Here is a 57,671-nt window from a genome sequence, read left to right as displayed (position 1 = left end):
TAGTTGCCGTACTGCTGATGGCCCGCCGCCGCGTAGTGCGGTTGGTCGTCGAAGCCCATGTACTCGCCGTTGACGTCGCTGACCACGTTCGGGTGCAGCAGCGCGTGGTAGAGCGCGGTGTAGAAGACCTGCTGCTGCGCGGCGGTGCCGCCACCGATCTGGATCTTGCCCAGCAGGCCGTTCCACGCGGTGTGCGCGGCGGACTTGACGCTGCCGAAGTTCCAGCCGGGGTTCTCCTTGGCGCGGTTGGCCACGGCGTTGTCGGTGCTGACGTAGGACAGGCCGACCTTGGCCTGCACGGTCTGGTTCTTGGTGGTGTCGAAGGTGAGGTAGGCGCCGTCGGCGCCGCTGACCGGCGGCGAGATCAGCGGCGCGGCCGGCTTCGTGCCCTGCGGCGTCGCGCCGTGGTAGATCGGCGCGTGCGGCGACTTGGCGGTCTGTGACGGGTCGGCCTGCGGCGCGGTCGACTTGGCGTCCAGCGAGGTCGAGCCCGCGGCGACGGTCGAGTTCTGCCAGGTGCCCTGGGCGGCGAACGACTGGTCGAACGTCATGTCGAAGTAGACGGTGTACTTGTCGTCGGCGCCGCAGAAGTGGCCGCTGGTGACCCAGCCCGCCACCTCGTGGTCGTTGACGACCTGGAAGTGTGTGGCGTCGGTGCCCGCGGCGCTGTCGGACAGCTTGAACAGCAGGTTCGACGCGGTGCCGGACGGGAAGGTGAACCGACCCATGCCCGAGCGGGTGGTGGCGGTCAGCTCCGACTTCACGCCGCCCGCGGTCACCGCGTAGTAGCCGGGGGCGGCCTGTTCCTGGGTGTGGTCGAGCGGCGCCGTGGCGGAGCCGGGGCTGGTGCCGATGGCGCCGACCGTGGGCAGGATCGGCACGTCGCCCAGCGCGGAGCAGCCGGGGCCGGAGATGTGGTCGAGGCTGAACCCGGTGATCGACTTGTCGGTGTACTCGTAGCCGCCGCCCGCGGGCCGGCTCGGGGTGTCCGGGCTCCACTGGACCATGCCGAAGGGCGCGTCGGCGCCGGGGAAGTCGTCGAAAGCGTTGGAGGTGCCCAGGAACGGGTTGACCGTCGCCGCCGGGTCCGCGACATAGCCAGCAGGGGAGGCTACGGCGTCGACCATGGGCAGCAGGCAGGCCACCGCCGTGCCGGTGGCGACGAACAGTGCTCTGGACAGCGGTCGTGATCGTCTCATCAAGTCTCGGCCTTCTTGTGCTGTGCAACTGGGGAGCAAGCAACCGGTCACACCACCGCCAGCTGGGCTGACAACGTTGTCAAACCGGCGCAATCAAGCGAAATGCATCGATGGAACGGCGTCAACCCTTCGAGTGGCGGGACTACGCGCCGCTATTTCGGACCTATCTGGATCAACGGTGCCATCCGGCCAAGTCGCCGCAGCGGGGCCGGTGTGGCGCAGCCCGGCATCCGCGGTGGGCATGCGCGCCACTGGCGTTCATTGGCCAACCCGAGGCGGGTCTGCCGCGTGACGTATCTGTCAGCGTGACAAAACGTGGCCACCGCGGCGGTAGGTCGCTGCGGGCGCGTGGGGGTACCCACCGCACCACGGGAGAAGTGGAGGCGATCATGAACGTCCCCCGTCACAGCGACTACTACACGAGCGGCCGCTCGTGTTCCGCGGGAAGCGCGGGTTGCGTGGGAGGTATGTGATGCGCAAGTCGGTTACGCAGGAATCGCATCGGGTGCCAGTGGCCGGTTTCGACACCTACGGCGAGGCTGTACGAGCGGTGGACTCGTTGTCGGAACAAGGTTTTCCGGTGCAGCACACCACGATCTCCGGGGTTGGTCTGCGCCTGGTGGAGCACGTGCTCGGCCGGTTGACCTTCCTGAAGGCGGCCGGTATGGGGGCGGCGTCCGGGGTGTGGTTCGGGTTGCTGTTCGGCGTGTTCCTGGCACTGTTCACCGCCGAGACGGTGGCGTGGTTCGCTGTGATCCTCTGGGCGCTGCTGTGGGGCGCGGTCGCCGGTGCGGCCTTCGGACTGATCCAGCACGGCCTCTCTGGTCGACGGCGGGAATTCATTTCGACCCGCCAGTTGCTCGCCGACCGCTACGAGGTGCTGGTCGATCCCGCACACGCCGAACGGGCCCGGCAGCTGCTGGGCATCGGCCGGCCGTGATCGAGCTTGACGGGAGGTCCACATCGCGTTGGCCGTCAGTATCCGAAAACCCGAGGGTCGCCCAGGTTTCGCGACACGTGTAGGCGGCTGTGAACTCCTCGGACTCGGGAGATCCCATGCACAGAAGGAGCGACAACTCCGGCAGCGGGAACCACATCGGCGCCGTGCAGCGGGCGGTGGGTCGGGTCGACCAGTTCCAGCAGCGGCACGAAGCGGTGGCGATCCCCGTCGCGGTTGCGCGCAAGTTCGCCGAGGACCAGTCGATCAACCTGGCCGGCATGATTGCCTTCTGGGCGTTCTTCTCCGTCTTTCCGCTGTTGTTGGTGTTCGTGACCCTGCTGGGCTTCCTGCTGCCCGCCGACATCAAGTCCAGGGTGCTGGAGCACGTCGCGAGCATGTTGCCGTTGGTGGACAGCTCGGCGCTGAATGGGCTGACCGGCTCCTGGTGGGCGCTGCTGCTGGGCCTGGTCAGCGCGTTGTGGAGTGGGCTGGCGGTGGTGCGCACCATCGAAATCGCGTTCAACGCCGTGTGGGGGATCCCCTACGCCAATCGGCCCGGCCTGCCCGTGCGAGTGCTGCGGGGGCTGGGTGTGCTGGCCACCATCGGACTGGGGCTGGTGGCCAGCACGGTGGTCACCGGGTTCGTCTCCGGGGAGTCGACCGGCATCGACCTGGGCTGGCCGGGGCGGGTGGCCGGGTTCGTGGTTGCGGTCGTGCTGGATGTCGGGTTGTTCGTCGCGGCCTTCCGGATCCTGACCAATCGGGAGATCACCACCCGGCAGGTGCTGCCCGGCGCGGTGCTGTCCGGCGTGTTGTTCTGGGTTCTGCAGTCGCTGTCCTCACTGATCATCAGCCGCCAGCTGCACAACGTGCAGACCATCTACGGCCAGTTCGCCACCGTGATCACCATCTTGTGGTGGTTCTACCTGCAGGGCGTGATCACGTTGCTGGGCGCGCAGCTCAACGTGGTGCTCACCGAACGCCTGCACCCCCGTGGCCTGCGCGGCCCGCCGGACACCGAGGCCGATCAACGTGCCTACGACGCCTGGATAACCAGGATGTGGAAGGTCCCCTGCTGGCATGGAAAGAAGGACTGCGTGGATACGCACATCGCCTGTCGCAGAATTTATGATCAGCCCGCTCGGTCGGACGGGGTGCGGGTGCTGGTGGACCGGGTGTGGCCGCGTGGGGTACGCAAGAAGGACGCACACCTGGACGAGTGGCTGCGCGAGGTCGCACCGTCCAACGAGTTGCGCCGATGGTACGGGCACGACCCTGAGCGGTTCGCCGAGTTCCGCCGCCGGTACCTGGCCGAGCTACAGGACCCGCAACGGCGGGAGTCGACCCAGCATCTGTGCTCACTGGCCCGGACCCAGGATCTGACGCTGCTGACTGCGACCCGGGATGTCGAGCACAGCCAAGCCGCCGTGCTGGCCGAGTGGCTGGGGCACAGCCGTAGCCGGTCGAACTGATCCGCCAGACGCCGTGGTGTACAGCCATGTCCCGGGATGCCGGGCGAGTGGCGCGTGGTCACCACTGACCGGATTGCGCCTTTCCAGGTGGTCGGCGGTGATTCTCTAATGTAGCTGGGCTTTCAACTCGGGGAGCGGACTGTCCTGGGGCTGCTGGGGACTCGACGTTCGCATGACGGGACGGTGTATCGCCGATGAGACCGACAGTGCACTACCAGGTCGCCACGGCCGTGGCGGTGGTCCTGCTTGGTGCCGCCTGCACGTCGGCGGGTTCGACATCGCAGCAGCCGACGGCGACGAGCACGGCGACCATCGCGGGTGGGGCAGCGATCGAGGGCACGTTCGAACAGGTCGTCCGACAGGTGTTGCCTTCGGTGGTGCGGATTTCGACGGACAAGGCCCTTGGTTCCGGTGTCGTGTTCGACGACCACGGCGACATCGTCACCAACGCGCACGTGCTCGCCGGCGCTGTCACCGTGCAGGTCAGCCCGGCTAGCGGCGGGGCGCCGCTGAGCGGACAGCTGCTCGGCGCCTACCCACCGGATGATCTGGCGGTGGTCCGGGTCGCCGGCGCCGCGCCGCCGCCGGCGCGGTTCGCGGATTCGGGCAAGCTCGTCGTTGGACAGCTGGTGCTGGCCATGGGCAACCCGCTTGGGCTGACCGGCAGCGTCACCGAGGGCATCGTGTCCGCGGTCGGGCGGACCGTGTCGTTCCCGGCGAGCCCGAACTCGCCGGGAACGACCATCGCCGACGCGATCCAGACCTCGGCGGCGATCAACCCGGGCAACAGCGGCGGTGCGCTGGTCGACACCTCCGGCCAGGTGGTGGGCATCCCGACGATGGCGGCGACCGATCCCGAGTTCGGTGGCAGCGCCGCCCCGGGCATCGGGTTCGCCATCCCCAGCAACACGGTGACCGACATCGCCGGGCAGCTCGTGCGTGACGGCAAGGTCACCGACTCGCATCGGGCTGCGCTCGGCGTCGCCGTCGAAACGGTTGCCGGCAGGGACGGCAAGCCCGCAGGGGCCGGCGTGGTGCGCGTCGATCCTGGCGGGCCCGCCGACAAAGCCGGGATCAAGGCCGGCGATGTGATCACGGCGGTCGGCGGCATGCCGGTGACGGACACCGGGTCGCTCGCGGCCGTGTTGGCGAGGTCCAAGCCGGGGGACACGGTGCCGGTCCAGGTCAACCGGGTCGGCACGACATCGACGGTGCAGGTGACGCTGGGTCAGCTCGCCGGCGGCTGAGTAGAAGCCGCACGACCGTATGGGTAATTCCGCGAGTCAGCTCGCGGGCTGCACGTTGTGCGAGTCAACAGCGACACGGAGCGCCTTGGCGAGGGTGACGCCATCGCCGACGGCCCAGAAGTGCAGGTAAAACAGGCGTGGCTGGTCGTTCAACGCGTGGTTGTGCAGCTCGACGATCTCGATCCCGCCGGCGCGCAGCGCCTGGATCACATGCTGGACTTCGGACTCGGTCATCACGAAGTCGCCGTTGATCGCAGCCTTGCGGCCCCCGGTGGGCTGGAAGTTCAGCCCGGTGCTGACGCCCATCGCGGGCAGCAGCACTCGCCGGTGCGAGGTCACGGTTTCCTTGCGGGCGAAGGAGAACTTGTAGATGCCGCCGTCGTTGGTGCCGGCGGCCCCCAGTGCGGCGTCGATCCCGGCGGTGTCCAGGTCCAACGGTGGCGGTGGCGGCGGGGTGACCGGCGGCGGGGTGGCAGTGACGTCAAGCGCCGCCCGGATCGCTCGCGCGATCGTCACCGGTTCCCTGCCTTCGGCGTGGATGTGGGTCCACCACACTGGTGGTTCGTGCGCCAGCAGGTGCTTGTGCACCGCGGTCTGGGAGATACCGTTGTGCTGCAAGGCATCGGTGACCTTCGGCAGTTCGTCCTCGGTGACCACCAGATCGCCCATCACCATCGTCTCGCCGTCCCGGTAGCGGACGAACGCGGCATAGGAACCAAGCGCGAACCCGGCCTTGATCCGAACGCCCCTCGACGTCACGGTGAGATCCCGGCGTGGGAACCCCACCCGATACACCGTCTCGCCCCAGAGTGTGCCCATCCGGCCCAATGCGCCGGCCACACCTCGCCAATCCGCTTCGGTGGTCTTCACCGGCTGGATCGGCCCACCATGCTCGGCGTGTTCGTCGCCTTGCGTGTCACCCCCGGCTCCGAGCGCGGGCCGACCGCATCCGGCCAGCAGCACGATGAGAACGCCCATCGCGGTGAGCATCCGGACCAGGCGACACCGTGTCACCACGACCATCCCTTTCTTCGGCTCGTCGATCCACGGTCACCTCCATCCTGGTGCAGCGACGGTCGCGCCACGACGAAGCGAGATGGCTGCATACTGCTCCTGACGCGGACACGCCAGCGGAGACAGACCTCCGCCGAGCCTGCTTCATCTGCGAACTGCTCGCCGGCAATCCCGACTACCCACACCACATCGCGTACCGCGACGACGACGCCGTGGTCTTCGCCAGCCGTTTCCCGTCCGTGCTCGGACACTTCCTGGTCGCCCCGGTCAGCCATCGCGAACACGCCGTCGGCGACTTCACCACCGACGAGTACCTGGCCGTTCACCGCGTCGTGCACCGCGCGGGCAGCGCGCTGACCGACCTGCTACCCGTCGAACGGCTCTACGTGCTGTCGCTGGGCAGCCAACAGGCCAACCGGCACGTTCATTGGCACCTCGCGCCCCTGCCGCCCGGTGTTCCCTACGACCAGCAGCAGACCACCGTGTTCGACCCCGCGCGGGGTGTGTCCTTTAGCTGTCGGTGCAGGAGGGCCAGTGGTCTGCTGCCCACCCTTGCCAGTCCGGCCACCCCGTTGGCGGGGCGGGGATCTCCCCGCCGTCGAGTTCGGCGGCGTCAGGCACCTGGAATTGCTCCCGCCACGCGTCCACGTCGGCCTCGCTCATCGGGAACGTCTGGTGCGGTGTCGTTTCCTGGCGGTGTGCGATGCGGGCGAGCTGGACGTTCTTGTCCACGGGCAGGTAGACCACCTGGCATGCGGCCCCGGCCGAGCGGGCCAGCCAGCGCAGTGCCGACCGTTCATCGCGGCCCCACAGCCCGTAGTCGAGCACGACGCTGATCCCCAGTCGCAGCGCCTGCAGGGCGACCGAGATGAGTCGGCCTTCGAGCACCCAGCGCTTGCCGTCGGCCATCGAATCCCCGAACAGCGGGATCATCCAGTGGTCCGGGGTCAGCCGCAGCGCTTGGTGCGCTGCCGCGAGCTCTTTGGCCCGGGTGGTTTTTCCGGCTGCGGGGAGCCCGACCATCAGTACCAGGGTGGCGATACGAGGGTCCTGCCTGACGACGGGTCCGGATGTGGGCGGGCATGGAGAGGGTTCTTCGCGCTGTGAATCGAAACGCTGCGACTGCGACATGACTCCCCTGATCAGGCAGGATGACCCGGCAGACCTTCAGGCGATCCGGTAGGCGGCGGCGCCGTTGTGCAGGAACCGGGCGCGGCCGTGCTCGTCGGAGCCGACCAGGGACAGGACCTGGTGGCCCTCGAACGTCGGTTCGGCGGTGATGATCGCGCTGTCGCCGAGGCGGACGACCTCGACGCGATCCCCGGACTTGCCGGTGAACGACTCGGCGAGTTCGTTGTGCGGGCGGCGGACGAGGAACGCGCGGTCGTTCTCGACGGCGAGGGTGATGTCGTACCGGGAGGTGCGATAGGTGCCGCACATGCGGTCCGCGTCGATCGAGGCGGGGTTCGCCGGCGGCACGGGCAGTGGCGCCGTCTCGACGCCGGCGAGATCGCCGAGCACCGCGCTGAAGATATCGTGGGCCAGCGGCTCGCCACCCGCGCTGTTGGTCAGCACGGCCACCGCCACGCCGGCCGCTGGGGCGACGCGAAGGAAAGCCTTCTGCCCCCTGGAGACGCCGGTGTGGCCGACGACGCCGTCCCGGTAGCGCATCCAGCCCAGCCCCCAGCCGAGGATGCCGCCGCCGAAGTCGGGGACGGATTCGAGCTGGGGTTCGCGCAGTGCCGCGAGCCCCTGGTCGGTGAGGTGCAGGCGGACGAACTCCATCAGGTCACGGGCGCTCATCGCCAGATGTGAGCCGCTGGGCGCGCAGAAGTAGCGGACCGCCCACGTCTTCGTGGGCACGAGTTCCCCGTCGGCCTCGATGTGGCCGACCGCCGCGCGGTGCAGGATCGCCTCGTACGTGGTGGTGGCGACGGTGTCCAGGCCGAGCGGCGCCACCAGGCGTTCGCGGAGCACATCGTGAAAGAGCTTGCCGCGCAACACTTCCACCAGCCGGCCGAGCACCACGTACCCACTGTTGGAGTAGGAGAAGAGGGTGCCTGGCGGGAGGAGGTGGTCCGCGTCGGCGAGGGTGGCGACGAACTTCTCGATCGCGTCGTCGTTGCGGCCGGTGTCGGTGAAGTGGTTGCCGTCCATGCCGCTGGTGTGGGTGAGCAGGTGGCGGGTGGTCAGGGATTCGGTGACGGCCGGGTCGCTCAGCCGGAAACCGGGCAGATAGTCGCGAAGCGGACGGTCGAGATCCAGCAGACCCTCGTTCACCAGTTGCTGGATCAACGTCGCCGTCCAGATCTTGGTGATCGAGCCGATCTTGAACACCGAGTCGGTCGTGGTCTCGACTCGGGTGTGCAGGCTCAGCACGCCTGCGGCGTCGTCCTGGATCTCCCCGTCGGCCAGCACGGCGACCTGTGCGCCCGGCACGTCGTGCTTCGCGATGAGCTCGCTCAGATTCCACCCCATCTCGTCAGCTTAGGGGGAAGTACCGCAAAACCCGACAGAGGTTTTCCGCGGTCAGCGCGGGCCGGCGTGGATGGCGTCCCACCACACGTCGCCGGTGAACCAGTCGGCCGGGGCCTTGCTGGCACTGGCTCTCGTCGTTGTCCTGGTGACGATCGTTCCGGCCGGGACCACGCGCCGACGCTCGCCGTCGGCCGCTCAGCTGGGCGACAAGCCAGTGGCGGCCTGACGGGCACCGCACAGCGAGGCCCACGGGTGTGCCGGAACTCCGGCACGCCCGCTTAGCGCACGTCCAGCGCCAGAACCGTGTCAACGCGTCAGAAGTCGACGGTGACGCATGCCAGCCGGGCGCCCGCGGTGCCGGCACTTCCGGGGTCGGTGTGCGTGTGCTCGGTATGGATCACCACGGAGCCGGCGTGCCGCTGCGTGAACTGCCAGTTCACGCTGGAGATGGACCAGGCGTTGCCGTGCCGGTCGGTGGTGAAGTCCAGCCAGATCTCGTTCTGTGGGTTGGCGTAGGCGGGGTTGACCGAGGGCTGCACCGGATCCGGAGTGTTCTGGTAGTGCGGACCCGCGTCTTCCGGGGTGCGACCGCAGCTCCGCTGATGGACGTGCGCGCCGTACTGGTGGTTGGCCAGCAGGCCCTCGACGTACAGGACCACTGTGGTCGTGCCGTTCGGCGAGGGCGTGGCGGCGACGGTGGCCGTCGATCCCACCGGAACGAGATCGGGGGAGTAGGTCACGGCCTTGGCGTCGGGTCGGTAGTTCTCGAAATCGGCTGAGGTGTACGCCGTGTGGGCGGGCGGCGTGGGGTCGGCCGTTGCGGTGCCGACGATGCTCAGCATGGCGGCGGTCATCGTGAGCAGCATGGCGGCTGGTTTGTGTCCCATGGGTTCTCTGTATCGCGGCTCGGTGTCGCGGGCAAGCGTTCACCTGGTTGGCTGACACCCGACGGGCGTACGGCGTTATGTGAGTTATACTCATGATTCTGGACACCGAGCTGGCGGGCGTCAGCTGGCGAACTCGAGCAGCTTGGGCACGATCTGCGCGGGGGTCGGCATTCGCTCGATCTCGGCCCGCACCTCGGCCGCCGCGGCCCGGATCTGGTCAGAGTTCAGCAGTGTGTCGAGCACATCGGGGGTCACCGCAGTCGGTTCGCAGACCAGTCCGACTCCGCGGCGGGCGGCCACGTGGGCGTTGACGAAGTGGTCGGCGCCGTGCGGTATCACCAGTTGCGGGACGCCGGCACACGCGGCGGTCAACGTCGTGCCCGCACCGCCGTGATGAACCAGAGCGTCGCTGACGGCCAGCAGCGAGTTCAACGGAATCCAGCCGGTGACCCGCACGTTGTCGGGCAGCTCGCCCAGTGCTGACGTGTCCGGATCAGCGCCCAGCAGCAACACGAACTCCGCGTCCACCTTGGTGGCCGAAGCCATGCACCGCTGCAACCCGCCCACGCCGGATGTGCGTGGCACCACCGTGCCCAGGGTGACGCCGATCCGTGGACGCTTCCGCGGTTGCAGCAGCCAGTCGGGCAGCAGCCCTCCGGCGTTGTAGGGCACGTAGCGCACGGCCCAGCCGGGACCTCGATCAACCATCATGCTCGGCGGTCCCACGTGGATCCATGTGCGACGCGGCAGTTCCGGCGGAACGTTGTTACGCCGGTAGCTCGCCGAAAGGTGCGTCAGAAGGCGTTCGCTGTCGGTGGCATTGCGGATGAATCCGTAGTCATGCTCAACTGCCGGAACGCCGAGCTTGCGTGCGGCCAGCGGCCCCGCTCCCTCCAGTCTCGAGTACACGACAAGATCCGGGCGCCAGTGTTCGGCCACCCGCGTGACGCCGTCGACCATCGCGTCGGACACCGCCGCGAACAACTGGAGCAAGGGGTCGGGGGTGACTCCCGTCTCGGCCCACTGCTTGCTCAGCTCCCGGTGCTCCGGCGATCGCCCCTGAAAGAAGGGCACGGCGGCAAACCGGCGGAAGATCGCGGGGAAGTCGACGTCGGGTGAGACTTCCGCGGTAGGCAGGCCGGCCTTGACCGTGATGTCCGCCCCCTGCTCCGAGGTTGCGATCAGGACCTCATGGCCGCAGGTACGTGTCGCCCAGGCAAGGGGGATCAGCGGGAACATATGGGCAAGATCAGGAGGCATGGTGAAGAGAACACGCATCGCGGACCTCTCAGGTCGAGTTCGACCGAACTGGGCCGCCGACAGCACGTCGGGAGGTGGTGTCGGTCACGGCTTTTCTCCGGTCAGTCGGTGGTGAGGTTGAGCGGGACGCTGTCGCGGGTGGTGAGCACCGAGACGGCGGCCATGGTGACGGCGAGGATGCCCAGGACGCCGATCGCGGGGCGCAGACCACCGGCTCCCGCGGCGATCGCGGTGATCAGCAGCGGGCAGAGGAACCCACCGGTGGACATGGCGCCGATCCAGAGGCCGGTGCCGCGGCCGCGTTGCTGGAATTCCAGCCGGTTCACCGTCCAGGTGAGCAGGACGGGCAGCAGCATGCCGTTGCCGAAGCCGGCGACGACGGCGCCGGCGGTGATGACGGGAACGGCCTTCGTGGCGAAGACGAGACCGAACCCGAGGGCCGCGAGTCCGAAGGACGTCGGCAGCAGACGGCGTGCGGTCTGGTGGGACAACCGGGCGAAGGCGAAGCTGCCGGCGGCGGTCGCGATCGCCATCAGCGCGCTGAGGCCACCGATGGCGGCTGAGGAGCTGACACCGGACTCGGTGAGGATGAAGGGCAGTTCGACGATGAGTGCGTAGAACACGACACCGCCGACGAGGGTGATCGCGCACGGGGCGACCAGTTGTCGCCGTGGCAACGGCTCCAGTCGCCGGCGCTCGGCGCGGCGGCCGCCGCTGGGTTGCCAGATCACCATGGTGACCAGTGGCACGAGCACCAGGGCGATCGTGTAGAGCCAGAACGGGGTGCGCCAGCCGGACGTGCCCAGCAGGCCACCCAGGGCCAGGAACACGGTGGCCGACAGCGCCGTCACCAGGCTCTGCAGGCTGAAGCGCCGGCTGCGTTGCGTGCCGGACCAGTAGTCGCCGATCAGAGTGGTGCAGCAGGTCATGATCGCGGCCTCGCAGATGCCGATCAGGACCCGGCTGAGCAGGATCGTCGACAGGTGTGCCAGGTACAGCGGCGCGGTGCCGGCAACGGCGTAGACCACGAGTGCGACGAGCAGGAGGCGCTTGCGGTCCACGAGGTCGACGACCAAGCCGGCGAAGGGGGCGGCCAGCCCGACGAACAGCGCCGGGACGGTCAGGACCACCGGGACGATCACGTCGACACCGGCGACGCCGGCGAACGCCTGCCGCATCTGTGGCAGGACTGGTGCGATGAGCACGCCCCCCAGCGCGGACAGGCAGCTCGCGGCAAGGAGTGACATCAGTTGGATCGTCCCCGGCGTGCGAGCCCGTTCGCCGTCGGGAGCCGAGGAGGTCGGGGGTGAGGTGTCCGACATGGGGACCTCCTGGGAGGTCGTTGTTGCGAATGTGTGCGGCGATGCGTGCGGCGCGAATCGGGTCGCAGGGCAGCGAAATCAACAGGAACGGAGGTGGTCGGCGAACCGGGCCGCGGTGAGCGTGTTGGGCTGCGGCGCCCGGCATTCGCCACCACTGCAACGCTTACTGTACCCATTGGCGGTGCTGCCGGGCCTCCTGACGACTGGACGGGCCCCTCCCTTGTGCGCATGGCCAATTACCGCCAGGGTCCATTCCTGGTCGCTGATCGAGCAGGGGTGGCCAGGCCTCCGATGCTAGGAAGGGGTGATGTTGGAACATGGCCGACGGATGATCACCGCGGGTCCGCGCTGCTGGTCAGCAGCCGGTTTGTAGGTGGCTTGTAGGCCATCTCACCGATGTTCGGCATGTCGAGACTGCCTGAGACTGTCGACCTCACGAGGTCGATCGCATCCTTGATTCGTCCGGTCAGAGAGTCCGTTCACCACGCCCAGGACGCGGTCGTCCACGGTCCGGAACATCGTGCTCTCGGGAGATGTCATGAATGACGACGCTGTCCGGCTTCTGCGACTGTCGGAAGGCTTCGGCCCGGCTCAGGCCCTCCAGTTCGCCGCCGACCTTGGAGTCGCCGACCTGCTCGGCGCCGGGCCACGCGACGCCGGGGAACTCGCGGCAGCGGTCTCCGCCCACCCCGACGCCCTCTACCGCCTTCTGCGCGCGCTCGCCAGCGTCGGCGTGTTCACCGAGGTCGCGCCGGGCAGGTTCGGGCTGACCTCGATCGGCGACCGGCTACGCGAGGGGCACCCCCAGTCGCTGCGGTCATGGGTGCGGTTCCAGGGGCTGTTCAACCACGTCTATGCCGACGGCCTGCACAGTCTGCGGACCGGAACCCCGACCGCTCCGCAGGTCTTCGGTGAGCCACTCTTCGCCCACCTTCGGCAGAATGCCGAGCATGGCTCGATTTTCAATGCGGCGATGGGGGAGCACTGCCGTGTGACGGGCGGGGCGCTGGCCGACTCGTACGACTTCACGAGAGCCGGTCAGATCGTCGACGTCGGCGGCGGCGACGGCAGTTTTCTCAGCATCATCCTGGGCGCCTACCCCAACACGACCGGCGTGATCCATGACCTGCCCTGCCTCGCTGACGCCGCCCACAGGCAGATGGCCGCCAGCGGGCTCGGCAAGCGCTGCACCTTCGTCGGCGGCGACTTCTTCCGAGAAGTGCCCTCGGGGGGCGACACGTACATGTTGAAGGGCGTGCTCCACAACTGGCCTGACGAGCAGGCGCGCACCGTCCTCAGCAACTGCCGCCGCGCGATGGACCCTCGCGGTCGGCTGCTGCTCATCGAATGGGTCATGCCCACCGGCGACACACCCCACCCCAGCAAGTTTCTCGACCTCGCCATGTTGTTCGTGTACGGGGGACACGAGCGCACCGAAGCAGAACACGTCCGCCTCCTGACCGACGCCGGCCTGAGACTGGACCGCGTCATCGGCTCCGCGTCGATGCCGAACGTGATAGTGGCCGTGCCGGGTGATGGAGCTTCGCTCGGAGGCTGAGCATGGAACCTCACGCGGACGTGCTCGTGATCGGAGCGGGGCCGGTCGGCCTGACGCTGGCGATCGCCCTACGGCGGCTCTCCATGCGGGTGCGGATTGTGGACAAAGCGTCCGGGCGCGATCGGGAGCCGAAGGCAGACGTGCTCTTTCCCCTGGCGGGTGAGGCACTCGGGTCCCTCGGCGTCGGCGAGACGATCCGGCAGCACGCCTACGAGATGCAGGGCGCGAACTTCTACAGCGACGGCCGCCACGTGGGCTCCTTCGTGACCGGCCGGCTCGACTCGGACTACCCCCGTGCCATGACGATCGAGCAACACGACATCGAGCGGCTGCTCATCAAGGAGTTGACCCGGCGCGGAGTGGACGTCGAATGGCTGACCGAGGCAACGGAGGTGTGTCAGCACGGGGATCAGGTGGCGGTGACACTGCGACTGCGCGACGGCGGCGCCCAGGTGGCCACCGCGGCTTGGGTGGTCGCCTGCGACGGCAACCGCAGCACGGTCCGCCAGCGGCTCGGCATCCCGTTCGAGGGCAAGCGCCGCGCCAACATGCAGGTGATCCAGGGCAACGTGGTGCCGACCTGGCCCCTGTGCGATGAACCAGGCCACGGCTACTTCTTCCTGGCGCCCTACCGCTCGGTGATCGCCTTCCCGACCCCTGGTCGCGGATACCGCATCTTCTGTGTCCGGGACGACCCCGATCCGGGGCGGACCGAACCTCCGACGCTCGATGAGTTGCGCGACCTGATCGCGGACGCCGCGGGGATACCCGATCTCCGGCTCACGCTGACCGAGCCAGTGTGGTTGAGCCGCGGACGCTTCGCCGACCGCGTCGCCGGCGTGCTCAGGCGCGGCCGAGTGCTGCTCGCCGGCGACGCCGCGCATGCCTGGGCGCCCATCGGAGGGCATGGGATGAACGTGGGCATACTCGGCGCCCACAACCTGGCCTGGAAACTCGCCGCCGTGCACCGCGGGCAGGCGGCGGAGTCCCTGCTGGACTCCTACACCGTCGAACAGCGCGGGTTGGCCCGTGGCGTGATCCGCGACATGAAGCTCAACATCATGGAGGCGCTCCTGCCGGCCCCCGTCCACCGGGCCCGAACCGCCTTTCTGAAGGCGGCTCTGCCGTTGTCCGGCTTTCAGCGGCGAGCGGAGTGGATGATGAGTGACTTCGGCCGGAACCACCGGAAGAGCCCACTGTCATGGCAACGACCGTGGCGCCTCGGGCGCGGGCCCCGGGCGGGCGACCGCGTGCACGATGGTGTTGTCGTTTCCGCCGGTAGCGCAGCACCCGTGCGCCTGCACCGGCTGCTGGGATACGACCGGTGGACGTTGCTACTGGCCGCTACCCGAGCTGATGCCGCTACCCTGCGGCGTCTTCGGCAGGCCTGCGAACACAGCACGATGCCGGTTGAGATCCTCGCGGTCGCCTCGTCGGGTCGGTTCCTGGGTGACGTGGAGGATTTCAAACTCATCCGCCCAGACGGATATATCGGCCTTGCCGCCCCTCTCTCCCGTTCCGACATCCTGCACTGCTACCTCACGATGCTCGGCGCCGCCTAGGCCCGCCGGCCCGGGCATCGCTGCCAGAAACCCGCGGTAGGACATCTGCTCGCGGGCCGCGGCGTCGGCGATGTCGGGGAACTGGGCGCGGGCGCGACGCGAACTGAGAAACTCCCGGATATCGGTGCGTAGATCCATCGTGGCCGCCCCCTCACCGTAAGCCCGTCCCGCAGTCCAAGGGAGGCACTACCGGTACCCCGACGACTGCGTTGAGACCCGACTTGGAGGTGTTCACGAGGGGCCGTCGGCCGCTGGCAAAGCCTCGCGCCGACGCCTAGGTACCCGATGCGGTCGTCGCGATGCCGCCGTCTACCGGGATGATGGTGCCCGTGAGGTAGGACCCAGCCCGGCTAGCGAGAAACACGGCGATACCCGCCATGTCGTCGTCGCGGCCGAGCCGGCGTAGAGGGGCCTTCGCCGCGATCGTGTCGCCGATGGCATCGAGCGTGGACGCCATCATCTGCGACGGGAACGGTCCCGGTGCCACCGCGTTCACCGTGACGTGCTGTGGGCCCAGCTCCCTGGCAAGCACTCTGGTGAGTTGATGGAGTGCCGCTTTGCTGCTGGCGTACGAGTAGTTGGGCGCCTGGGCGACGTGGATGCCCCCGGCGATACTGCCGATGTTGATGATCCGCGCGGGATCATCGGCGGTGCCCGCCCTGCTAAGCGCGGGGAGCAGCGCCTGCACCAGCCAGAACGGCGACTTGAGGTTGAGGTCGATCACTGCGTCCCAGGCCTCGTCCGGGAACGTCGCCAGCGGCTCGCGCCACATCGCTCCCGCGTTGTTGACGAGGATGTCCAGGCGTTCCGAGTCGACCTTGACAAGATCAGCGAGACGCTGACACTCGTCGTGCCTGGACAGGTCGGCGGGGATTGCTTGAACGTCGCCGAATTCGGACAGTAGATGCTGTGCCTCCGCGCACGTGTCTGCCTTGCGTGAGCTGATGACGACGCGGGCGCCCGCCTGGAGAAGGCCGCGCGCTATCATCATCCCAATGCCCCTGGTGCCGCCAGTGACAAGTGCGTACTTCCCGCTCAGATCAAAAAGGCCTGTGTGAGTGGTGAATTGGTTGTCTACCATTGGTCTCCGTCCCTTCTGTCGTGGAAGAATGCGCCGACATGGTTGCGCATTCGGTGCAGCTGAATTGAACTGATGGGGGTAAAGCGGCAGTGCGTGTCCATGGAGTGTTGTCGGCGCTTTCGTTCAGGGCGCCTACTCAACCAGGCTGACAGGCGTTTTGGACGTCTGGGAGACCCTGGTGATACAGGTACGGTGAGAGCCGCCCTTGCCTGGTGCGCTGACTCACGCTGCCACAATCATTCCTGCACAGTCACTTTCGTGATTGCTTTGATCTGTACTGCGACCCGGCATCGCGCGGGTACCGGGCGCTGGTCTCCCACGGCGAGATCGCCCCGGGCTCCGGCAACCGGGGCGCGATCCTGGCCGTCGAGCAGGACGGGGGCACCGCTGGCCCGACCCCGGCTGGTCGTGACCGACGAGGTCACCGGTGGGCGCGACGTCAACGACGTCGTCGAGCTGGACGTCGTGCGCGTCGAGCTCACCGGCTAAACCCGAGCGATCTCAGCGGTGAACGCGGGGAGGTAGCGCTCGCCCATCACCTGGTCGCTCAGCGGGTCCAGCGCGGCCAGCGCCTCGGCGTCCAGGGTGAGCTCCAGCGCGGCCGCGTTCTGCTCCAGCCGGGCCGGGCTGCGGGTGCCCGGAATGGTCGCCACCGCCACCCCGAGCCGCTCGGCCTGGGCGTACACCCAGGCCAGCGCCACCTGGGCCGGGGTGGCACCCAGCCGGTCGGCCACCTCGCGCACGGTCTGCGCGATCTTCTCGTTGGCCTCGCCCGCCTCGCCGGCGAAGCGGGGGTTGGTGCGCCGGAAGTCCTTCTCGCCCAGCGTGGAGCGGTCCAGGGTGCCGGTCAGGAACCCCCGCCCCAGTGGCGAGTACGGCACCAGCCCGACCCCCAGCTCGGCCATCACCGGGGTGACCGCCTCGACGTCGCGGGTCCACAGCGAGTACTCGCTCTGCACCGCGGTGATCGGGTGCACCGCGTGCGCCCGGCGCAGCAGCTCGCCGTCGACCTCGGACAGGCCCAGATGGCGGACCTTGCCCGCCTCGACCAGCTCGGCCATCGCCCCGACGGTCTCCTCGATCTCCACGTCCTGGGGCGGGCGGTGGGCGTAGTACAGGTCGATCACCTCGACGCCCAGCCGCAACAGCGAGGCGTCGCAGGCGCGCAGCACGTAGTCCCGGGCACCGCGGATGCGGCGTGCCCGGTCGCCGGCGCTGCGGTCGATGCCGAACTTGGTGGCTAGCTGCACCTGGTCCCGGCGGCTGTGGATGGCCCGGCCCACCAGCACCTCGTTGTGCCCGGTGCCGTAGGCGTCGGCGGTGTCCAGGAACGTGATGCCCAGCTCCAGGGCCCGGTTGATGGTGGCCAGGCCCCCGTCCCAGTCGGCGGCGCCGTAGCTCTCGCTCATCCCCATGCACCCCAGGCCCATCGCGCTGACGGTGAGACCGGGCGAGCCGAGCGTGGTTCGGGTGATCATGCGCGGATACTCCTCCTGCCCGGCGGACCGGGCGGTACCTCGAGGGCTGACGAACGCCTCCGACGCTAGGACGTGGAGCGCGCTCCACGTCAAGCCGAAGGACCGGCCCCCGCCGGCGGGTCAGGCGCGGCGGCGGGGGCGGGTAGTCACTGAGCGGCGCGCGCTCATGCTGAGTTCGGTCGGCGTGATCACCGGGAGGCGGGGTGTTGGTCGAGGGCGTCGAGCTGCCGATGGACCCGCGCCGCGTCAGTGTCCCGGCCCTGCTGCCCATGCAACTCAATCGCTTCCCGCCACACAGCGCGGGCCCGGTCGTGTTGACCGAGAGCGACATGAGGCCAACCCAGTCTGCCGAGAGTATCCGCGACACGAACGGTGTCGCCGAGGCTGCGGTACAAGGTGAGGGCTTGGTCGTAGAGGTCGAGGGCCTGCTGGTGGTCACCGGTCTGGTGGGCGATGAACGCGAGGCTGTCCAGGGTGGCCGCCTCACCAGTGGGGTAGGGATGGTGGCGGTACAGGGTGAGCGCGGCGTGGCAGTGGTCGCGGGCGGTGTCGAACTCGCCGAGACGTGCTCCGTACCAGCCCACCGCGTTGAGCGCGTCGGCCTCCCAGACCGGTCGATCCAGGAGCCGGTAGAGGTTCAGGGCATGTCGGGCGTGCTCCAGGGCCCGCCGGTCATCTTCCTGTCGTTCCCATGTCGATGCGAGCACCCAGTGGGCGTGTGCTTGTTCGGTGAGGTCCTGGTGGTGCGTCGCCAGCTCGAGAGCCGCCGCCAAATGCTCGACAGCCTCGTCGTGTAAGCCCAATCGGGAACAGGCGCTGCCGAGGAGTCGGTGGGCGCGGAGGCGGGTGACGGGGTCGGGTAGGTGAGCGGCGGCGTGCAGTGCGGCCCGCCATGCGGCGAGCGCATCGTGCCGGTGTCCCCGTCGGAGGTGAAATATCTCCAGGTCCCAGGCGAGATGCCAGACGAGGTCGTGGCGGCCCAGGGCAACTCCGGCGCGCTGTGCGGCCAATAGCGTGGCGTGCTCGTCCTCCAGCCAGTCCATCGCGGCCGCGGCGTCGGACAGCGACAGCGGGTGGACGCCAGCCGCGGGACGGCCGGGACGCAGGGGCGTGCGGTGCGGGTCCAGCAGGCGCTCGGCGGTGTGCGCGGTATGCAGATAGAAGTCCATCACCCGTGTCAGGGCCGTATCTCGCACGTCGGCGGGCAGGAACGTGTCAGCGGTGGTGGCGGAGTAGTCGCGGACCAGGTCGTGCATCGCGTACCGACCGCCCGGTCGCCGTTCGAGCAGGGAGGCATCCTCCAGCGCAGAAAGTGTCCTGCGAGCCGCAGCCTGGGACAGGCCGGAAAGGGAGACCACGGCTGGCAGTGTGGTGTCGGGGCCGGGGGCGATGCCCAGCAGGCCGAACACGGTGCGCTGGTGGTCGGTGAGGTTGCGCAGGGACCAGGACAGGACGGTGGGCAGGCTGGCGGCGGCGTCCTCGGAGTCCAGGGCTTCCAGGCCAAGTTCTCGAAGGTCGGCGACGAGATCGTCGAGTAGGTCAGGGTCGTCGCGGATACGGGCGGCGACCAGGCCGAGGGCAAGCGGAAATCCTTTGCACAAACCAATCAGTTCGATGACCGCTCGTTCTGTGTCGCCGTGGTCGTGGGCGTCGCCGAGCGCGGCGACCAGCAAGGTGCGGGCTTCAGCGCCGGCGAGAACGTCCAGGCGCACGGGGCGGGCGCCATGGCGGGCGGTCAGAGCAGGCAGCCGATGGCGGCTGGTGACCAGGACGGAACACGTGGTGCCGCCGGGTAGCAGGGGCTCGATCTGGTCGGTGGTGGCGGCGTTGTCCAGCAGGATCAGCATCCGCTTGTCCGTAGTGCGGGTGCGGTAGAGCGCGATGCGGGCGTCAAGGTTGGTGGGCTGGTGGTCGCGGTCGACGCCGAGGGCGGCCAGGAAGTCGGCCAGCACGTCCGCAGGATGCTTGGGGACATCGGGGCTGAAGCCGTGCAGGTCGACCGAGAGTTGCCCGTCGGGGAAGCGGTCCATGTTGCGGTGGGCCCAGGTCAGGGCGAGCCAGGTCTTGCCGATCCCGCCAGGCCCGGTGAGCGTGGAGATCAGCACGGTGTCCCCGTCCGTGCTGTCCAAGGAGCTGGTGAGTGCGTCGAGTTCAGTGACGCGGCCGGTGAACCCAGCTGGTGCCGGCGGCAGTTGGCGGGGTGTGGCTCTGGGCGTCACAACGCGGGCGGCCAGCGCTACGTCCGCGGCCAGAATGCGCTGGTGTAGTTGCTGGAGGGCTGGATTCGGGTCGACGCCTAGTTGTTCGGCCAACTCCTTGCGCATGTGGTCGTAGTGCTGGAGTGCGTCGGCCTGGCGGCCCGAGCGGTAGAGGGCGAGCATGGCCTGTGCGGCGAGTCGTTCGTCCAGCGGCTGCTGTGTGGCGTGGGTGATGAGGTCCGCCAGTAGCTCGGCGTGACGTCCGCAGCGCAGTGCGGCATCGGTGCGGTCGAGTTCCGCGGCCCATCGCTCCGCCTCCAGCGTCGTTCGCACCGACGCGATCCACGGGCTGTCCAGCCCAGCGAGCGCCGGCCCTCGCCACAGCCCCAAGGCACGGTCGAACAGCGTCAGGGCGTCGACGTCTTCGGCGGATGCCCTGGCTTCGGCGGTCAGTTGCCGGAACCGGTGCACGTCGACCGCTGCCTCGTCGACGGTGAGCCGGTATCCGCTCGATCGTCGTTGCAGGGAAACATCTCGTATCGGGGCGAGAATCGCTCGCAGGCGGGAGACGTAGCTGTAGAGGGCGTTCCGGCCGCGTTGGGGGAGGTGTTCGCCCCAGACGTGGTCCAGGAACTGGTCGACGGGAACCGGATGGTTGGCGTGCAGCAGAAGAACAGCCAGCACGCCGCGTTGCCGGGGAGAGCCAAGGTCTACGGGGTGACCATCGACATGCGTCTCCACAGCGCCCAGTACGCGAAACTCCGCCACCACCAGCACCCCCATCTCCCGACTTCGGGATAGCAGACCTGGCCACTGGTTTCAAGCTTTCGCGAAGGTCGCAGCAGGGTCGTGCGGGCACAGTGGAACCACACCGAAGTCCTGCCGGCGGAGGCGAGAAGGTGATCATGAAACAGTCGGCGATCTTGATCGCGATGAGCACGGCGGTGTTCGGAGTCCTCCAGACGCTTGCTGCTCTGGAATCCCGACAACGTTCCACCTCGCCGGCTTGGGAGGAATGCGCACTCTCCGGACCGCTTCGCGAACATCTTGAGGAATGAGGAAGATATGAGGTTATTCCGGATCGGTGCTGTCATAGCTGCCGCCGGTGCGGCGCTCGCAGTACTTGCTCAGCCCGTCAGTGCCGCCGCCATGCCACAGTCCGCTCCATGCGGCTTCTACACGGAGTGGCAGCTTGGTCTTGACGAGGCCTACTACCACAACTGCTCCGGCAGCAGCGCCTACGTCAAGGTAGATCGGCCCTTCTTGCCCGACGACTACCTCTGCGTCAACGGTTACAAGACCGTCGGACTGGGCCAGTACCCGGACGACGTTCGAGGCACGACGCTGTTGGGCGCGATCTGCAAGGTGTGACTGGCTCTCAACCGGGAGCACGCTTGCCGATCCCGACCTCACAGTGTCGGCTCGCACCCGCACGAGACGGCGGCTTCCGTTGGGTGTTCTCGGCCCGTCTCCGACCTTAACAAGGTCGGAGACGGGCCGTCCCATTACGGGCGAGCGTCGAGCTTGACGACCTCTGGTACTACCCTCGGGCCGCTGCTCCGCAGGCCTGGCCTCGACGAGGGCGGTGGGGATCAGACGAGGATGTTCACGCTGAGGATCTGCGTGTGCGCTTGATCTGTCAGGAGGGATGTTCAGGCAACGGTCCAGTGTGGACGGGAGAGCTTTGCTCGCGCGTCAGGCCGCATTTCACCTGGCTGGACCGGGCGGTCCTGTCCGCCCTCGCCAGGATGCTGCCACGCTCACTGAGAGGACGTCGGCTCGTCACTCCAGCCGCCGCGTCCAGGGCGAACCTTCCCGGCTGGGTCACCTTGACACCATCGGCCCGCGCCGGCTCTCCGTGCTGTTCGTGATGGAAGTGCGCACGTGCAGAGTGCACATCCTTGGAGTCACCGCGCAGCCGACCGCGTCGTGGGTCATCCAACAGGCACACGCCCTGACGATGGACCTCGCAGAACGGATCGCCCCTTCTGGTTCCTCATCCGAGACAGAGGCACGAAGTTCACCGCCGGGTTCGACGGCGTGTTCACCGCCGAAGGGATCGAGATCGTGAAGATCCCACCCCGGACACCTCGAGCCCGCTGGACGCTGCGATCACACGCCGGAAGAGCGCCGTCCACGGCCACTGTCCACTCCGGACCGTCGGCCTGGTCGCAGTCACGCCGCAGGTCGTTCAGGATCGTGGCCCACACCGTCGACTCGGCTGGGGTGAGGGTGACTGTGCACAGCGCACAATCAGGTCGCGACAGCTGCCCATGGCCCTCGGTCACGCGGTCGAGCAGGATTGGTGCCAGGGCGCTGGGAGGGGAGATTCCGGCCCGCGGCACCGTTGTGGGGCTTTACCGACCTGCCGGGCCTCGCTGACCGGCTGACCGAGACGGGTGTTGGCCACCGGGCGTCGCCGGGCCGAGAAGAGCTGCCGCTGGAGGACGACCGGCACCAGCTCGCACTGATGGCCTACCGCATGCTGTCGCGGTCGTTGCCGTCTGCCCGATCTGCCATTTCCCCTGCAACGTAAAGGACTTTCCGTAGGGTGAAGAGCATAACCGCTCCGACCATGGCATGGGAGGCACCGCCGTGCAGAAGATCCTTGACGCCATCCTCGCCGACGAGCTCGACGCGCTCGCCCACCTGCCCGTCCCGCAGACATACCGGGGCGTGACCGTGCACGCCGACGAGGTCGAGATCTTCGACGGCCTGGCCACCGCCGACAAGGACCCGCGCCGCTCGCTGCACCTGGACGAGGTGCCCACCCCGGAGCTGGGCCCCGGCGAGGCCCTGGTCGCGGTGATGGCCAGCGCCATCAACTACAACACCGTGTGGACCTCGATCTTCGAGCCGCTGTCCACCTTCGGCTTCCTCAAGCGCTACGGCAAGACGTCGCCGCTGGCCTCCCGGCACGACCAGCCCTACCACGTGGTCGGCTCCGACCTGGCCGGCGTCGTGCTGCGCACCGGGCCCGGCGTGCAGGCCTGGAAGCCGGGCGACGAGGTGGTCGCGCACTGCCTGTCGGTCGAGCTGGAAAGCCCGGACGGGCACAACGACACCATGCTCGACCCGGAGCAGCGGATCTGGGGCTTCGAGACCAACTTCGGCGGGCTGGCCGAGTTGGCGCTGGTCAAGACCAACCAGCTGATGCCCAAGCCGCGCCACCTGACCTGGGAGGAGGCCGCCTCCCCGGGGCTGGTCAACTCCACCGCCTACCGGCAGTTGGTGTCCACCAACGGCGCCAATATGAAGCAGGGCGACACGGTGCTGATCTGGGGCGCCTCCGGCGGGCTGGGCTCCTACGCCACGCAGTTCGCGCTCAACGGCGGGGCGATCCCGGTGTGCGTGGTCTCCAGCGAGGAGAAGGCCGAGCTCTGCCGGCGCATGGGCGCGGAGCTGATCATCAACCGCAGCGCCGAGGGCTATCGGTTCTGGAAGGACGAGCACGAGCAGGACCCCAAGGAGTGGAAGCGGTTCGGGGCCAAGATCCGGGAGCTGACCGGCGGCGACGACCCCGACATCGTGTTCGAGCACCCCGGCCGGGAGACCTTCGGGGCCAGTGTGTACGTGGCCCGCAAGGGCGGCACCATCGTGACCTGCGCGTCCACCAGCGGCTTCCTGCACAGCTACGACAACCGGTACCTGTGGATGAACCTCAAGCGGATCATCGGCTCGCACTTCGCCAACTACCGCGAGGCGTGGGAGGCCAACCGCTTGATCGCCAAGGGGAAGATCCATCCCACACTGTCCAAGGTGTACACACTGGCCGAGACCGGCCAGGCCGCCCGGGACGTGCAGAGCAACGCGCACCAGGGCAAGGTCGGTGTGCTGTGCCTGGCCCCGGCCGAGGGTCTCGGCGTGCGCGACGGCGAGCTGCGGGCGCGGCATCTGTCCGACATCAACCGGTTCCGGGAGGGATGAATCACGTTGTGTCGCGCGGTCCTTTGCGGTAAATAGGTGCGGATAATTCGACCGTTCGACGCCGCGCCGCCGGCGTCGTCGGGCGAATTGGGTTACCGTGGCGAAACAATTTCGGATGTCAGTGACGACCGTTTTGTTTTGCCGACCGCGCTGGGTGCATCGGCCAGAAGGTTGCAGTCCCTCCGTCAAAAGGCGGCATTAGGCCGAATGGGGGTGTGGCGATATCGTTTCGGTTGAATGGCCGGTAGGTGTTACTGGCGAGTTTATAGTACGGTGAGCTTGGATGGCCTGACCTGCGTGTTCGACTGTCGGTTCCGATGTGTCCCGTCGTGCTGGGTGTTCGTTCGTGCAAGTTATGAACATGATCGCGAGCAGGCCGGCGATCTGTTTGGGGGTATTTGATAGGCTCGATGTTCAGGCGGGGAACTGTTGTGCTGTGAATCGGTTGTTCTGCTTGGGGCTGAAGATTGGGGGAATGGTGCATAGCATGTCTTTTGTGCGTCGCACCGAGCAATTGGCCACGCTGCACGCCGCATTCGCCGACGCCGATCGCGGACGGGGCCGCGTCGTGGTGGTGACGGGCGGGCTGGCCGGGGGGAAGACCGCGCTGCTGGAGCGATACTGCGACAGCGCGCTGTCCGAGGGGGCGCTGGTGCTGACGGCGACCGGGGCCAGGGCCGAGCGCCGACTGCGGATGGGCCTGATCGACCAGCTGTTCAACACCGCGGCGCTGCCCGTGGAGGTGCTGGAGCGGGCGAGCCGCCTGCTGTTCGCCGACGCGGCGACAACCGACGACGTCGACGAGCACTCGACGTTGCGTCAGTCGGACGCGCGCACCGTGCGCGCGCTGTGCGACCTGCTGCTGGAACTGGCGAAGACCGGTCCGGTGGTGATCGGCGTCGACGACGTCCACTTCGCCGACGAGGCCTCGCTCCAGGTCCTGCTGTACCTGTGCCGCCGGCTCAACCGGACCCGCATTCTGTTGATCCTCACCGAGTGGGCGCGGCCGCTGTCGACACAGCCGCTGTTCGACGCCGAGGTCACGCGGCTGCCGCACAAGGTGGTCGAGCTGGCGCCGCTGTCCGTGGACGGGATCGCCGACCTGGTCGCGGAGCTGGCCGGACAGCCGGTCTCGGCCGCCACAGCACGGCACGTCCACCTGCTCACCGGCGGCAATCCGCTGCTGGCGCAGGCCCTGGTCAGCGACAACGACGGCGGCCTGGACGGCCCGCTCGCGGTCGGCGCGGCCTTCCGCCAGGCGGTGCTGTCCTGCCTGCACCGCTGGGAGCCGCGGCTGCTGATGGTGGCCAGGGCGGTCGCGGTCCTGGGTGAGCATGCGACCGCGGAGTCGACGGCGGCGCTGACCGGCCTGGCCTCGGTGACGGTGACGCCGATCATGGAGGTGCTCGCCGACGCCGGCCTGCTCATGGATTACCAGTTCCGGCACGAGCAGAGCGCGGCGGCTGTGCTGGACGCGATGTCGCCGCGCGAGCGGACCTGGCTGCACCTGGGCGCGGCCGAATTCCTTTACCAGCGCGGGGCTTCCGCGCCGGAGGTGAGCAGCCACCTGATCGCCGGCGGCGCGGTGCCCGGCCCGTGGGCGGTCTCGGTCCTGCGTGACGCGGCGACGCAGGCGCTGGCCGACGACGATGTGGCGCTGGTCGTGGCGGCGCTGGACCTGGCCCTGACCTCGTGCGCCGACGAACAGGAAAGCGCGGCGATCACCGAGTTGCTGGCGCGGGCGCTGTGGCGGCTGAACCCGGCGCTGGCGGCGCCGCGGCTGACGCCGTTGCTCCAGGCTCTGCACGAGCGCCGACTGGGCCCGGCCAACGCGACGACGGCCGTCCGGCATCTGCTCTGGCAAGGCGTTTTCGACCAGCACCTCGAGGACGTCACGGCCGTCCACGCGGACATCGGGCACGACGCGATCGCGTTCCTGCTCGGGCACCAGTGGATCTACGGCAAGCGCGCCTCCTGTGTCGAGCTGCTGAACTCGAACGAGCCGAGCCCCTGGTTCGAGGCCGCGCTGTCGCTGTGCAACCTGTTCTACGAGGGGCCGACCGAGCAGATCGTCCGCAACGCCACCCACATCCTGCGGAGCTGCCGCTTGAGCGACTCCACTGTGGAGATCATCGTGGGTTCGCTGTTCGCGCTGCTGCACGCCGACGAGTCGGACCTGGCCGAGCACTGGTGCACGGCGCTGCTGGCCGAGGCCACCGAGCGGGGAGCCGCCACCTGGCAGGCGCTGCTCACCGCGACGTACGCGGATGTCTTGCTGCGCAAGGGGGATCTGGAGCAGGCGGTGACCCTGGCCGAGTCCGCCCTGCGGGTCCTGCCCGGTCCCGGTTGGGGTGTGCTCGTAAGCCTGCCGCTCACGGTGCTGCTGACCGCGTGCACCGCGCTCGGTCGGCACGAGCAGGTCGAGGAGCTGAGCGGGCACGTCGTGCCGGCGGCCGCCGAGAACACCCTGTTGGGGGTGCGGTACCTGCGTGCCCGCGGCCACCACCGGCTCGGCACCGGCCAGGTGCTCGGCGCGCTGTCCGATTTCGGCAAGTGCGGCGCGCGGCTCCCGGCCTGGAACCTCGATCTGCCCGAGGTGCTGCCGTGGCGGACCGATCTGGCGCAGGCGCACCTGCAGATGGGCAACCAGCAGCTGGCCTTCGAGCTGGCCACCGAGGAACTTCGGCTGTGTCAGCGCCCGCGCAGCCGCGCGGTGGCCACCCGGGTGCTGGCCTCGTGCAGCGAGTTGCGGCGGCGGCCGGCGTTGCTGGACTCGGCGATCGACGCGTTGCAGGAGTCCGGCGACCGGCTGGAGCTGGCCCGGGCCATGGCCGAGCTGAGCAAGGCGTACGACGAGCTGGGGGACTTCTCGCGGGCGCGGATCGTGGCCCGCTCCGCCGACCAGCAGGCCAGGGCGTTCGCCGCGGTGGTCGAGTCGACCACCGTGACCAGCATCGTGCGCGACCGTGCCGACGATGGCGGGCCGGTGCTCAGCGACGCGGAGCTGCGGGTGGCCCGGCTGGCCGCGCGGGGGCACACCAACCGCGAGATCAGCCACCGGCTGAGCATCACGGCCAGCACGGTGGAACAGCACCTGACCCGGGTGTACCGCAAGCTGAAGGTGAAAAGCCGGGCGGACCTGCCGGGGCGGCTGTCGGTGGCGTCCGCGGCGGCTGAGCCGGTGGGGGTGCTGCGCGCGGTGAATTGCCAGTGAGAAAGGGGGCGTCGGTCAGGTCGATTAGGGGTGGCCCAAGGGTGAGCTAGGGGCTGGGTATTTTCCGGGTTTTCAGTAGCGTTGCCGGTCGCGCGGCGGGAATTGCCGTTCGAACGTGCCCACTGATTGCAGGGAGATCCCATGCGTGTCCTGTTCACCCAGCACGCGGCGAACGCGCACCTGTTTCTCGTCGTGCCTATCGCGTGGGCGGCGAAGGCGGCCGGGCACGAGGTCGTCGTCGCCACCCAGCCGGACATCCTCGACTCGGTCACCAGAACCGGTCTGACCGCCGTCTCCGTCGGCCGCCCGTCCGACATCGCCGAGCGGCTCGCCCAGCTGCCGCCGGAGGAGCAGATCTTCGGCTCGGGCTTCGACATCGCCGAGGAACGCCCCGAGGTGCTCAGCTACGAGTACGTGCGGGACTGCCTGGCGGCGTTCGCGTCGCCGCTGGCCCTGGATCTGATCACCGACGAGTCGATGTACGACGACCTGGTGGCGTTCTGCCGGAGCTGGCGGCCCGACCTGGTGGTATGGGACTCGATCACCTTCCCGGGGCCGGTCGCCGCGAAGGCCTGCGGCGCCGCGCACATCCGTAGCACGTTCGGCCGTGACCACTGGGGCCGGATGCGCACGCTGTTCCACAAGCTGCGGGCCGAGCAGGCGGGCGGGTCGACCGAGGATCCGGTCGCGGACTGGATCACCGAGAAGCTGGCCCGCTACGACTGCGAGTACGACGAGCACGTGCTGCTCGGCCACGCGACGCTGGACTCGATGCCGTCCTGGATGAAGTTCGACGTCGACGGCGAGCACCTGCCGGTGCGTTTCGTGCCCTACAACGGTCCGGCCGAGATCCCGTCCTGGTTGCGTGGTCCGGCGGCGCGGCCGCGAGTGTGCTTCACGCTCGGGGTGTCCGGGCGTGAGGTGTGGGCCGGCAAGGGAAGCATCCGGGCCCAGGAGCTGTTCGACGCGGTCGGCGACCTGGACCTGGAGGTCGTGGCCACGCTCAACGCCCACCAGTTCGGCCGGGACGTCAAGGTGCCGGACAACGTGCGGCTGGTCGACTTCGTGCCACTCAACGCGCTGCTGCCCACCTGTTCGGCCATCGTGCAGCACGGCGGCACCGGGAGCACGATGACGGCCCTGGTGCACGGGGTGCCGCAGCTGTTCGTGCCGGCCGCGCTCTACGACGAGGCGGGCGTCGCGCGGCGGCTGGCCGACCGGGGCGCCGCGCTGGTGATCGACCCGGCCGAGCTGTCGGCCGAGACGGTGCGCGCCGGCCTGCTGCGGCTACTGGACGAGCCGTCGTTCCGGGTGGCCGCCGACGCGGTCCGGCGCGAGATGGCGGCCACGCCGAGCCCGCACGACGTCGTCGCCGATATGGCCGACATCGCCGCCAGGCATTCCCGTAGGGGAGACTGAGGGGACCCTTAGGGGTGTTCGGGCTTCCGGTCTCACCATAGTTTTTTCGTGTTCGCCGTGGAGTCCGGCATATAACGTCGAATTCTGGGAATTTGCTGTGAATTCGCTGTGCATGGAGCCCGAATCGGTCCGATGGGGGACACGTGGAGAACGAGGCCAAGCTTCTCGACTACCTCAAGCGGGCGACCGCCGACCTCAGACAGGCGCGGCAGCGGCTGCGTGAGGCCGAGCATCGGGAGCACGAGCCGGTCGCGATCGTCGGCATGAGCTGCCGCTTCCCGGGCGGCGTCAGCACGCCGGAGCAGCTGTGGCGGCTGGTCGCCGCGGGCGGCGACGCCATCGGCGAGTTCCCGACCGACCGTGGCTGGGACCTCGACGGCCTGCGCGGCGGCGCCAGCCACACCGAGTCCGGCGGCTTCCTGTCGGACGTGGCCGGGTTCGACCCGGCGTTCTTCGGCATCAGCCCGCGGGAAGCCGTCGCGATGGACCCGCAGCAGCGGCTGCTGCTGGAGACGTCCTGGGAGGCGGTCGAGTCGGCCCGGATCGACCCGACGTCGTTGCGTGGCAGCGCGACCGGTGTGTTCGCCGGGGTGATCTACCACGATTACGGCGCCCGGGTCAGGCGCCCGCCGGAGGATGTGGCCGGCTACCTGAGCAACGGCAGCGACGGCGCCATCGCCACCGGACGCGTGTCGTACGCCATGGGCCTGGAGGGGCCGGCGGTCACCGTCGACACCGCGTGCTCGTCGTCGCTGGTCGCGATCCACTGGGGCATCCAGGCGCTGCGGCGCGGCGAATGCTCGCTGGTGCTGGCCGGCGGCGTGACGGTGATGTCGACCGCGGAGACCTTCGTGGAGTTCTCCCGGCAGGGCGGCCTTTCGCCGGACGGGCGGTGCCGGGCGTTCGGCGCCGGGGCCGACGGCACGGGGTGGGGCGAGGGTGCCGGCATGCTGTTGCTGGAGCGGCTTTCCGACGCCGAACGCAATGGGCGTCGGGTGCTGGCGGTGATCCGCGGCAGCGCGACCAACCAGGACGGCACCAGCAGCGGGCTGACCGCCCCGAGCGGCCCGTCCCAGCGGCGGGTGATCCGGCAGGCGCTGGCCGACGCCCGGCTGGGCGCGGCCGAGGTGGACGCGGTCGAGGCGCACGGCACCGGCACCCCGCTCGGCGATCCCATTGAGGCGCAGGCATTGTTAGCCACCTACGGCGCGGAGCGCGGCGACCGGGAACCGCTGTGGCTGGGCTCCGTCAAGTCCAACATCGGGCACACCCAGGGCGCCGCCGGCGTGGCCGGCGTGATCAAGATGGTGCTGGCGATGCGCAACGGCGTGCTGCCCATGACATTGCACGCCGGTGAGCCGTCTCCACACGTGGACTGGTCGGCCGGCGCGGTGCGGCTGCTGACCGAGCAGCGGGCCTGGCCGCGGACCGAGGCTCCGCGTCGGGCCGGCGTGTCCTCGTTCGGGATCAGTGGCACCAACGCCCACGTGATCATCGAGGAGGCGCCGGCGGAGGACACCGTCCAGCCGCGCCCGGCCGCCGCCGCGACGCCGTGGGTGCTGTCCGCGAAGTCGGCGGCAGCGCTGCGGGCCCAGGCCGAACAGCTCGCCGGCCGAGTGACGGCTGAGTCCATTGTGGACGTTGGATACTCGCTGGCGCGCACGCGGGCGCGGCTGGAGCATCGAGCCGTCGTTGTCGGCTCTGAGCCCGACCGGCTGACCGCCGGGCTACGGGCCCTGGCCGACGACGACATGGCGGGCAACCTGGTCCGCGGGGTCGCCGGCGCCGACCGCCGGGTGGCGTTCGTGTTCCCCGGCCAGGGTTCTCAGTGGTCGGGCATGGCCGTCGAGCTGATGGCCGGCTCGTCGGTCTTCGCCGAGTGGATCAGCCGCTGCGCCGACGCGCTGGCCCCGTACGTGGACTGGAAGCTGGACGAGGTGCTGTACGGCGCCCCTGGCGCGCCGACGCTGGACCGGGTCGACGTCGTGCAGCCGGCGCTGTGGGCGGTGATGGTGTCGCTGGCCCAGCTGTGGCGGTCCTACGGCGTGGAGCCGGAGGTCGTCGTGGGTCATTCCCAGGGCGAGGTCGCGGCGGCCTGCGTGGCCGGCGCGCTGTCGCTGGAGGACGGCGCCCGGATCTCCGCGCTGCGCAGCCAGGCGATCCACCGGAAGCTGTCCGGCCTCGGCGGCATGATGGTCGTCCCGCTGCCGGCTGACGAGGTGCGCGAGCGCCTGATTCCCTTTGACGACAAGGTTTCCATCGCCGCCCTGAACGGCCCGGCCACCGTCGTGGTCTCCGGCGAGTCGACGGCGCTCGACCGTTTCCGGCGGGAGCTGGAGCGAGACCGGGTGGCGGCCAAGATGGCCAAGGTCGACTACGCCTCGCACTCCGCGCAGGCCGCGGCCACCCGCGAGCTGATCATGGCGGATCTGGCCCCGCTGCGGCCGGCTACGAGCGAGCTCCCGCTCATCTCGACGGTGACCGGCGGGATGATCGACACCGCGGTGATGGACGCCGAGTACTGGTACACCAACCTGCTTCAGACGGTCCGCTTCGAGGAAGCCATCGGCCAGCTGCTCGACCAGGGCATCGACGCGTTCATCGAGGTGGGCCCGCATCCGGTGCTGGCCATGGCGATCCAGGAGATCGTCGAGCACGCCGAAGGCGCCGCCATCGCGGTGGGGTCGCTGCGTCGCGACGACGGCGGGCTGGACCGGCTGCACCTGTCGATGGCGCAGGCGTACGTGCAGGGCGTCGCGGTGGACTGGGCGAAGTGGCTGGGGCAGTCCGGGGCGACGGCCGTCGACCTGCCCACGTATCCGTTCCAGCGCCGGCGGTTCTGGCTGGACGCGGCCGACGGACCCGCCGACGTGAGCGCGGCCGGGTTGCTGCCGGCGGACCATCCGCTGCTCGGCGCGGCCGTCGTGCTGGCCGACTCCGGTGGCGTCGCCTTCTCCGGCCGGGTGTCGCTGGCCACGCATCCGTGGCTGGCCGACCATGTGGCCGGCGGGGCGGTGCTGGTCCCCGGCATGGCGTTCGTGGAGCTCGCGACCTGGGCCGGCGGCCAGTTCGGCTGCGACACCGTCGACGACCTGACGGTGGAGACGCCGTTGGTCATGCCGCGGCACACCGCCGTGCAGTTGCAGGTCTTCGTCGGCGCGACCGACGGGACGCGCCGCCGGCCGGTGGTCGTGCACTCCCGCCCGGCCGACAGCGACGTCGACACGCCGTGGATCCGCCACGCCCGTGGCTTCGTCAGCCAGACCGCTGCGGCGGCGGATTTCGATCTCGCGGCGTGGCCGCCGGCCGGCGCGACACCGGTCGATGTCACCGACCTCTACGACCGCCTGGCCGCCCGTGGCTACGGCTACGGTCCGGCGTTCCAGGGCGTGCGCGCCGCGTGGCGACGGGGCGACGAGGTCTTCGCCGAGGTCAGCCTGCCCGCTGCGGCGGGCGAATCAGGTTCCTTCGGCGTCCACCCGGCCCTGCTCGACGCAGCCCTGCACGCGGAGTTCTTGCTGGGCAAGGAAGACACCGGTGTCAGCCTGCCGTTCGCCTGGAGCGACGTCACCCGGCACGCGGTCGGCGCCGTCGATGTCCGGGTGCACGTCCGGGCGACCGCGCCGGACGCCATGTCGGTGCGGATCGCGGACGCGTCCGGTGCGCCGGTGGTGTCGATCGGCGACCTGGTCTCGCTCCCGGTCACGCGGCAGCAGCTGTCGGTCGCGTCGGGCTCGGCCGGCGACGCGCTGTTCCGGATGAACCTCGTTGCGCCGCAACTGGATTCTCCCGGCGTACCGATCCGGGCGGTGGTGCTCGGCCACTACGAGGTCGGTATCGACGCGCCCCGGCACGCCGACCTGGACGCGATCGCCGGCTCCGGCGTCGACTTGGTCCTCGCAGCGGCCCCCGGCGGCGGTGACGCCGAGGCAGCCCACCTGGCCGCGCACCGGGTGCTGGAGCTGGTCCGGGAGTGGCTGGCCGACGAGCGTTTCCCGGACACGCGGCTGGTGTTGGTCGGGAACGGCGCCGATCCGGCGGTGGCAGCGGGCTTCGGCCTCGTCCGGTCCGCGCAGTCGGAGAACCCGGCCCGGATCGTCACCGTCGACGTGGACGGCGGCCCGCTGCCGGTGGACGACGTCCTCGCCGCGGCGGTCTCGGGCGAGCCCTCGCTCTGCGTCCGCGACGGATCCGTCTCGGTGCCGCGACTCGCGCGGGCATCCACCAGCGCGGCCCTGACCGTGCCGGCCGGCATCGCGCACTGGCGGCTGGACGCCGTGGACAAGGGCGACCTGGACAGTCTCGCGCTGGTGCCGCACCCCGCCGCGGGCGCACGGCTGGAGCCGCACCAGGTTCGGGTCTCGATCCGCGCCGCCGGGGTGAACTTCCGGGATGTGGTCGTCTCGCTGGGGATGGTGCCCGAGCGTGACGCCCCGATCGGCGGTGAGGCGGCCGGCGTCGTGCTGGAGGTCGGGGCCGACGTCACGGACCTGGCGCCCGGCGACCGGGTGATGGGATTGCTGGACGGCGCGTTCGGGCCGGTCGGCGTCGCGGATCACCGCCTGCTGGCGAGGATCCCGGACGGCTGGTCGTTCACCCGGGCGGCTTCGGTCTCCGGCGTGTTCCTGACCGCGTACCACGGGTTGGCGCACGTGGCCGGGCTGCGGGCCGGTGAGTCGGTGCTGATCCATGCCGGTGCCGGTGGTGTCGGCATGGCCGCCGTGCAGCTGGCCCGGCACCTGGGCGCCGATGTGTACGCCACGGCCAGTCCGGGCAAGTGGGACGTGCTGCGCGGGCTGGGGTTGGACGACGAGCACATCGCGTCGTCGCGGACCCTCGAGTTCGAGGAGAAGTTCGGTGGCGTGGACGTGGTGCTCAACTCGCTGGCCGACGAGTTCGTGGACGCGTCGCTGCGGCTGCTGCCGGCCGGTGGCCGGTTCGTCGAGATGGGCAAGACCGACATCCGTGACCCGGCCGACCACCCGGGCATCCGCTACGCCGCGTTCGACCTGATCGACTCGGGACCCGACCACATCCGGCGGATGTTCGTCGAACTGCTGGCGCTGTTCGACGCCGGGGTGCTGGCGCCGTTGCCGGTGCGGGCCTGGGACGTGCGACGGGCCCGCGAGGCGTTCCGGTTCATGGCCGGCGCGCGGCACGTGGGCAAGATCGTGCTGACGATGCCGCCCGCGCTCGACCCGTGCGGAACCGTCCTGGTGACCGGCGGCACGGGCACGCTCGGCCGGCTGGTGGCCCGGCATCTCGTTGCCGTGCACGGGGTTCGGCATCTGGTGCTGGTGAGCCGGAGCGGCGGCGACGCCGACCTGTTCGCCGAGCTGACGGACCTGGGCGCGTCGGTCGCGGTCATCGGCTGCGACGTGTCGGACCGGAAGGCGTTGATCGGCGTGCTCGCGAGCATCCCGGCCGAGCATCCGCTGACCGGAATCGTGCACACCGCGGGCGTTCTGGACGATGCCCTGGTCGGATCCCTTACGGTGGACCGGATCGACACCGTGTTCCGGCCGAAGGTCGACGCCGCCTGGCACCTGCACGAGCTGACCAGGGACATGGACCTGGCGATGTTCGTGCTGTTCTCGTCGGCGGCCGGCGTGCTCGGCAGTGCCGGCCAGGGCAACTACGCGGCCGCGAACGCCTTCCTGGACGCCGTCGCGGCGCACCGGCGGTCCCAGGGCCTGGCCGCGTCGTCGATCGCTTGGGGCTTCTGGGAACAGCGCAGCGGCATGACCGAGCATGTGTCCGACGCCGACGTGGAGCGGATGGCACGCGACGGAATGCCGCCCTTGTCGTCGGAGCAGGGCATGGCGCTGTTCGACGCCGCCCGCGCGGTGGACGAACCGCTGCTTGTGGCGCTGCCGCTGGACATGGCCGCCCTTCGCGAACAGCCGGGTCGGCTGCCCGCGCCGTTGCGTGGCTTCGGCCGGGCGCCGGTGCGACGGGTGGCGGCGAGCACGACCGAGGTCTCCGCAACGACGCTGGAGCACCAACTCGCCGGCTTGTCCGCGGTGGAGCAGAAGGAACGGCTCGTCCGGCTGGTCTGCTCCCACGCTGCGGCCGTACTCGGTCACGCCGACCCCGACGCGATCGATCCCGGCCGGGCGTTCCGTGAGGTCGGCTTCGACTCGCTGACGGCGGTGGAGCTGCGCAACCGGCTCAACACCGCCACTGACCTGCGGCTGCCGGCGACGATGGTGTTCGACCACCCGAACCCGACGGCGCTCGCGGAACACCTGCTGGCCGAGCTCAACCCGCCGGCGGCCGACCCGACCGGGTCGGTGCTGGCCGAGATCGACCGGCTGGAGTCGGCGCTGGCCGAGGTGACCGGGGCGGGCGACGCCCCGGACCGGATCACCACGCGGCTGCAGACGTTGCTGCGTCGGTGGAGTGACACCCACGCGGTCGCCGACCAGGACGCCGGTGCGGACCTGACCGCGGCGTCGGACGACGAGATATTCGCCGCCCTGGACAACGAACTGGGCATGTCCTGAACCCCTCGACGAGTGCTGCGGAGTTGGCTGAAGCCGATGGCGAGCAACGAAGAAAGGCTGCGCGACTACCTCAAGCGGGCCACCACGGACCTCCAGCAGGCCAACCGGCGGGTCCGTGAGCTGTCGGCCCGGGACCACGAGCCGATCGCCGTCGTGGCCATGAGCTGCCGGCTGCCCGGCGGCGTGCGGACCCCCGAGCAGCTGTGGCAGTTGCTGCTCGACGGCCGGGACGCGATGTCGGAGCTGCCGGCCGACCGTGGCTGGGACCTGGACCGGCTGTACGACCCGGACGGCGCCCGCGCGGGCTCCACCTACGCCCGGGCCGCCGGGACCATGGCCGACGCCGCGGATTTCGACCCGGCGTTCTTCGGGATGAGTCCACGGGAGGCACTGGCGGCCGATCCCCAGCAGCGGCTGATCCTGGAGACCTCGTGGGAGCTGTTCGAACGGGCCGGCATCGACCCCGCGACTCTGCGGGGAAGCCGGACCGGCGTGTTCGTCGGCGCCGCCGCGAGCGGGTACGGCATGGGACCGGGCGCGTTCCCGGACGGTGTCGAGGGACACCTGCTCACCGGCAACGCCACCGCGGTGATGTCCGGCCGGGTGTCCTACACGTTCGGCCTGGAGGGGCCGGCGCTCACTGTCGACACCGCGTGTTCGTCATCGCTGGTGACCCTGCATCTGGCCTGTGACTCGTTGCGGCGCGGCGAGTGCGCGATGGCGCTCGCCGGCGGGGCGACGGTCCTGTTCAGCACCGAGATCCTCGTCGAGTTCTCACGGCAGCGCGGATTGGCCGCCGACGGCAGGTGCAAGGCGTACTCGGACTCGGCCGACGGCACGGGGTTCGCCGAGGGCGTCGGCATGCTGCTGCTGGAGCGGCTGTCGGACGCCGAGCGTCTTGGGCACCCGGTGTTGGCGGTTGTTCGCGGCTCCGCGGTCAACCAGGACGGCGCGTCCAACGGCCTGTCCGCGCCGAGCGGTCCGGCGCAGCAGCGGGTCATCCGCCAGGCACTGGACAACGCGCAGCTCGTCGCGTCCGATGTGGACGTTGTCGAGGGGCACGGCACGGGCACCACGCTGGGTGATCCGATCGAGGCGCAGGCGCTGCTCGCGACGTACGGGCAGGGCCGGGACACGCCGCTGCTGCTGGGGTCGATCAAGTCCAACATCGGGCACACCCAGTGCGCCGCCGGCGTCGCGGGTGTGATCAAGATGGTGCTGGCGTTGCGACACGGCATCGCGCCGCGCACCCTCAACGCCGACCGGCCATCGTCCCATGTGGACTGGACGGCCGGCGCGGTCGAGGTGCTGGCCAAGCAGATGCCGTGGCCGGAGACCGGGAGACCGCGCCGCGCCGGCGTCTCCTCGTTCGGCATCAGCGGCACGAACGCCCACGTGATCCTCGAACAGGCGCAGGAGACCGAACCGGTGACGGCCGAGCCGAGCCCGCTCGCCGCGTACCCGCTGGTGCTGAGCGCGCGATCCGCCGCGGCGCTGCGCGACCAGGCGGCGAACGTGTTGGCACGTATGGACGATCTCGATCTCACGGTGCTCGACCTCGCCTACTCGCTGGCGACGACCAGGGTGGCCTTCGAGCGGCGGGCCGCCATCGTCGGATCGGATCGTGAGGAGCTGCGCAACGGGCTGCGTGCGCTGTCCGACGCGGAGGCGCCGGTCGAGGTCGGCTCCGGCAAGGTGGCGTTCCTGTTCACCGGCCAGGGCAGCCAGCGGCTGGGCATGGGACAGTCCCTGTACGAGACGTATCCGATCTTCGCCGACAAGTTCGACGAGATCGTCGCCCTGCTCGACCCGATGCTGCGCGACGTCGTCTTCGGCGCGGATCAGGATCCGCTGGACCAGACGGTCAACACGCAGGCGGCCCTGTTCGCGATTGAGGTGTCGCTGTTCGCGCTGCTGGAGTCGTGGGGTGTTCGGCCGGATTACCTGGTGGGGCATTCGATTGGCGAGATCGCCGCGGCGCAGGTGGCCGGTGTGTTGTCCCTTCCGGACGCGTGCCGGCTGGTGAGCGCGCGGGGCTGGCTGATGCAGGCGCTGCCCGCTGGCGGTGCGATGGTCGCGGTGCAGGCCACCGAGGACGAGGTCCGCCCGCTGCTGTCGGATGGCATCTCAATCGCCGCGGTGAACGGACCGGCGGCGGTGGTGGTGTCCGGCGAGGAGTCCGAGGCGCTGGCCGTGCAGGCCCACTTCGAGCAGCTGGGGCGCAAAACCCGTCGGCTGCGCGTGTCGCACGCGTTCCACTCGCTGCGGATGGCGCCGATGCTGGCGGAGTTCCGCGAGGTGGCCGAGTCGTTGACGTACGAGCAGCCCCGGATCCCGATCGTGTCGACCGTCGCCGAACCGGGCGACCTGGCCCGCGCCGAGTACTGGGTGCGGCAGGTCCGCGAGGCGGTCCGCTTCGCCGACGCCGTGACCACACTGTCGTCGCTGGGGGTCAGGACGTTCCTGGAGCTCGGCCCGGACGCCGTGTTGTCGGCCCTGGGACCGGACTGCGTCGACGGCCGGGGCCACGGCTTCGTGCCGCTGCTGCGCCGCAACCGCGACGACGGCCACGAAGTGATCGTCGCGTTGGCCGCGGCCCATGTGCGCGGCGTTTCCGTCGACTGGCAGACCTTCTACGCCGGCACCGGCGCGCGGCGCGTCGACCTGCCCACCTATCCGTTCCAGCACGAGCGGTACTGGTTGAACCAGCCCCGGCTGGACGACCCGACGTCGATGGGGCTGGCGAAGGCCGGGCATCCGTTGTTGGGGGCCGCGATCGAGCTGCCGGAATCGGGTGGCTGCGTGTTCACCGCCACGCTGTCCACGCAGACCTCGCCGTGGCTGGCCGATCACGATGTGGCCGGTTCGGTTCTCTTTCCCGGCACCGGATTCGTCGAGCTGGCCGGCTATGCCGGTGACCACGTGGGGTGCCCGGCCATCGTCGATCTGACGATCGAGGCCCCGCTGGTGCTCCCGGCGCACGGCGGGGTCCGCGCCCAGGTCGTGGTGGGGCCCGCCGACGAATCGGGTGTGCGGCCGCTGAGCGTGCACTCGTGGACTGATGAGGCGTGGGTTCGGCACGCCACCGCGACGCTGGCCCCGGCGTCCGGCAGCGCCGAGTTCGAGATGGCTGAGTGGCCGCCCGCCGGTGCCGATCAGGTCGACGTGGCCGGGCTTTACGACCGTCTCGCCGGCTACGGCCTGCTGTATGGGCCGATGTTCCAGGGTCTGCGGGCGGCGTGGACGCGGGATGGCGAGGTGTTCGCCGAGGTCGCGTTGCCGGCCGGGGCCGAGGACGAGGCGGCCGGGTTCGGCCTGCATCCGGCGCTGCTCGACGCCGCGCTGCACGCCCTCGAACTCAGCGGTTCCACCTCGGACCGGGCCAGCCTGCCGTTCGCCTGGTCCGATATCGAGCTGTACGCGACCGGCGCGTCGACGCTGCGCGTGCATCTCGTGCCCACGGCCACCGACGCGGTGCGGCTGGAGGTCGCCGACGGGCAGGGCAGGGCCGTGGCCTCGATCGGATCGCTGGTGCTGCGTCCCGTCACCACCCCCGCCGTGACGGGAGCGCACCGTTGGCTGCACCGCCTGGACTGGGTGCCGGAGCCGGTCGGTGAGTCCGATGTGGACGGATGGGTTCTGGTCGGCACGGACGAATTCGGGCTCGGTGTCGACACCGTCGGCTCGCTGGCCGAGATAGGTGAGACCGTGCCCGGCACCGTGCTTGCCTGCCTGCCCGGCATGGACGTCCGCCCCGCGCTGCACCGCGCGCTCGATCTGGTGCAGGCGTGGCTGGCCGACGAACGGTTCGCCGGTTCACGGCTGGTGCTGGTGACCAGGGGAGCCGGGCATCCGGTGCGGGATCTGGCCGCCGCGACGGTGTGTGGCCTGATCCGCGCTGCCCAGACGGAAAACCCCGGCCGGTTCGTGCTCGCCGACATCGATGACGAGTGCACGGCCGAGCGACTGTCGGCCGCCGTGGCCACCGGCGAACCGCAGGTCGCTGTCCGGGGTGACACCGTGCTGGCCCCTCGACTCGCTCAGGCGGCAGAGGAAGAACTGACGCCGCCGGCCGACGGCGCGTGGCGTCTGGACAGCACAAGCAAGGGCAGCCTGGAGAACCTTGCGTTCATCGAGGCGCCGGAGGCGGTCGCGCCGCTGGCCGCCGGGCAGGTGCGCATCGCGGTGCGGGCGGCCGGTCTGAACTTCCGCGACGTGCTCAACGCCCTGGACATGTACCCGGGCGACGCCGGCGCGATGGGGCTGGAGGGCGCCGGTGTCGTCACGGAAGTCGGCGCGGGGGTGGCCGGGCTGGCCGTCGGCGACCGGGTTTTGGGCATGATCGACGGAGGTGCCTTCGGCCCACAGGTCGTCGTCGACCACCGGACCGTGGCGCCGATGCCGGTCGGCTGGTCGTTCGCCGAGGCCGCCTCGGTGCCGATCGCGTTCCTGACCGCGCACTACGGGCTGTTCGACCTCGCAGGGCTGCGGGCGGGGGAGAAGGTGCTGATCCACGCCGCGGCCAGCGGCGTGGGCATGGCGGCCGTGCGGCTGGCGCGGCACATCGGCGCGGAGGTCTTCGCCACGGCGAGCCCGGGCAAGTGGGATGTCCTGCGGGAGATGGGAATTCCCGACGACCACATCGCGTCGTCGCGAACGTGCGAGTTCGAGGCGAAGTTCCGCGGCGTGGACGTGGTGCTCAACGCGCTGGCGGGCGAGTTCGTCGACGCGTCGCTGGGACTGCTCGGCGCGGGCGGCCGGTTCGTCGAGATGGGCAAGACCGACCTGCGCGACCCGGGGACGATGCCCGGCATCCGTTACCTGCCCTTCGATCTCGGCGACGCCGGCCAGGACCGGATCGGCGAGATGCTGCGGGAACTGCTGGCGCTGTTCGAGGCCGGCTCGATCCGCCTGCTGCCGCTGACCGCCTGGGACCTGTGCCGCGCGCGGGCGGCGTTCCGACATGTCAGCCAGGCCAAGCATGTCGGCAAGGTCGTGCTCACCCAGCCGGCGCCGCTCGATCTCGACGGCACCGTGCTGATCACCGGCGGCACGGGCGGACTCGGCGGCGTGGTGGCCCGTCACCTCGCCGCCGCACACGGCGTCCGCAATCTGCTCCTGATCAGCCGGAGCGGTCCAGCGGCGCCGGAGGCCGAGCGGCTCCGGGCGGAGCTGGCCGCGCTGGGGGCGCGCACGGAGATCGTCGCCTGCGACGTCGCCGACCGGGACGCGCTCGCGGCCGTACTGGCCAAGGCGAATCCGTTGACGGCCGTCGTCCACGCCGCCGGCGTGCTCGACGACGGCCTGGTCGGATCGCTGACCGAGGAGCGGCTGGACCGGGTGTTGCGGCCGAAGGCCGACGCCGCGGCGAACCTGCACGAGCTCACTCGCGGTGCCGACCTGTCCGCGTTCGTGCTGTTCTCCTCGCTCTCGGGTCTGCTCGGCGGCGCCGGTCAGGCGAACTACGCCGCCGCCAACGCCTTCCTCGATGCGCTGGCCGAACACCGTGTGGCGCAAGGACTTCCGGCGGTCTCGCTGGCCTGGGGACCGTGGTCGGCCGGCGTCGGCATGCTCGGCGCGTTGACCGCCGCCGACATCGGGCGGATGGCCCGTGAGGGCTTGGTTCCGCTCGTGCCGGAGGTCGGGCTCGCGCTGTTCGACGCAGCGTGGCAGCGATCCGACGCGGTGCTGGCGCCGGTTCGGTGGGACCTGAGCAATCTGGGCGACGAGCCGGCGCCGTTGTTGCGTGGCCTGGTCCGCACGCCCGCTCGGCGGGCCGCTTCGGCTGGCGTGCCGGCCGTCGGGCCGGACCTGGCCGCCGGGTTGGCACAGATGTCCGAAGCGGATCGTCACGGGGCAGTGCTGGACCTGGTCCGTTCGCACGTGGCCGCGGTGCTGGGCTATCCGTCGACCGAACGCGTCGAGCCGGACGCGCCGTTCGAGCGGCTCGGCTTCGACTCGCTCACCTCGGTGGAGCTGCGCAACCGGCTGAGCACGGCCACCGGCGCGCGGCTGCCGGCGACGCTGGTGTTCGACTACCCCAGTTCCGCCGCGCTGGCGGCGTTCCTGGTCGGCCTGCTGGCCCCCGACGGCGAGCCGGACGAGGCGCGGGCGCTGCGCGAGCTGGACGACCTGGGGCAGCTGCTGGCCCGGATCCGGCCGGACGAGGAGACCAGGTCCACCATCACCGCCCGGCTGCACGCCCTGCTCGGCGACTGGCGCGGCGAGGCGTCCGAGACCGTCGGCGGCGTGGCCACGGCGACCGCGGACGAGCTGTTCGAACTGATCGACAAGGGCCTGTAGGAAGGTGGCGTGACGTGGCGGACGAGCAGAAGCTCCTCGGCTATCTGCGGCGGGTGACCGCCGACCTCCAGTCGGCCCAGCAGCAGCTGCGCGAGGCCAGGGCGCGGCAGGCCGAGCCGATCGCGGTGGTGGCGATGAGCTGCCGCTTCCCGGGCGGCGTCCGGTCCCCGGAGGACCTGTGGCGGCTGGTAGCTGACGGCCGGGACGCGATCACGCCGTTCCCGGCCAACCGCGGCTGGGACCTGGCCGGGCTGTACGACCCGGACCCGGACGCGGCGGGCAAGGTCTACACCCGGTTCGGCGGCTTCGTGCACGACGCCGACGAGTTCGACGCGGAGTTCTTCGGCATCAACCCGCGTGAGGCGATGTCGATGGACCCGCAGCAGCGGCTGGCGCTGGAGGCGTCCTGGGAGGTGTTCGAGCGCGCCGGGCTGAACCCGGCCGCCATGAAGGACAGTCAGACCGGGGTGTTCGTCGGCGCCTTCGCAGCCGGCTACGGGGAGGGGCTCACCGAGCTGCCCGACGGCGTCGAGGGCTACAAGATGACCGGCGTCACCACCTCGGTGATCTCCGGCCGGATCGCCTACGTGCTGGGCCTGAAGGGTCCGGCGCTCACCGTGGACACGGCGTGCTCGTCATCGCTGGTGACGCTGCACCTGGCCTGCGATTCGCTGCGGCGCGGCGAAAGCGCGATGGCGCTGGCCGGCGGCGTGACCGTGTTGTCCTCGCCCGAGCTGTTCGTGGAGTTCTCGCGCCAGCGCGGGTTGTCGGTCGACGGCCGGTGCAAGGCGTACTCGGACGCGGCCGACGGCACCGGGTTCTCCGAGGGCGTCGGCATGGTGTTGTTGGAGCGGCTGTCGGATGCCCAGCGCAACGGCCACCCGGTGCTAGCCGTGGTGCGCGGTTCGGCGGTGAACCAGGACGGCGCGTCGAACGGTCTGTCCGCGCCGAGCGGCCCCTCGCAGCGGCGCGTGATCCGCCGGGCGCTGGCCAACGCCGGGGTCGCGGCGTCCGATGTGGACGTTGTCGAGGGCCACGGCACCGGCACGACCCTGGGTGATCCCATTGAGGCGCAGGCGCTGCTGGCCACTTACGGCGAGGGCCGGCCGGCCGGGCGACCGCTGTGGCTGGGGTCGATCAAGTCGAACATGGGGCACGCCCAGGCCGCGGCCGGGGTCGCCGGCGTGATCAAGATGGTGATGGCGATGCGGCACGGCGTCATGCCGCAGACGCTGCACGTCGGCGAGCCGTCGTCGCATGTGGACTGGTCGGTCGGTGGGGTCGAGCTGCTGACCGAGAACCGGCCGTGGGACACGGAATCGCGGCTGCGGCGGTCGGCAGTGTCGTCGTTCGGCGTGAGCGGGACGAACGCGCACGTGATCCTGGAGGAACCGCCGACGGGCAGCGACCTCGCCCCGCCCGGAACGGGCGGAGAAAGCACTGCGGTGGCCACGCCGTGGCTGGTCTCGGCGCGAAGCGAGGCGGCGCTGCGGGCGCAGCTCGATCGGTTGCACACGCACGTGACGGCCAATCCGGACCTGGACATCGCCGACATCGCCCATTCCCTTGCCGCCAACCGTGCTTCGCTCAACCACAGCGCCGTCGTCGTCGGCCAGGACGTCGACGAGCTGCTGGCCGGCGTGCGCGCGCTCGCCGACGGCGACGAGGCGGCCAACGCCGTGACCGGGGCCGTTCAGGACGACACCAAGACGGTGTTCGTGTTTCCCGGCCAGGGATCGCAGTGGGTGGGCATGGCGGTGGAGCTGTTGGATTCCTCGCCGGTGTTCGCCGCCCGGTTCGCGGAGTGCGCCGCCGCCGTCGAGTCCCTTGTGGACTGGAAGGTCGCCGACGTGGTTCGCGGGGTTGACGGCGCGCCGTCGATCGAGCGGATCGACGTCGTGCAGCCGGTGTTGTTCGTCGTGATGGTGTCACTCGCAGCGGTCTGGGACGCGATGGGGGTTCGGCCTTCCGCCGTGGTGGGCCATTCCCAGGGCGAGGTCGCCGCGGCGTGCGTCGCGGGGGCGTTGTCGCTGGCGGACGCCGCACGAGTGGTGGTGTTGCGCAGCAGCCTGTTCGCCCGCGAGCTTGTCGGCAAGGGCGGCGTCGTCGCGGTGGCGTTGGGTGCGGCCGAGCTCTCGGACGCGTTGACCGCCTGGGACGGCCGGCTGTCGGTCGGCGGGATGAACGGTCCGCGGTCGTCCACTGTGGTCGGTGAGCTGGACGCCCTCGCGGAGCTCGTCAAGTGGTGCGAGGAGCGGGAGATCAGGGCCCGCATGATCGCCTCCTCGGTCGCTTCGCACTGCGACCAGGTCGATCGGCTGCACAATGAGTTGGTCGAGATGCTGGCCGGGATCGAGCCGCGCGCAGGCGGCGTGCCGTTCTTCTCCACAGTGACCGGCGAACTGGTCGACACCGGCGACCTCGGGCCGGAGTACTGGTACGACAACGCCCGGCGTCCCGTGGACTTCCACGGTGTGATCAGCCGGCTGGTCGATGCCGGCCGGCGGGTGTTCGTCGAGGTCAGCCCGCATCCGGTGCTGGCCGTCGGGGTGTCCGACATTCTCGACTCCGTCGGCGCCACCGGGGTTGTCGTCGGGTCGCTGCGGCGCGACGACGGTGGCCTGAAGCGGCTGCTGTTGTCGGCGGCCGGGCTACACGTGGGCGGCGTGGCCGTTGACTGGGGCATCGCCGGCCGACGGGTCGAGCTGCCGACGTATGCGTTCCAGCGCCGGCGCTACTGGCTCGACCCGGGCGCGTCGACCGGCGGTGTCCCGGCGGCCGACGCCGCGTTCTGGGACGCCGTCGAAAGGAAGGACTTCCGGTCGCTGTCGGCCGGCCTCGACGTCGACACCGCCGCGTTCGACGCCGTGCTGCCCGCACTGACCGAGTGGCGGCGGAGCAGCCGGGAACGGGCCGAGATCGCCGACCTGCGCTACCGGGTCACCTGGACGCCGATCACGGTGTCCGACAGGACAGAGCTCACCGGCACGTGGCTGATGGTCCTGCCGTCCGGCGACGCCGCCCAAGAGCTGTCCAGCACGGTGCACAAGGCGTTGTCCGAGCACGGCGCCGAGGTGCTGACCGTGGATGTCGACGGCCGGGACCGCAAGGCGCTGGCGGAACTGCTTCCGTCGGAACCACTCGCCGGCGTCCTCGCGCTCACCGGGCTCGACGACCGTGCACATCCCTTGCACAACACCATCTCCCGCGGCATCGCCGACACCATCACCCTGGTGCAGGCACTGCACGACGCCGAGGTCGCCGCACCGCTGTGGTGCGTGACCTCCGGCGCCGTGCCGGTGGCCGACCCGGCGGAGATCGCCAGCTGCTTCCAGGCGCAGCTGTGGGGAATGGGCACGGTGCTCGGCCTCGACCACCCCAAGACCTGGGGCGGCGTCATCGACATCTCGTCCGACCCGGACCGCACGGTGCTCGGCCGGCTGTGCGCCGCACTGTCCGGAGTAGACGGAGAAGACCAGATCGCGATCCGCTCCGGCGGCGCGTTCGCCCGGCGGATGACCCGCGCCCGAACCGCCGACGCGACCGCCGAGAAGCCGTGGCGCCCCAACGGAACCGTCCTGATCACCGGTGGCACCGGCGGTGTCGGCTCGCACGTGGCACGGTGGCTGGCCAGCGCCGGCGCGGACCACCTCGTGCTGACCAGTCGCCGCGGCACGGCGGCCGACGGCGCCGAGGAATTGGCGGCCGAACTGACCGAACTCGGCGCCAGGGTGACGATCGCCGCCTGCGACGTGACCGATCGCGACGCGCTGGCGGCAGTGGTCGCCGAGCACCCGCCCAATGCCGTCGTGCACGCGGCCGGCGTCGTGCACGACACGGCCACGCTGCCGGAGACCACGGTCGACGAGTTCGCCGCGGCGGGCCGGGCGAAGATCGCCGGCGCGCTGCTGCTGGACGAGCTGCTGGCCGACCACCAGCTGGACGCCTTCGTGCTGTTCTCATCGGGTTCGGCGGTCTGGGGCCAGTCGGGCCAGGCCGGTTACGCCGCCGCCAACGCCTTCGCGGACGCGTTCGCCGACCGCCGCCGCGCCGCCGGTCGGCCGGCGACCTCGGTCGCCTGGGGCGCCTGGGGCGGCGGTGGCATGGTCGACTCCGAAACCGAGCCGATGCTGACCCGGCTGGGCGTGCTCACCATGCCGCCGGCGATCGCCACGGCCGCGTTGCGCCAGGCGATCGACCACGACGAGGCGCACCTGGTCGTCGCGTCCATCGACTGGAAGCGGTTCGCGCCGGCCTACACCCTCAGCCGGCAGCGCCCGCTGGTACGCGAGCTGCCCGAGGTCGCGGCGGCCCTTGCCGACGAGGAGACCACGACGGGTCCCGGCGACGGCGCGGACCTGCGCGACAAGTTGGCCGAACTGACCGTGCCGGAACGGGACGAGCTGCTGCGCGACCTGGTCCGCACGCACACGGCGAAGGTGCTCGGCCACGCCGACGCGGACGCCGTTGCCGCGGACCAGAACTTCCTGGAGATCGGCTTCGACTCGCTGACCTCGATGGAGCTGCGCAACGCGCTGAACAAGGCGACCGGGCTGCGGATGCCGGCGACCGTGGTCTTCGACCACCGCAACCCGGCTGCCCTCGCCGCGCACATCGGCACGGAGCTGGACACCGGCTCGGACCGCGGGCCGGCCGCCGACATGTCGGACACGCTCAGCGGACTGCTGCGCGAGGCGTCCGGCAACGGCCGCATCCACGAGGGGCTCGCCCTGCTCGGGGCCGCGGCCGGCGTGCGCGACTCGTTCACGTCGGTCACCGAACTCGACGAGGTGCCGGCCCCGCTGAAGCTGGCCTCGGGGCCGGCGAGCACCCAGCTGTTCTGCTTCAGCACCCCGATGGCATTGGGCGGCGCGACCCAGTTCGCTCGGCTGGCGGCCAACTTCCAGGGCGTGCGCGACCTGTACGCGCTGCCGGTGCTCGGCTTCGCCAAGGAGGACCGGCTACCGTCCACTGTGGACGCTGCCGTCGGCATGTGGGCGGAGAGCGTGCGACGGACCGTCCAGGAGGACAGGCCTTTCGTGTTGCTGGGCTACTGCGCCGGCGGCAACTTCGCGCACGCGGCGGTCAGCTACCTGGAGAACGTCGGCGTGCCGCCGGCCGGCCTGGTCCTGCTGGACACGTTCCTGCCCGGCGACACCGTCGTCGACGACCTCGGCGCGCAGATGGTCGAGGGCATGTTCGACCGTGAGGCGACGTTCGGGCCGTTCACCAGCACCCGGCTGTCCGCGATGGGCCGCTACTACGAGCTGTTCACCCGGTCGACGATCACGGACGTCCGCGCGCCGATCCTGTTCCTGCGCCCGGACACGCCGTTGCCGCCGGCCCCGGGGACCGCCCCGGCCACGGACGGCGAGTGGCGCGCGTCCTGGCACACCGAGCACGTCCTCGGCGAGGTCGAGGGCGATCACTTCACCATGCTCGAGGACCGGGCGCCGTCGATGGCGCGGGTCCTCGAGCGCTGGCTGGCGTCGCTGGCCTGACCCTCCAGGAGAGCATTCCGATGGACGTTGCCCGCGACCGGAAAGTCGGCATCATCGGCACCGGGTCGTACCTGCCGGCGGACAAGATCTCCAACGACCGGATCACCGAGTGGACCGGGGCGAGCGAGGAGTGGATCCTGCGCAAGACCGGGATCCGCCACCGGTGGTACGCGGCCGCGCACGAGGCCACCTCGGACCTGGCGGCCAACGCGGCCCGCGCGGCGCTGGCGGACGCCGGCGTCCAGGCCGAGCAGGTCCACACGATCCTGGTCGCCACCTCCACGCCCGACCACCTCATGCCGCCGACCGCCTGCCTGGTGCAGGAGAACATCGGCGCGGTCAACGCCGCGGCGTTCGACGTGAACGCCGTGTGCACCGGATTCGTGGTCGCGCTGGCCGCGGCGGCCGAGTTGGTCGACCCGTGGGGCGAGGACTACGCGCTCGTCATCGGCGCGGACGTCTACTCGCGGATCATCGACCGCACCGACAAGCGGACCGCCGTGCTGTTCGGCGACGGGGCCGGCGCCGTGGTGCTCGGCCCAGTGCGGGGTGATCGCGGTTTCGTCGGCGCGGACATCCGCAGCCACGGCGACCGGCACGAGCTGATCCGCGTCGAGGCCGGCGGCAGCCGGCTGCCCGCGTCGACCGAGACACTGGCCGATGGCCGGCACCTCTTCCGGATGCAGGGCCGTGCGGTCGGCGAGTACGTGGCCGACGAGCTGCCGGCCGCGGTGCGGCGGGTCCTTGCCCGGCATGACATCGCGCCGGCCGAGGTCGACCACTTCGTGCCGCACCAGGCCAACGGCGTGATGTTGCAGAACATCCAGCCGCGACTCGGGCTGCCGGCGGCCCGGATGCACCTGACCGTGGCCGATCACGGCAACACCAGCGCCGGATCCATTCCGCTCGCGCTCGACGACGCACGCCGCGGCGGCGTGCTGCGGGACGGGGAAATGCTGCTGCTGGCCGGGTTCGGCAGCGGCATGACGGTCGGCACGGCGCTGCTGCGCTGGGACGGAGACGCATGATGGCACGGCCCTTTGCGAAGGTGGCGATGATCGGGCTGGGCGCGACCGGTTCGGCGCTCGCCGTGTGGCTGGCCGCCGCCGGCCGGCACGTCGTCGGGATCGAGGCGGACGGGACGGCGCTGGCCGCCGCCCGCGAGCGGGTTCGCCGCCGGATCGAGGAGACCGTGCCCGCCGACCGGGCCGCCGAGGTGTCAGGTCGCATCCAGTACGCCGTCGACGTCGAGGCGGCGTCGGATGCGGAGCTGGTCGTGGAGGCGGTGCCGGAGCAGTTGCCGGTCAAGCTCGACGTGTTCGCACGGGCCGACGAGGTCTGCCCCGACGACACGGTTTTCGTCACGACGACGACCGGCCTGTCGATCACCGAGATCGCGTCCCGATCCGGTCGGATGCCCAGGACGGTCGGGCTGCACCTGTTCCCGGCGGCCACGTCGCTGGAGGACGGCGCCGCCGAGCTGGTGTCGACGCCGGTCACCGAGCACGGCGTGCCGACCGCGATGGTCGAGCTGATCTCGGAGCTGGGGTTGACCGCGGTCGAGGTCGGCGACCACGCCGGGTTTGTCGGCGGGGCGCTGCTGATGGGCTATCTCAACGGCGCGGCCACGATGTACGAGCAGGGCTACGCATCCCGGGACGACATCGACACCGCGATGCGGCTGGGCTGCGGCTTGCCGACCGGCCCGCTGGAACAGATCGACCAGATCGGGGTGGACGTCGTCCACGACACGCTGCACGCGCTGCATGAGCGTTGCGGGGACCGGACTTTCGCGCCGGCTCGCGTCCTGACCCAGATGCGCGTCGCGGGCCTGCACGGGCAGAAGACCGGACGCGGCTTCTACGACTACGGGCCGGCCGCGGCGACGGCGGCGCCGGTGGCGAAGCCGCAGGACGTGGCGGTCCGCGCCATCGGTGTCGTCGGCAGCGGCCGGATGGCGACCGGCATCGCCGAGGTGTGCGCCCGTGCCGGCTACCGGACCGTGGTCGCGGCGCGCAATGACGTGCGGGCCAAGGAAGCGCTCGGTGTCATCGACGAATCGCTGACCCGCGGTGTCCGCCGCGGCCGGCTGACCACGGCGGAACAGTCGGCGATCATGGACCGGCTGGCCGGCGTGGGCGCGCTCGGCGGCCTGGCCGACTGCGATCTGGTGATCGAGGCCGTTGCCGAAGACCTCGACGTGAAGCGCCGGGTGTTCGCCGAACTGGACTCCGTGTGCGACGCGAACACCGTGTTGGCGACGACCACGTCGAGCCTGCCGGTGCTCGAATGCGCCACCGCGACGAGCCGGCCGCACCGGGTGATCGGCATGCACTTCTTCAACCCCGCGCCGGCGATGCGGCTGGTCGAGGTTGTGCGCACGCTGTTGACCTCGGACGCCACCGTGGCCACGGCGCGTGCCGTGACGGCGTCGCTGGGACGCACCGCCGTCGGCTGTGGCGACCGGGCCGGATTCATCGTGAACGCGCTGCTGTTCCCGTACCTCAACCGGGCGGCGGCGATGCTGGACGACCGCTGGGTCAGCGCCGCCGACATCGACGCCGTGATGACTGGCGGGCACGGATTCCCGCTGGGCCCGCTGACGCTGCTCGACCTGGTTGGCCTGGACGTGTCGCTGCAGATCCAGCGCAGCCTGGACCAGGCGTTCGGCGGTCCGGCACTGGCCCCCGCGAAGTCCCTCGTCCGCCTCGTCGACGCCGGCTACCTGGGTCGCAAGACCGGGCGCGGCTTCCACATCCACGAGTCGGGGTGACGACCGGTCCCGTCGCCGGCTGGGCCGGCGACGGGACCGGCTCCATCAGCCCAGTTCGCGGGCGATGGCCATCACGTACCTGCCGTAGTCGGAATTGCCCATCGCCGCGCCGAGTCGATAACAGCTGTCGGCGTCGATGTACCCCATTCGCAGCGCCACCTCCTCAACGCAGGCGATCTGCACGCCCTGTCGGTTCTGGAGCGTCTGCACGTACTCGGCGGCCTGGAGCAGCGATTCCGGTGTGCCGGTGTCCAGCCAGGCGAAACCGCGGCCGAGGTCGACCAACCGGGCCCGGCCCTGGGCCATGTACTTCCGGTTGAGGTCGGTGATCTCCAGTTCGCCGCGCGCCGAGGGCGTGAGCTCCCTGGCAAGTTCGAGCACGTCGTTGTCGTAGAAATAGAGGCCGGTTATCGCCCGGTTGGACCGCGGTTGCGCCGGCTTCTCCTCGATGCTGACCAGCCGGCCGTCCGCGTCGGTCTCGCCGACGCCGTACCGCTGCGGATCGGTCACCGGGTAACCGAACAGCACGCAGCCGTCCACGTTCTTCGCGTGCTCCGCGAGCAGGTCGGAGAACGCCGGCCCGTGGAAGATGTTGTCCCCGAGCACCAGCGCGGCCGAGTCGTAGCCGACGTGCCCCGCGCCGATCAGGAACGCCTGGGCCAGGCCTTCCGGCGCGGGCTGGGCCGCGTAGTCGATGGTCAGGCCGAGGCTCGCGCCGTCGCCGAGCAGCCGGCGGAAGTGCGGCAGGTCGACCGGTGTCGATATGACCAGCACCTCGCGTATTCCGGCGAGCATCAACACCGACAGCGGATAGTAGACCATCGGCTTGTCGCCGACCGGGAGCAACTGTTTGGAGATGGCGAGTGTCATCGGATGCAGGCGGGTTCCCGAGCCGCCGGCGAGAATGATTCCCTTCATGGCAGAACCCCTCGGTATCGCGAATGAGTCGATGGTATAGGCCGTTGAATGCGACCTTCAAGAAGACGGTGAACAGGGGGGAGATAGGGGTGTTGGTTCGGTTCGTTAGGGGATTGTCGAGCGCCCGTCGTCGTCCCGAGAATACTCGACGGTAGGGCGAATCGCCGTCGACGATCGATGAGCTTGGGATGCGAAGGATGCCATAGCATGGAAATCGAGCCGCTCGGGATCCAGGGCGTGTTCCTGGTCAAACCGAAAGTCTTCCCGGACAGCCGGGGCGAGTTTCTGGAGATGTTCAGCCAGCCCGCGTTCGAGCAGGCCGTCGGCCACCCGCTGGGTGTGGCCCAGGTCAACTGCTCGGCCTCGGTGCGGGGCACCATCCGCGGCCTGCACGGCATCGCGCTGCCCGGCCAGGCCCGCTACATGACCTGCCCGGCCGGCGCGATGGTCGACATCGTGGTGGACACCAGGCTCGGCTCGCCCACCTACCGCCAGCACGTCGCCGTCGAGCTGAACCAGGACAACCGGCACGCGCTGTACCTGGCCGAGGGGCTGGTGCACGGCTTCGCGCCGCGCAGCGAGTCGGCCACCGTGGTCTACCTGTGCTCCAGCACCTGGTCGCCGGGCACCGCGTACCAGATCAACCCGCTCGACCCCGACCTCGCCCTGCCGTGGCCGACCGACGTGCCACCGGTGCAGTCCGAGAAGGACATGGCCGCGCCGAGCCTGCGCCAGGCCGAGCGGCTGGGGCTGCTGCCCACCTGGACCCAGTGCGAGGCGCGCTACGCCGAGCTGGCCAACCTGACCGCCGTCAACTGAGGAGACTGTCGTGATCCCCTTGTTCCAGGTGCCGATGGCCGAGCAGGCGCCGGCCGCGGTGGCCGCGGTGATCGGCAGCGGTCAGATCGGCCAGGGCGCCAAGGTCGTCGAGTTCGAGCGCCGGCTGGCCGAGAAGATCGGCAATCCCCGCGTCGCCACCGTCAACAGCGCCACCGCCGGCCTGCACCTCGCGCTGCACCTGGTCACCGGCGGCCTCACGCGCGGCGACGACCCGGACGGCGAGGTGCTGACCACGCCGTTGACCATGGAGGCCACCAACTGGACGATCCTGGCCAACGGGCTGCGCATCCGCTGGGTCGACATCGACCCGGCGACGCTCAACGTCGACCTGGACGACCTGGCCCGCAAGATCTCGCCGAAGACCCGGGCGATCATGGTCGTGCACTTCGCCGGCTACCCGGTCGACCTGGGCCGCCTGGACAAGATCCTGGACGAGGCCGAGGCCCGCTTCGGCTTCCGGCCGACGGTCATCGAGGACGCCGCACACGGCTGGGGCTCCACCTACCAGGGCAAGCCGCTCGGCACGCACGGCAACGTGACCGTGTTCAGCTTCCAGGCCATCAAGCACCTGACCGCCGGCGACGGTGGGCTGGTCGTGCTGCCGAACGACGAGCTGTTCGAGCGGGCGAAGCTGCTGCGCTGGTTCGGCGTCGACCGGACCGTGAACCGGCTGCGCAACCCGCCGGACGTGACCGAGTGGGGCTTCAAGTTCCACATGACCGACATCAACGCCGCGATCGGCCTGGCCAACCTGGAGTGGTCGGAGCATGTGGTGGCCCGGCACAAGGCCAACGCCGCGTTCTACGACCGCGAGCTGGCCGGCGTGCCGGGACTCGAGCTGACCCAGCGGTCGGCCGACCGCGAGTCGTCGTTCTGGATCTATCCGATGAAGGTGGACGACCGCGAGGCGTTCATGAAGCGGATGGACGACGCCGGCGTCATGGTCAGCAACGTGCACGAGCGCAACGACCTGCACACCGCGGTCCGCGACTACGCCGCGCTGCTGCCCGGTCTGGAGCAGGTCGCCCGCGGCATCGTGTGCGTCCCGGTCGGCTGGTGGGTCACCGACGAACAGCGGGAGCACATCGTCGCCACGATTCGCGAGGGCTGGTAGGGGCAGGTCAGGGGAACGGTAGGGGGCCGGGATTCCCCTAGCGTCGGGAGAGTGGTTGCCGAAATGACTGTTTCACCCAGTGCCAAGGGAACCGTGCCGTTCGGGCCGCACCGGACCTGGTACCGCGTCACCGGGGAGCTCGACGGCGGGGCGCCGGCCCTGGTCGCGGTGCACGGCGGCCCGGGCAGCACGCACGACTACCTGCTCGACTTGACCCGGTTCGCTGAGCTGGGCTGGCCGGTCGTGCACTACGACCAGCTCGGCAACGGCGGTTCGACCCACCTGCGGGACCGGGGCCCGGACTTCTGGACCGTGCAGCTGTTCCTGGACGAGCTGGCCAACCTGTTGAGCCGGCTGAACATCCGTGAGTACGTGCTGTTCGGCCAGTCCTGGGGCGGGCTGCTCGCGGCCAAGCACGCCGCGAGCCGGCCCGCCGGCCTGCGCGGGCTGGTGATCGCCAACGCGCCGGCCTCGTACCCGTTGTGGCTCCAGGAGATGAAGGTGCTGCGTGAGCGGCTGCCGGCCGGCGTCAACGACACGCTGCTGCGCCACGAGGCCGCCGGCACCACGGATTCCGAGGAGTACTTCGAGGCCATGATGGTGTTCTACAACCGGCACGTGTGCCGGCTGAACCCGTGGCCCCGGGACTTCATGGCCACGTTCATGGAGATATACAACAACCCCACGGTGTACTACGCCATGAACGGGCCCAGCGAGTTCCACGTGATCGGCAGCCTGCGCGACTGGGGCGTCGTGGACTGCCTGCCGGACATCGAGGTTCCCACGCTGGTGATCTCCGGCCGGCACGACGAGGCCACGCCGGCCACCGTGCAGCCCTACCAGGACCTCGTCCCGGACGTGCGGTGGACCGTCTTCGAGGAGTCGAGCCACACGCCGCACCTGGAGGAGCCGGAGCGCTTCGCCGAGGTCATGACCGACTTTCTCACCGGCTTGAGGTAGCAGACATGCACAGCTCCTTCCGCCTCGACTCCTTCCGGGCAGGCACGGCGATCGTGTTTCCCGGCATGGGGCCGACGACGTTCGCCGAGACGGCGCCGTTCATGCTCGGCGACGCCACCGCGGTCGAACTGACCGGGATCGCCGACGACGTGCTCGGCTACTCGCTGGTCGACCGCTTTCGGGCGTCCGACAACGACTACAGCGAGGCGGCGCAGGTCGCGTTCATGCTCAACTGCGTGGCCCTGGCCCACTGGGCCCGCCGCGAGCTGGACACGAGTCCCGAGGTGGTCGCCGGCCCGAGCTTCGGCGGCAAGGCGGCGGCCACCTTCGCCGGCTCGCTACCGTTCGCGCACGCGGTCCGGATGACTGCGGAGTTGGCCCGCCGCACCGAGGACTACTTCCGCACCGCGCACACCGACATCGTGACCTGCTCGTTCGGCCGCACGCCCGAACCGGCGCTGCGGGAGATCCTCGCGGAGTTGGCCGCGCGCGGCTCGTGGCACGACGTGTCCTGCCGGCTCGACCACGACTTCCACATGATCTCGTTGCCGGACCGCGAGGTCGACTGGCTGTCCGGCCAGGTTCGCAAAGCCGGCGGGCTGCCGCTCTACACCATGCGTCCGCCCATGCACTCGGCCGCCTTCGCGGACCTGCGCGACCGGGCCGAGCGCGAGGTGCTGGCGGAGCTCCGCTTCGAGGACCCGGCGCTGCCGCTGGTCGACGACCACGACGGCACGCTGGTCACTGACGCCGCCGGGGTGCGGCGGATGCTGCTCGACGGGTTCGTGCGTGCGCTGCGCTGGCCGGACGTGGTCGACACCATGAAACGGATCGGCGTCACCGACGTGGTGGTCTGCGGCCAGGACAGCCTGTTCGGCCGGGTTCCGCTGACCAGGAAGAACTTCCGCCTCGTCGCGGTCACGCCGAGGCTGGCCGTGAGCCGTGCGGCGGCGGCGCCCCGGTGAGCCGGTGCGGGTCCGGACGCCTTGCCGGACCCGCGCCGCGGCTCAGCTCCTGGCGGCGTCCATCAGCCCGGAGACGGCGGTCCAGAGCACCTTGGGCGTCCGGAAGGTCTCCGCGGTCAGCAGGTCCTCGGTGAACCTGATCTGGAAGGTCTGCTCCAGCGCGGAGAGCACGTCGACGATGCCGAGCGAGTCCAGGCCGAAGTCCCGCAGGTCGGTGTCCGGGTCCAACGGCTCGTCCGCCGGCAGGAAGGGCAGGTACTGGCGAATCAGTTTTTCGTACTGCTCATCCCACATGGTAGTGGCGGTCCCTTCTGAAGGCCTGAGAAATGGAGATCCCCTGGCGTCGACACTATAGTGCTGCTCGGTGCCTGTCCACGATTTTCACAGTTGTTTACATAGGTTTGAACGGTAGTCGCGCCGAGGGTGTTTCGCTGTTTTCGCCTGCCGATAAAATGGAGGGAAGAATGGCGCTTCATGCGCGCTTTCGGCGTGGACTGGCCGCGGCCCCGGATCGTGCCGCGTTCCGGGTGGGGGACGAGGAACTGACCTACACGCAGGCGGACACGCTCGCGCTGCGCTGGGCCGGCGCGCTGGTGGAGCTGGCGGGCGGGCGGCCCAAGGCGGTCGGCGTGCTGGCCGAGAAGAGTGCCGCCTGCTACGTCGGCATCCTCGCCGCGCTCTACGCGGGCGCCGCCGTGGTGCCGCTGAACCCGGACTTCCCGGTCGTTCGCACCCAGCGGATGGCGGCGGCGGCCGGGATCGGCGCGCTGATCGTCGACGAGCGCGGCGAGCGCCTGGTCGACCAGCTGCCGACGGTGCCGGTGCTGGCCGCGCACCGGCCGAAGCCCCGCGCCGCGCTGACGGCGCCGCTGTCCGTCGCGCCGGACGACCCCGCGTATGTGCTGTTCACCTCGGGTTCGACCGGCCGCCCCAAGGGCGTGCCGATCACCCACGCCAATCTCACCCACTACTTCGGCCTGGTGGACGAGTGGTACCAGGCCACGCCGGCGGACGCGTTCTCGCAGACCTTCGACGTGACCTTCGACTGCGCGATGTTCGATCTCTTCACGGCCTGGGGCGCCGGCGCGACCGCGGTCGCGGTCCCGGCGTGGGCCTACCGGGACCTGCCCGCGTTCGTCGCCGACCAGGGCATCACCGTCTGGTTCTCGACGCCGAGCGCGATCGGTCTGGTGCGCCGGGCCGCCGGCCTGGCCGCCGGGTCCCTGCCGGGGCTGCGCCTGAGCCTGTTCGCCGGCGAGGCGCTGAAATGCGCCGACGCGGCCGACTGGCAGCGCGCGGCGGCCAACTCGGCCGTGGAGAACCTGTACGGGCCGACCGAGCTGACCATCACCGTCACCCGGCACCGCTGGTCGGAGGCCTCACTCGGCCTGGGCGTCAACGGCATGGCGCCGATCGGCCGGCCCAACGCCGGGCACGACCACTTGCTGCTTGACCTGGCCGGCGAACCCGCTGAGGCCGAGGGCGAGCTGTGGATCACCGGCCCGCAGCTGACCGCCGGCTACCTGGACCCGGCCGACGACACCGGCCGCTACGCGCGGCGCGGTGGCCGCCGCTGGTACGCGACCGGCGACCGTGTCCGGCGGGCGGACAACGGCGAGCTGGTCTACCTGGGCCGCTCCGACTCGCAGGTCCAGGTGCAGGGCTGGCGGGTGGAGCTGGCCGAGGTCGACCACGCCGTGCGCGGCTGCGCCGGCGTCGAGGACGCGGTGACCGTCGGCGTCACCGCGGCCGACTCCACCGAGCTGGTGGTCTTCTACACCGGCCAGCAGTCATCGACCGCCCGGTTCGCCGCCCAGCTGCGCGGCGCGCTGCCGACCGGCCTGATTCCCCGGCATTACCGGCATCTCGTGGATATGCCGCTCAACGCCAATCGGAAGGTGGACCGGCTCGAGCTTGTCGAGCGGGCGAGAAAGGTGCTGGTGGAGGCGGGCCGGGTCGGTTAGGGGGACCCTAGGGGTGTGAATCGCGGCGCGAACGCACGTACCGTCGCCGTGAGCCGGAAAGCATTCTCAGCTAATGAGGGGTGTGTCATCGACGGCGCGGTTTTCGACAATGGGGGCATGGTCGTCCATTCGCTGGTCGACCAGGCGGCCGCCGCGGCGCCCGACGCTCGCGCGGTGCGCGACTCGCGCGGCGGCTGGAACTATCGCGAGTTGGTCCGGCTCAGCCACGGGTTTGCCGCGTGGCTGGCCGAGCGCGGCGTGCGGGCCCGGGACCGGGTGCTGGTACAGCTGCCCAACGCCAAGGAACTGGTCGGAGTGGTCTACGGCGCGTCGCGCGCCGGGGCGAGCCTGGTGCCGCTCAACCCCGGCATGAAGGAGTTTCACCTGAGCTCGGTGCTGGCGGACAGCGAACCGAGCCTGGTCATCGTCGCGGACGCGGCGGCGCCGGCCATGCGGGAGCTGACCGCGGTCCCGGTGCACGGCATCACCGAGGTGTGGCATGAGGTCGAGGCGCTGGCCGCCTCGGGACGCCAGGCGACCACCGCCGGGCCGGCCGCCCACGAAGCGGCACTCCTGATCTACACCTCCGGCAGCACCGCCGCGCCCAAGGGGGTGGTGTGTCCGCACCGGCAGGTCACGTTCTCCGCGTCCGCGATCAACGCCGTGCTCCGCTACCACCCCGGCGACGTGGTGTTCACCCGGCTGCCGCTGTCCTTCGACTACGGCCTCTACCAGATCTTCCTGGCCGCGCTGGGCCATGCCGAACTGGTGCTGGCCGGCGACGCGCCGGACACCGCGCTGTTGAGCCAGCTTCGCGCGTGCGGGGCGACCATCGTGCCGGTCGTGCCGTCGCTCGGCGCGATGCTGGCCACGCTGGGCCGGCGCGAACCCGGCTCGGCGCCGACCGTGCGGATGTTCACCAACACCGGGGCGGCGCTGCCGGCGTCGACCATCGAGGGCCTGCGCGAGACGTTTCCCGGGGCGCGCGTGGTCCGCATGTACGGCATCACGGAGTGCAAGCGCGTCACGATCATGCCGCCGGAGCAGGACCGGGACCGCCCCGACGCGGTGGGGCTGCCGCTGCCGGGCACCGAGGTGCTGATTCTGGACGGCGACGGGCAACCGGTGCCGACCGGCCAGGTCGGCGAGATCGTCGTGGTCGGCCCGAACGTGATGGCCGGCTACTGGCGCGCCCCCGAGCTCACCGCGCGGACCTACCGGCCGTCGGCGGAGACCGGCGAGATCCGCATGCACACCGGCGACTACGGCCTGCTCGACGAGGACGGCTATCTCTACTTCGAGGGCCGCCGGGACGACATGTTCAAGCGCAAGGGCCATCGGATGAGCACCGTCGAGATCGAGGCGGCGGCGATGGACGTGCCCGGCGTGCGCGCGGCCGCGGTGCTGCCGCCGACCGACCGCCACGACCTGACCCTGTTCGTGGAGAGCGAGCTCGCCCCACAGGCCGTGCTGCGCGAGCTGGCCAAGCGGCTGGAGCCGCAGAAGGTGCCGGCCTCCTGCCACGTGCTGGAGCGGTTCCCGTTGACGCTCAACGGGAAGAACGAGCGCAA

30 protein-coding genes and 3 pseudogenes (2 of these 33 only partly in view) are annotated in these 57,671 nt (G+C 70.3%); 21 read left to right on the top strand and 12 right to left on the bottom strand.

From position 1 onward, the window contains the following. Positions 1 to 1,199 carry the 5' end (the start) of a GH92 family glycosyl hydrolase gene (locus JJ691_RS16000; protein ID WP_211769551.1) on the bottom strand. It extends 2,074 nt beyond the left edge of the window, so the window shows 1,199 of its 3,273 coding nt (coding positions 1-1,199); the start codon lies at positions 1,197 to 1,199; its stop codon lies off the left edge, out of view. Between the two features lie 472 nt (positions 1,200 to 1,671). Here JJ691_RS16000 and JJ691_RS15995 point away from each other — a divergent pair, with 472 nt between their 5' ends. The 3 genes from JJ691_RS15995 to JJ691_RS15980 all read left to right on the top strand — a co-directional run bounded on the left by JJ691_RS15995 (position 1,672) and on the right by JJ691_RS15980 (position 4,858). Then, complete coding sequence (locus JJ691_RS15995; RefSeq protein ID WP_211769550.1) at positions 1,672 to 2,139, top strand: general stress protein; 468 nt, start codon at positions 1,672 to 1,674, stop codon at positions 2,137 to 2,139. 116 nt (positions 2,140 to 2,255) lie between these two features. Continuing rightward, positions 2,256 to 3,611: a DUF488 family protein, N3 subclade gene (locus JJ691_RS15990; RefSeq protein ID WP_249227965.1), complete on the top strand. Its 1,356-nt coding sequence runs from the start codon at positions 2,256 to 2,258 to the stop codon at positions 3,609 to 3,611. A gap of 194 nt (positions 3,612 to 3,805) precedes the next feature. Then, positions 3,806 to 4,858, top strand: coding sequence for a S1C family serine protease (locus JJ691_RS15980; protein WP_211769549.1), 1,053 nt, complete (start codon positions 3,806 to 3,808; stop codon positions 4,856 to 4,858). Positions 4,859 to 4,894: 36 nt separating this feature from the next. On the opposite strand, the gene JJ691_RS15975 is transcribed toward JJ691_RS15980, so the two are convergent. Next, the gene (locus JJ691_RS15975; protein WP_249227964.1) at positions 4,895 to 5,872 is read right to left on the bottom strand and encodes a DUF1259 domain-containing protein; all 978 of its coding nucleotides are present in this window, start codon (positions 5,870 to 5,872) and stop codon (positions 4,895 to 4,897) included. Between JJ691_RS15975 and JJ691_RS53370 the strand changes: the two are divergent. After that, positions 5,866 to 6,255: pseudogene (locus JJ691_RS53370) on the top strand (HIT family protein); the annotation flags it as partial. The gene JJ691_RS15975 and the pseudogene JJ691_RS53370 sit on opposite strands and share 7 nt — an antisense overlap. A gap of 127 nt (positions 6,256 to 6,382) precedes the next feature. On the opposite strand, the gene JJ691_RS15965 reads toward JJ691_RS53370, so the two are convergent. From JJ691_RS15965 to JJ691_RS15945, 5 genes are all read right to left on the bottom strand, one after another. Beyond that, on the bottom strand, positions 6,383 to 6,895 hold the full coding sequence (locus JJ691_RS15965) for an AAA family ATPase (protein WP_249227962.1): 513 nt from the start codon (positions 6,893 to 6,895) through the stop codon (positions 6,383 to 6,385). A gap of 144 nt (positions 6,896 to 7,039) precedes the next feature. Continuing rightward, a complete protein-coding gene (locus JJ691_RS15960) occupies positions 7,040 to 8,350 on the bottom strand; it encodes a serine hydrolase domain-containing protein (RefSeq protein ID WP_211769547.1) in 1,311 nt (436 codons plus the stop codon). Between the two features lie 314 nt (positions 8,351 to 8,664). Then, a complete protein-coding gene (locus JJ691_RS15955) occupies positions 8,665 to 9,237 on the bottom strand; it encodes a superoxide dismutase family protein (RefSeq protein WP_249227961.1) in 573 nt (190 codons plus the stop codon). A 120-nt stretch (positions 9,238 to 9,357) separates the two neighbouring features. After that, entirely contained in the window at positions 9,358 to 10,515 is a 1,158-nt protein-coding gene (locus tag JJ691_RS15950) for a nucleotide disphospho-sugar-binding domain-containing protein (protein WP_211769546.1), read from the bottom strand. 83 nt (positions 10,516 to 10,598) lie between these two features. Further along, the gene (locus JJ691_RS15945; protein WP_249227960.1) at positions 10,599 to 11,744 is read right to left on the bottom strand and encodes an MFS transporter; all 1,146 of its coding nucleotides are present in this window, start codon (positions 11,742 to 11,744) and stop codon (positions 10,599 to 10,601) included. A gap of 613 nt (positions 11,745 to 12,357) precedes the next feature. On the opposite strand from JJ691_RS15945, the gene JJ691_RS15940 reads away from it, so the two are divergent. Together JJ691_RS15940 and JJ691_RS15935 are read left to right on the top strand one after the other, a co-directional pair. Then, positions 12,358 to 13,377, top strand: coding sequence for an acetylserotonin O-methyltransferase (locus tag JJ691_RS15940; RefSeq protein WP_249227959.1), 1,020 nt, complete (start codon positions 12,358 to 12,360; stop codon positions 13,375 to 13,377). A gap of 2 nt (positions 13,378 to 13,379) precedes the next feature. Beyond that, positions 13,380 to 14,939, top strand: coding sequence for an FAD-dependent monooxygenase (locus JJ691_RS15935; protein WP_211769544.1), 1,560 nt, complete (start codon positions 13,380 to 13,382; stop codon positions 14,937 to 14,939). Between the two features lie 274 nt (positions 14,940 to 15,213). Here JJ691_RS15935 and JJ691_RS15930 read toward each other — a convergent pair whose 3' ends face one another. The 3 genes from JJ691_RS15930 to JJ691_RS15920 form a co-directional block, all read right to left on the bottom strand. Further along, positions 15,214 to 16,020: an SDR family oxidoreductase gene (locus JJ691_RS15930; RefSeq protein WP_211769543.1), complete on the bottom strand. Its 807-nt coding sequence runs from the start codon at positions 16,018 to 16,020 to the stop codon at positions 15,214 to 15,216. Positions 16,021 to 16,505: 485 nt separating this feature from the next. Then, complete coding sequence (locus JJ691_RS15925) at positions 16,506 to 17,498, bottom strand: aldo/keto reductase (RefSeq protein WP_211769542.1); 993 nt, start codon at positions 17,496 to 17,498, stop codon at positions 16,506 to 16,508. A gap of 188 nt (positions 17,499 to 17,686) precedes the next feature. Beyond that, positions 17,687 to 20,479, bottom strand: coding sequence for an AfsR/SARP family transcriptional regulator (locus tag JJ691_RS15920; RefSeq protein ID WP_211769541.1), 2,793 nt, complete (start codon positions 20,477 to 20,479; stop codon positions 17,687 to 17,689). A gap of 366 nt (positions 20,480 to 20,845) precedes the next feature. Here JJ691_RS15920 and JJ691_RS15915 point away from each other — a divergent pair, with 366 nt between their 5' ends. The 9 genes and pseudogenes from JJ691_RS15915 to JJ691_RS15875 all read left to right on the top strand — a co-directional run bounded on the left by JJ691_RS15915 (position 20,846) and on the right by JJ691_RS15875 (position 49,339). Beyond that, complete coding sequence (locus JJ691_RS15915) at positions 20,846 to 21,067, top strand: DUF6355 family natural product biosynthesis protein (protein WP_211769540.1); 222 nt, start codon at positions 20,846 to 20,848, stop codon at positions 21,065 to 21,067. A 1,224-nt stretch (positions 21,068 to 22,291) separates the two neighbouring features. Further along, complete coding sequence (gene ccrA, locus JJ691_RS15910) at positions 22,292 to 23,623, top strand: crotonyl-CoA carboxylase/reductase (protein ID WP_442912727.1); 1,332 nt, start codon at positions 22,292 to 22,294, stop codon at positions 23,621 to 23,623. A gap of 487 nt (positions 23,624 to 24,110) precedes the next feature. Further along, positions 24,111 to 26,837, top strand: a complete 2,727-nt coding sequence (locus tag JJ691_RS15905; protein ID WP_211769538.1) for an AAA family ATPase — start codon at positions 24,111 to 24,113, stop codon at positions 26,835 to 26,837. A gap of 141 nt (positions 26,838 to 26,978) precedes the next feature. Then, positions 26,979 to 28,256 carry an activator-dependent family glycosyltransferase gene (locus tag JJ691_RS15900; RefSeq protein ID WP_211769537.1) on the top strand — a complete coding sequence of 426 codons (1,278 nt, stop codon included), beginning with the start codon at positions 26,979 to 26,981 and terminating at the stop codon, positions 28,254 to 28,256. 152 nt (positions 28,257 to 28,408) lie between these two features. Further along, positions 28,409 to 34,762, top strand: a pseudogene (locus JJ691_RS15895) (SDR family NAD(P)-dependent oxidoreductase); the annotation flags it as partial. Between the two features lie 12 nt (positions 34,763 to 34,774). After that, on the top strand, positions 34,775 to 41,065 hold the full coding sequence (locus JJ691_RS15890; protein ID WP_442912726.1) for an SDR family NAD(P)-dependent oxidoreductase: 6,291 nt from the start codon (positions 34,775 to 34,777) through the stop codon (positions 41,063 to 41,065). 47 nt (positions 41,066 to 41,112) lie between these two features. After that, positions 41,113 to 46,566, top strand: a pseudogene (locus JJ691_RS15885) (type I polyketide synthase); the annotation flags it as partial. A 20-nt stretch (positions 46,567 to 46,586) separates the two neighbouring features. Then, entirely contained in the window at positions 46,587 to 47,594 is a 1,008-nt protein-coding gene (locus tag JJ691_RS15880) for a 3-oxoacyl-ACP synthase III family protein (RefSeq protein WP_211769533.1), read from the top strand. Next, positions 47,594 to 49,339, top strand: coding sequence for a 3-hydroxyacyl-CoA dehydrogenase family protein (locus JJ691_RS15875; RefSeq protein WP_211769532.1), 1,746 nt, complete (start codon positions 47,594 to 47,596; stop codon positions 49,337 to 49,339). The genes JJ691_RS15880 and JJ691_RS15875 overlap by 1 nt, the downstream gene beginning before the upstream one ends. A gap of 45 nt (positions 49,340 to 49,384) precedes the next feature. Here the strand turns inward: JJ691_RS15875 and rfbA are convergent, their stop codons facing one another. Then, positions 49,385 to 50,257 (bottom strand): glucose-1-phosphate thymidylyltransferase RfbA, encoded by an 873-nt coding sequence (gene rfbA, locus JJ691_RS15870; RefSeq protein ID WP_211769531.1) that lies wholly within the window; start codon positions 50,255 to 50,257, stop codon positions 49,385 to 49,387. 207 nt (positions 50,258 to 50,464) lie between these two features. Here rfbA and JJ691_RS15865 point away from each other — a divergent pair, with 207 nt between their 5' ends. The 4 genes from JJ691_RS15865 (at position 50,465) to JJ691_RS15850 (ending at position 54,136) form a co-directional block, all read left to right on the top strand. Further along, positions 50,465 to 51,076, top strand: a complete 612-nt coding sequence (locus JJ691_RS15865; protein ID WP_211769530.1) for a dTDP-4-dehydrorhamnose 3,5-epimerase family protein — start codon at positions 50,465 to 50,467, stop codon at positions 51,074 to 51,076. A gap of 10 nt (positions 51,077 to 51,086) precedes the next feature. Then, positions 51,087 to 52,211 carry a DegT/DnrJ/EryC1/StrS family aminotransferase gene (locus JJ691_RS15860; protein WP_211769529.1) on the top strand — a complete coding sequence of 375 codons (1,125 nt, stop codon included), beginning with the start codon at positions 51,087 to 51,089 and terminating at the stop codon, positions 52,209 to 52,211. Between the two features lie 63 nt (positions 52,212 to 52,274). Further along, positions 52,275 to 53,171 (top strand): proline iminopeptidase-family hydrolase, encoded by an 897-nt coding sequence (locus JJ691_RS15855; protein WP_211769528.1) that lies wholly within the window; start codon positions 52,275 to 52,277, stop codon positions 53,169 to 53,171. Between the two features lie 5 nt (positions 53,172 to 53,176). Next, positions 53,177 to 54,136 carry an ACP S-malonyltransferase gene (locus tag JJ691_RS15850; protein WP_211769527.1) on the top strand — a complete coding sequence of 320 codons (960 nt, stop codon included), beginning with the start codon at positions 53,177 to 53,179 and terminating at the stop codon, positions 54,134 to 54,136. A 42-nt stretch (positions 54,137 to 54,178) separates the two neighbouring features. On the opposite strand, the gene JJ691_RS15845 is transcribed toward JJ691_RS15850, so the two are convergent. Continuing rightward, positions 54,179 to 54,430 carry an acyl carrier protein gene (locus JJ691_RS15845; RefSeq protein ID WP_211769526.1) on the bottom strand — a complete coding sequence of 84 codons (252 nt, stop codon included), beginning with the start codon at positions 54,428 to 54,430 and terminating at the stop codon, positions 54,179 to 54,181. A 170-nt stretch (positions 54,431 to 54,600) separates the two neighbouring features. Between JJ691_RS15845 and JJ691_RS15840 the strand changes: the two genes are divergently transcribed. After that, the gene (locus tag JJ691_RS15840) at positions 54,601 to 56,100 is read left to right on the top strand and encodes an AMP-binding protein (RefSeq protein WP_249227958.1); all 1,500 of its coding nucleotides are present in this window, start codon (positions 54,601 to 54,603) and stop codon (positions 56,098 to 56,100) included. A 117-nt stretch (positions 56,101 to 56,217) separates the two neighbouring features. Continuing rightward, on the top strand, positions 56,218 to 57,671 hold the 5' portion of the coding sequence (locus JJ691_RS15835; protein WP_211769524.1) for an AMP-binding protein. 37 nt of this gene lie beyond the right edge of the window; only the first 1,454 of its 1,491 coding nucleotides appear in the window; the start codon lies at positions 56,218 to 56,220; its stop codon lies beyond the right edge, outside the window.

It is taken from the genome of Kutzneria sp. CA-103260, assembly GCF_018263855.1.
Lineage (GTDB): Bacteria > Actinomycetota > Actinomycetes > Mycobacteriales > Pseudonocardiaceae > Kutzneria.
Note: the sequence above shows the minus strand (reverse complement) of the source record. Positions and strands in the feature narration are given on the sequence as shown.

Excerpts from the sequence above, each read along its gene's own strand:
- JJ691_RS15995 (WP_211769550.1), top strand. The coding sequence starts at position 1,672 with ATGCGCAAGTCGGTTACGCAGGAATCGCATCGGGTGCCAGTGGCCGGT.
- JJ691_RS15990 (WP_249227965.1), top strand. The coding sequence starts at position 2,256 with ATGCACAGAAGGAGCGACAACTCCGGCAGCGGGAACCACATCGGCGCC.
- JJ691_RS15980 (WP_211769549.1), top strand. The coding sequence starts at position 3,806 with ATGAGACCGACAGTGCACTACCAGGTCGCCACGGCCGTGGCGGTGGTC.
- JJ691_RS15965 (WP_249227962.1), bottom strand. The coding sequence starts at position 6,895 with ATGGTCGGGCTCCCCGCAGCCGGAAAAACCACCCGGGCCAAAGAGCTC.
- JJ691_RS15960 (WP_211769547.1), bottom strand. The coding sequence starts at position 8,350 with ATGGGGTGGAATCTGAGCGAGCTCATCGCGAAGCACGACGTGCCGGGC.
- JJ691_RS15955 (WP_249227961.1), bottom strand. The coding sequence starts at position 9,237 with ATGGGACACAAACCAGCCGCCATGCTGCTCACGATGACCGCCGCCATG.
- JJ691_RS15950 (WP_211769546.1), bottom strand. The coding sequence starts at position 10,515 with ATGCGTGTTCTCTTCACCATGCCTCCTGATCTTGCCCATATGTTCCCG.
- JJ691_RS15945 (WP_249227960.1), bottom strand. The coding sequence starts at position 11,744 with ATGTCACTCCTTGCCGCGAGCTGCCTGTCCGCGCTGGGGGGCGTGCTC.
- JJ691_RS15940 (WP_249227959.1), top strand. The coding sequence starts at position 12,358 with ATGAATGACGACGCTGTCCGGCTTCTGCGACTGTCGGAAGGCTTCGGC.
- JJ691_RS15935 (WP_211769544.1), top strand. The coding sequence starts at position 13,380 with ATGGAACCTCACGCGGACGTGCTCGTGATCGGAGCGGGGCCGGTCGGC.
- JJ691_RS15930 (WP_211769543.1), bottom strand. The coding sequence starts at position 16,020 with ATGGTAGACAACCAATTCACCACTCACACAGGCCTTTTTGATCTGAGC.
- JJ691_RS15925 (WP_211769542.1), bottom strand. The coding sequence starts at position 17,498 with ATGATCACCCGAACCACGCTCGGCTCGCCCGGTCTCACCGTCAGCGCG.
- JJ691_RS15920 (WP_211769541.1), bottom strand. The coding sequence starts at position 20,479 with ATGGGGGTGCTGGTGGTGGCGGAGTTTCGCGTACTGGGCGCTGTGGAG.
- JJ691_RS15915 (WP_211769540.1), top strand. The coding sequence starts at position 20,846 with ATGCCACAGTCCGCTCCATGCGGCTTCTACACGGAGTGGCAGCTTGGT.
- JJ691_RS15905 (WP_211769538.1), top strand. The coding sequence starts at position 24,111 with ATGTCTTTTGTGCGTCGCACCGAGCAATTGGCCACGCTGCACGCCGCA.
- JJ691_RS15900 (WP_211769537.1), top strand. The coding sequence starts at position 26,979 with ATGCGTGTCCTGTTCACCCAGCACGCGGCGAACGCGCACCTGTTTCTC.
- JJ691_RS15880 (WP_211769533.1), top strand. The coding sequence starts at position 46,587 with ATGGACGTTGCCCGCGACCGGAAAGTCGGCATCATCGGCACCGGGTCG.
- JJ691_RS15875 (WP_211769532.1), top strand. The coding sequence starts at position 47,594 with ATGGCACGGCCCTTTGCGAAGGTGGCGATGATCGGGCTGGGCGCGACC.
- rfbA (WP_211769531.1), bottom strand. The coding sequence starts at position 50,257 with ATGAAGGGAATCATTCTCGCCGGCGGCTCGGGAACCCGCCTGCATCCG.
- JJ691_RS15865 (WP_211769530.1), top strand. The coding sequence starts at position 50,465 with ATGGAAATCGAGCCGCTCGGGATCCAGGGCGTGTTCCTGGTCAAACCG.
- JJ691_RS15855 (WP_211769528.1), top strand. The coding sequence starts at position 52,275 with ATGACTGTTTCACCCAGTGCCAAGGGAACCGTGCCGTTCGGGCCGCAC.
- JJ691_RS15850 (WP_211769527.1), top strand. The coding sequence starts at position 53,177 with ATGCACAGCTCCTTCCGCCTCGACTCCTTCCGGGCAGGCACGGCGATC.
- JJ691_RS15845 (WP_211769526.1), bottom strand. The coding sequence starts at position 54,430 with ATGTGGGATGAGCAGTACGAAAAACTGATTCGCCAGTACCTGCCCTTC.
- JJ691_RS15840 (WP_249227958.1), top strand. The coding sequence starts at position 54,601 with ATGGCGCTTCATGCGCGCTTTCGGCGTGGACTGGCCGCGGCCCCGGAT.